Here is a 41,820-nt window from a genome sequence, read left to right on the forward strand (position 1 = left end):
CGGGCCGATGAAAACCGCGTTCCAGAACGGTGTGCCGTCGCGACGATAGTTCAGCAATTCCAGCGCGATGGAAGATTTTGCCTCCACCGTGTCCCGCATTTCGGCAACGGCATTGCGGTCGGTCTGCGCACCCTGGAGGAAGCGGCAGTTGCGACCGAGCACCTCATCCTCCTCATAGCCGGTAAGGTCGAGAAAGGCCTTGTTGGCGAACACGATCGGATTGTCCGGCTTGTTCGGATCCGTCAGGATCATGGGCATGCGGGTCATCTCGATCGCCGCGAAGAAGACGCCGCCGCGTTCGTCCAGATTGGGATCGGTGATCGTGCTTTCGCGCCAGTGATGCAGCCCCGGCCGTTCGATCGGCTCGTTCGCGCCCGTATCCATGCTGCCTTTGGCGGGACGACCCGCCGCAAGTCCGGTCCGGTCTACATCCGTGTGCGGGCCATGATCGTCCGGTTCGCCTTGATCGGTCATGATGCAAGGCGGTACGCCGCGATCCATGTTTGTCCAGCAAGATTCGATGCATAAGGGTGGAGTCCCTGCTCCCCGGATGCCTGGGCAGGGGCACCCCAGACGCACGCCATGCCGGCGTAACGGACGCGCTTTAGCTCTGCCAGCGAGCGAGCCGGTGCCGGCCGGTCAATGGCGCCGTATCAGGATCGAGGCGAAACCGCACCGCGTCGCTGAGGCGGAGCATCCTCTGGCCACCCGCAATCCCAATTAGCGGCACCCTCGGCCCGCTAGATCGTGTGGATGTCGGCAACGCTTTGCGTCTCGGCGGGTTGAGCCGTTCTGCCGCACCGATGCGCGCGGCAGAGTTTCCGCGAGCCCCCAACACGGAGCATGGCCATGTCGACCCCCGAAGATCTCAAGGATCTCTACACTGACGAACTCAAGGACCTCTGGTCGGCCAACGACCAGATGAAGCGTCTCGTCAAGAAGATCACGACCAAGGCCAGCGACGCCAAGCTCAAGGAGATGCTCCAGCATTCCGTGGAGGGCATCGACAAGCATACCGACGTGCTGAAGGAGCTGCTCGCCGCGCAGGACGAAAAGACCGCCAAGGAGCATTGCAAGGGCATGGAGGGCCTGGTCGAGGAAGCGACCAAGCATATCGTCGAGGAGGGTCCGAAAAAGGGACCGTTGCTGGACGCGATCATCATCGCCCAATATCAGCGCATGACCCATTACGGCATTGCCGGCTTCGGCACCGCGGCCGCCTATGCGGAGGCGCTTGGCCTGTCGGATGACACCGCCAGGCTGAAGGAGGCGACCGACGAAATCTATGGCGGCGACGAATATATGAACAAGCTTGCCGAAACCTCGGTCAACCTCCAGGCCGCCGAAGACTGAGGACCCACTCACTCGTTCTTGCACCGCCGGTTCCGATCGGAACCGGCGGAAAGGATCAAACTGCGGCAGCGTCCCTTCGGCCCTGCCTGCCCCATTGAACGAGGAAGCCGGCATCGGGCGGACCGGCTATTGTTCCGCTGCCCGCCCCAAGGCCCCGGCCCTTTACGACGCCGGCCGCCGGGCAGTGTTTGATTGGATGATGCGGAACTCGCCGCCGAGATGCATCATGCTCATCAGGTAGAGCATGCCGTCGAAATAACGCTGCTCGCCGGTCGGCAAGGGCATGTCCCATAACTCCTGCAGGAACGCCCTGGACACAGGTCCGGGCGCGGCCGCGAAGCCCCCAACCGCCGCCGCCGCGACCATGCCGGGCGAATGGCGCCGGGACAGCGGCTTGCCGTCCAGCGTATATTGGTCGGGAAAGCTCTTGATGCCCTGGCCGAACAGGAAATGCTGGTTGCGGTCGCTCAAAGTCCGCTGCCGCGCATCCTTGCCGAACCAGGCCCAGTCGACCGACCAGTTGCTCACCGTCCGCCAGCTGTCATAGCCGAACTCGACCGGCTTGCCGTCGCGGCCGGTGATGCGCGATCCATCGAAATGGCTGCGTTCGGGCGACAAGGCGGTATTGGGCCCCACCACCTTCACCAGCAGGTCGCGGCTGACGTCCGCCGCCTTGCTCCAGAAGGCACGGTCCTGCTCCGGCCCCCACCGCGCCCACAATTCATAGAAGTGCGGCAGGTGATAGGAAGCGTCGGTGGTGTTGATGCTGGTTTCCGGCACGAACCGGATCATGGCGTGGCTTTCCTCCACCATCGGCCCGACCGTCACCGGCGCGTTCTGGCGGACCATGCCGTACCAGGCGGGTGGCCACGGCGTGCCCTTGGCGGCCGCCTCCGCCGCCGCGGTGCGGTTGTTGGGGCTTGGCCACGGCATGGAAGGCGGGATCAACGGCGCGTCGCCGGGATGGATGCGGAACGGCGGCGTGCCCGTCATCACCGCGCGGTGACGCATTCCGGTCAGGATCTTGTCGGCTTCCGCCTTGTAATCGTAGATGCCCTGGCCGTTGCCCCATCGGTTCGCGGCGAAATACAGCGCCATGGCATAATATTCCTCACCGTCGGGCGCCGCGCCGACCGAACGTGGGCGGCCATCCGTGCTCATCGACCAGGCGAAATAGCCGAAGGAGGGATTGGCGGGGTCCGTCACCTGCATATGGGTCTTGGACCAATTCCACAGCGCATCGAATTCGCGCTTCTTGTTCAGCTGGACGGCGATCATCATGCCGTAGCTCATGCCTTCGGACCGCGCGTCGTTGTTGGCCCAGTCGGTGATGTAGGCGAGCGGACCGTCGGCGTTCACCCCGGTCTCGAAATACACCGTCTCCTCCTGGCCGTCGCCGTGGAAGAAGCGTTGAAACGCCGCCTCGATCTTGGCGCGCGTGTCCTGCTCCGACTTGCCGAGCTGCTCGGCGAACAGGTTGCGGTGGCGCCCTGTGGCGAAGGCGCCCGTCCCGTCGCCGGGAAAGCGCCGCACCTCTCCCAAGGGTGCGTCGACATGGGTCTGCTCGCCCAGGGGGTTGGTGGAGAGGGCGGGCTTGGCCGTCGGTGCCGCCGGCGCCTGAGCCTGGACGGGAACGGCTGCCAGCATGATCCCCAGAGCGAACCCGGAAACAATTCCCATACGTCTCACCACGGCATCCTCCTGTGTCGCGAGCATCTTCGGCCCGGTTTGAGATCCTTTTGGCATGGTGGCGGTTCGTCGAACAACTACCAAGCAGCCTGCCGCATGTGACGGCGACCCCAAAAGGCAGGGAAAGCGAACGCTGATCCTTCGTTGAGCCGGGGTTAAGCCACGGAGTTCGAGCATGAAGGCGATGGTGTTGCAGTCCGCAGCAGGGTTGGACCGGCTGACCTTGGCAGACAGACCCGATCCGGGCGTCCCCGGCGCGGGCGAGATCCGGGTGGCGCTGCACGGCAGCTCGCTCAACTTCCATGATCTGGGCGTCGCGACGGGGCGCATGCCGAGCGCAGATGGCCGCGTCCCGCTAGCTGACGGCGCAGGCGTGGTCGATGCGGTCGGTGACGGCGTGACCGAGTTCCAGGCGGGTGACAACGTGGTGTCCTGCTTCTTCCCGGACTGGCAGGACGGCACGCCCACCGTGGGCGACTTCCGGCGTACCCCGGGCGACGGCATTGACGGCTTCGCGCAGGAACATGTGGTCCTGCCCGCCACCGCCTTTACCCACTCGCCGGCAGCCTATGACGCGGTGGAGGCGGCGACGATCACCACCGCGGGGCTCACCGCCTGGCGGGCGCTGATCGTGGACGGCAGGCTCAAGGCGGGAGACACGGTGCTGTTGCTCGGCACGGGCGGCGTGTCGATCTGGGCGCTGCAGATCGCCAAGCTGATGGGCGCGACCGTCGCGATCACCTCCTCGTCTGGCGAAAAGCTGGAGCGGGCGCAGGATCTCGGCGCCGACTTCTGCGTCAACTATCGCGAGCAGCAGCAGTGGGGAAAGACGATCCGCGACTGGACGGGCGGCCGCGGTGTCCACCATGTCGTCGAGGTCGGCGGGCCGGGCACGCTCGCCCAGTCGATCGAGGCGGTGCGCGTCGGCGGGCACATCTCCCTGATCGGCGTGCTCACCGGTGCCGCGGGCGAGGTGCCGACCGCCGCGCTGATGGCAAAGCAGGCGCGCTTACAGGGCCTGATCGTCGGCAGCCGGCGCGAGCAGCAGGATTTCGTGCGCGCACTGGACAGCAGCGGCATCCGCCCGGTCGTGGATCGCCGCTTCCCCCTGGAGCAACTGGCCGACGCCTTCCGCTATGAGACGAGTGGTAGGCATTTCGGCAAGATCGGGATCGAATGGTGATGCAATGCAGGCCGGGCTTGTAGCGGGAGTGACCCTCGCTGCGCTACGACGCCGGCCTCGCCGCCTCTGGCCTACGCCGTGCTGCCCACCACGCCCACCGGTACGGGCTTCAGCCTTTGCGCAGTTCGTCGGGCTTGTGCACCGCTTCCTTGCCCGACTTGTCGCTCTTGGCCCGGAACTGCGGATCATCCTTGGTCGCCTTGGCGGTGTGCCCGCCCGCCTTGGTGGTCCCGGTTTCCTTCTTTACGACCTTGCCCGACGTTTCGCCCTGGGGCGTGTCCCACTTCACGTGATCGCCGATCTCGATGCTCTTGGTCACGTCCGTCTCCTTGCCATGGGTGCGTGGCGACCCGGCAGCGGGTGGGAGCGACTGGAACCGGCCGCTCCCCGCCGGTCAGTCCTGCAGCAATGTTCCGGCGAGTTGGGTCAGCCGTTCATCCGCCTGCTTGGCTTCGTCGGCTGACGTCTTCATCTCGCGCCCGGCATCCCCGAACCCCAGCGAGTTGAGGTAGCTGGCCATCGTTCCGAACGCCGCGATCCAGTAATGCAGCGCAAGCTGGCCGCTGGCAATGATCCCCAGGTCACGCGAACTTGCGTCCGGAGCCTCGTTGCGGATGCGCCGGCTGACTTCGTAATGCGCGTCCAGCACGGGATTGTCGCCCCGCTGACCGTTGCCGGCCTGCGACATGGCGCGGTCGATCCGATCGGCCCATTGTTGGGAGGTGCGATTGCCCTCCTCAAGCGCCGCCTTGAGGTCAGGATGGCTGGCGTCGTCGTTGATTTCATCCGTCGCCCGGGCAGCGACATCGCTCCCGGCCTTCATCGCGCTCAATCCCTGCGCAACGATCTGCTTCAGAGTGTCCTCGGCCATGCTCGTTCTCCTGGCTGGGCGCCCGGCCGGTTCGCCGTTCACCCGCAGGCAGTAAGCGTCCCGCGTTCCGATGTTCCCATGATTGCGCATCCGTTGCGACAGGCGCGTCCGGTTGCCCCGCGAGCCTAGGAACCGCGCACTACCCTGCATGGTCCCGCTCCATATCGGTTGCTTTGATCAGAGCCGTTTAGCAATCGGTTAAGTGACTGTAGTTACGGGCAACCGGTGCCCCCGCTTCGCTCGCAACGCATTATCAACCGTTTACTATCCTGGAAGGCAGGAGGTGATACCGCGCGCGCGCAGACGATGCATGAGCGTCTCCAGGCTCCGCCGCCGGCCGCGCCGCAGGCGGACACCGACGGCGATGCCGTGCTGACCGGCGCAGGATCGCCCGCGATCCAGCTGTTCCGGTCCACGCCGCGCTGGCTGAAGCTGTTTGCCGCACCCAAGATCATCATCGTCCTGCTGGTATTCTCCGTCAGCCTTTGTCTGGGCACGTTGATCTACGTCCAGCATGCGAACAGCTCGATCGTGAATCGGGACATGCAGACCGCGGTGGAACTGAGCGAGATCGCCGCCCGCTTCGATCATGAGGACGGCAGCCTGTACCGCCTGATGGTGGACGAAGCGGCCAACGGCCGTTCCCTGACCGTGGCTGAACGCGTCCGACGAATTAGGAGGAAGCTGACCCGTATCGCCGAGGATCTGCATGCGGACGAGCGCCTCCTGTCCCCTGCCGACCAGCATCGGACGGCGCAGGTCGTGTCGGAAATCAACAAGTATAACGACGCCGTTGAAGTCGTGTCCTCCATGCTGGAACTGGACTTCGCCACCAGCGTCGCGATGCTGCGGCCGTTCCGGGAAAATGCGGACCGCGTGCTGCACGAGGTCAAGGACATTGCGGCGGCGGGCATCAAGGATGCGCATCGTCATGCCGACGACGCCGCCTGGCGCACCCGCCTTTTGGTGGCGTTTGTCGCCGTTGCGGTTTTGATCGTGGCCTTCCTGTCCTATCTATGGCTCGCTTTGGCGTCGCAGCGAGGCATTCAGCTTCGCCAAGAGATATTGCGGCGCAGCGAGGCGGAGCGCGAGGCATTGATCCTGGCGCGAACCGACGTGCTGACCGGCCTGGCCAATCGTCGCGTGTTCGGGACCGAATTGTCGGACGCAATTGAGGCAGCCGGCTCCGATCGCAGCGGCCTGGCGATCTTCCTGATCGACCTGGACGGCTTCAAGGAAGCCAATGACGTTCACGGGCATGCGGCGGGCGACGCCGTCCTGAAGACCGTGGCCGATCGCCTGCGCAGCCTGTTCGGGCATGGCAACGTGATCGCGCGGCTGGGTGGGGATGAGTTCGCGGTCCTGCTGCGGTCGAGCAATCAGGCCGACACCATCACCTCGCTGGCGGCCGACGCCGGCCGATCGCTGCACGATCCCGTGACATGGCGCGGGAACAACATCCTGGTGGGCGCCAGCATCGGGATTTCACGCTTTCCGGCGGATGGCAGCCTTGCCGACGCGCTGCTCCATGCCGCCGATATCGCCATGTATCATGCCAAGCGGAACAGAAAGGGCAGCGTCTGTCTGTTCACCCCGGCGATGGAGGCGGAGCGGCTGGAACGGCGCCGGCTGGAAGAGGAACTGCGCATCGGCATCAGCCTGGGTGAGATCCGCCCCTTCTACCAGCCGATCGTCCGTTTTGCCGACAGCGAATTGTGCGGCTTCGAGATCCTGGCCCGCTGGCAGCACCCTCGGTTGGGTCTGTTGGGCCCGGCTTCCTTCGTCAAGCTCGCGGAGTCCACCGGGCAGATCACGGCCATCACCAAGCTGCTGCTTCGTCAGGCATGCATCGATGCGCGCCACCTGCCGGACAATCTGCGGCTGGCGATCAACATTTCGCCGATGCAGTTGGAGGAGCCGGGTCTCGCCGAATCCCTGATCGACATCATCCATGCCGAAGGGATCGATCCGACCCGTATCGAGATCGAGATCACCGAAGACGCCATCATGGATGACGTGGTGTCCGCCGAGCGCGTGATCACCACGTTCCGCAACAGCGGCCTGTCGATCGCGCTGGATGATTTCGGCACCGGCTATTCCAGCCTTTCCAACCTGCGCCGGTTGAAGTTCGACAAGATCAAGATCGACCAGAGCTTCGTCAGCACGCTTCACAACAGCGCCGAAAGCCAGAAGCTGGTGGAAGCCATTATCGGCCTGGCGCGGAGCTTCGAGATGAAGGTGACGGCGGAAGGCATCGAGGATGCCAGCACCGCGACCCTGCTGGCGCGACGGGGATGCACCCAGGGCCAGGGCTATTTCTTCGGCAAGCCCACCGCCTTCGAGGAGGTGCGAAGGCTGATCGGAAATGCCGACAGCCAGGCGGCATAGCCGGCTTCCTTCGGCAGGAACGGCACCGTCCGCCGATCTGCACCCTCGCCATCCACCCCTTTAACCCCTTGCTTACGTCGGCCGACTAACGCCAGCGCGGCAACCGACCGGAACCATCGTGAAGCGTCGAACTCTTTCTGTGGGCACCGCCCTCGCCATGATGTCGGTCTGGCCGACCACACCGGCCTTGCCGGCGACCCTCAACGTGCCGGTGGCGGCGCGCGTCATCTCGTTCATCCAGCCGCCGCCGACAGGAATCGTGCCGATCGCGGTGCTGTATCAGCCCGGCAACGCCGCGTCCGAAACCGAAGCGTCCGACGTCGAAGAGGCGCTGCCGCGCGGTCTGGCGATCGGCCGTGCGAGGCTGCGTATCCGACGCGTTCCCGTGTGGAACCTGGAGCAGCTGAACGGCGTGCGGGCGGCGTTCGTCACCACGGGGTTGCGCGCCCACCATGACGCGATCGCCGCCGCCGCAGCCGCGGAATCCATCCTCACCATATCGGCCGACAGCGCGTGCGTGACCTCCGGTCGCTGCGTGGTGGGCATCAGCAATACCCGCCGCACGGAGATCACCGTGAACAAACTGGCCGCAAGACGAAGCGGCATCCGCTTCAGTTCGGCCTTTCTGATGCTTGTCAAGGAACTATGAGCGTGCGTTCTTGTGATTTCCTGCGTTTGCTTCCGGTTTGTGGCCTGCTTGTCCTTGCCGTGCCCGCCCTTGCCCAGCGCATGGACTATGATGCGCTCCAACAGACCATGGGCGAACCGGTCACCATCAGCGTGTCCGGCAAGCCGCAGCGTCAGTCCGAAACACCGGCATCGACGATCATCATCACGCACGACCAGATCGTCCGTTCGCCCGCGCGGGACGTGCCGGGCCTGTTGAAGACCTATGCCGGTATCGACGTGAACCGCTGGACCGCCGGGCAAAGCGACGTGGCGGTTCGCGGCGGCGTTCAAACCTACAATGCGCGCCTGCTTGTGCTGGTCGATGGACGTCAGGTCTATCTGGACCATTATGGCATGACCGACTGGAACCTGCTCGGCGTCCAGCTGGAGGAGATACAACAGATCGAGCTGGTGCGCGGGCCGGCCAGCGCATTGTTCGGGTTCAACGCGGCCAGCGGCGTGGTCAACATCATCACGCGCAAGGTCGGCGACACTGCCACGGCGAGTGCGTCCGCCTCCGCCGGCAATCACGGCTTTGGCCAGGTCGCCGGAACCGTGGGCGTGCCGCTGACGCACAATGTGGGCCTGAAGGTCACCGCCGGCCGCCTGCGCCAGGACGAGCGCCGCATCCCGGATTACCTCCTCACGCCCAACCTGATCTACGACGTGGAAAGCGACCAGCTGTCCGGTCAGGTGAACGGCACGTTCGATACCGTGGAGGCATCGCTGGGCGGCGGCTATGCAACCAACCGGCAAATGGAATATCTGCCCAGTCAGCTGCTGTCCAACCAGCATTACACCAGCGGCAACGTCAACGCGGCGCTTACCCAGGATACCAGCTGGGGCGGCCTGTCCTTCAACGGCTACGTGAACTGGCTAAACGCCGACTACGGCATCGACGGCACCACGGGCGAGCCCGCGACGGCGGCGCACATCCGCAACCGCATCGCCGTGGCGAAGGCGTCGGGCCTGTATCGCCTGAACAGTGCCAATACGCTGCGGCTCGGCGTGGAGGTTCGCGATAACCGGCTGCGCGGCGATGCGCAGTTTGCAGACACCATCGCCTACCGGTTGGTGGCGACGGATGCGATGCTGGAGCTGCACGCGAGCGCCGCCGTGTCGCTGACGGCGGCGGCGCGCATCGACCGCCTGTGGCTGCGCACGTCGGGACGGGTCATCCAGCCCGCCTTCAGCGTAGCCGACGAGTTCGATCGCGCTTTCACCCGCGCCAGCTTCAACGCGGCCCTGCTGATCCAGACCGGTGAAAAGGGCCAGTTCCGGTTGAACGGCGGCCGCGGGTTCCAGCTGCCGTCGCTGGTGAATTACGGCTTCCGCCTGCCGATCGCCGCTCCCAGCAGGCTGCCGATCTTTGTGGCCGGTTCGCCCGCCATCCAGCCGGTCCGCGTCTGGAGCGCCGAGGCGAGCTATTCCTATGACCTGGGTAGCAGCCGCATCGAGGCAACCGCGTTCTACAATCATACCAGCGATGCGATCGCGTCGCCCGGCGACGGCCTGCAGAACAATCTGGAGCTGTTCGCGACCCCGTCGCCGGTGCTGGTCGCCCGCTTCGCGACCGTGGGCGATTATGCGGCCTATGGCGCGGAACTGTCGGCCAGCGGGGCGTTGGGCGCATGGTTGTGGGATGTCAATTACACCTGGACGCGGACTCACGGCGATCTGGCGGGATCCGCCTTGCCCATCCCCTTCGCCTTGTCGCCACGTTCCACCACGCCGCAGCACAAGGCGAATGTGGAGCTGGGCTATGACGGCGGACGCTGGTCGGTGACGGGTGTCGCCCATTACACGTCGCGCACGCGGCAATTCGCCTTTTCCAGGGCGCCGCAGCTGCTGCTCTATCCGGTGGGCGACGCGGTGGCGTTTGATGCCCGCGCCGGATACCGCCTCTCGCCCGCGTTGGAGCTGTTCGTCGCAGGTGAGAATATCGCAGGCATGGCCAGTGCCGCCGGCTCGCCGATCCCGGCGGATCGCCGGCTGCGTGGTGGGGTCAGGCTGACGCTGTAACAGGCGGACAGCCCCCCGCCCGCCGCTGCCTAGGCCGCCGATAGCTCAGTCCGGGACCGCTGCAACATACGTTAGACAGGATGGCGGACTGCGCATACAGACCTTGCGACGATGCAGGGCCAAGTGCCTGGCATATCCGGAGATCAGCCCTGCCTGACGCCTTACCGATCACCGTCTGCGTTCCCGCCCGGAACGAGGAACAGGCATTGCCTGCCTTGCTTGACGCTTTGTCCGATCTTGTCGCCGATCCCGCCGACATGACGATATGCGTCTATCTGGATGGGTGCGAAGACGATAGCGAGGCCGTGCTGCGGCGTGCGTCGCCCACCCTGCCCTTCCCGCTCGTGGTGGAAGCCGGACGCCGCCATGACGGCGCCAATGCGGGCGCGGCCCGGCGGTCCGCCATGGCGATAGGGCTGCGGGTCCTGTGCGATCGTCCAGGCCTGCTGTTCACCACCGACGCCGACAGCCGCCCGCGTGCCGACTGGATCCAGGCGGGGATCGCCGCGCTGGACAAAGCCGATGTGGCGGCCGGCCGGATCGTCCGCCGTCATGCGGCAGGCGACCCGACCCAGTCCCGGATCGAGCATTATTATGACCGGCTGCACGCCTTGCGCCGGCTGGTCGATCCGGTGCCGTGGGAGGCGCGGGACACGCATCACTTCACCGGCGGCGCCAATCTGGCCGTTCGCGCCGCCGCCTATCGCGCGCTCGGCGGGTTCAGGCCGTTGCCGTCGGGTGAGGATGCCGCGCTGGTGGACGATGCCGCGCGGGCGGGCTTTCGCGTGCGCAAGGATGGCGCGATGCTGGTGGAAACATCTTCTCGCCGCGTCGGGCGCGCGGTACATGGCTTGGCAAGCGCCCTGCTCGCGCTCGACATGGGCACGGCACCTTTGGTCTCCCACCCCCATGCGGTGGCGTGGCAGTGGCGGGCGCAGGCTGCCGCGCGGCAGGCCTTTTCGACGATCCACGACCCGGATGTCCGCATCCGCCTGGGCGATCGGCTGGGGCTGACGGCCGACCATGTGCTGGGCGTGGCGCGGGACTGCCCCAATGACGAAGCCTTCGCGATGCGGATCGTGCCGGCCTCGCCGGATCATTGCGGCAGCGTGACCCTGGTGGTGGCGGAGGACGCGCTGGCGATGCTGGAAGCGGATCTGTGCGAGGTGGCGGCATGACCATGGCTGCTGCCCTGCGCGACGCCATCGCGGCCACCGGATGGGATCGCGACCTGCCGCGTGACCCGCGCGAAGCGGCGGAAAACCTGGCGATCCTGACCCCGCTGTATGAGACCGGCCGGCGCGATCTGCCGCTCGGCCGCCTGCTGGAAGGGCATGTGGACGCCGTGCAGATCGTGCAGCGTTACGGCACGGCCGCGCAGATCGCGCGGCTGCAACAAGCGGTATGCGGTGGCGCGATGCTGGGCGTATGGAATGCCGCGCTACCCGGCGAGCCGCTGCTGATCGGACCGGACGGTCTGCGCGGCGGCAAGAGCTATGCGTCGGGCGCGGGCGTGCTGTCCCATGCGCTGGTGACGGCGGAGGGTGATGGCGGCAGTCAATTGCTGCTGCTCGACCTTGCGGACACCCCGCCCGCGATCGATCGCGACTGGTGGCGGACGACCGGCATGCAGCGATCGGAGACGCATCAGGTGCGCTGGTCCGATGCCCGGATCCATGATGCCGCCAGGATCGGCGAACCGAACGTTTACGCGCGCGAGCCGTTCTTCAGCGGTGGTGCGTTGCGCTTCGTCGCAGTGCACGCCGGGGGTGTCGCCGGACTGTGCGACCGCACGCGCGACCATCTGGTCGCCACCGGTCGCGCCGACGATCCGTTCCAGCAGGCGCGTCTGGCCCAATTGTTCGGGCTGGCCGATGCCGCCGCGGCGGTGGTTCGCCATACGGCCGTCGCGTGGTTCGCAACGGATGGCGAGGAGCGGCTGGCGAGGGTCGCGGCGGCGCGCCTGACCGTGGCCGACGCGGCCGAGCGCGCCCTGGCCGTCGCGCAACAGGCGGTGGGGCTGGCCGGCCACTTCCTGGACCATCCGCTCTCGGCCATGCTTGCCGACCTGGCCGTATATCTGCGGCAGCCGGCACCCGATGCCCAGCGGCTGCGGGTCGGCCGCGCGGTCAAGGACGGCGCGCTGGCCCCGTCGCTGTGAGGCTGCGGATCGGGAAGGTACGGCAGGCGTTGATCGTGGCGCCCCATCCGGATGACGAGATCATCGGCGCGGCGGCGCTGATCCGTGCGCTGAAACGGCAGGGCACGCGCGTGGCGGTGGTGGTGGTCAGCGACGGGGCCGCGTCGCACCCGGCCAGCCTGCGCTGGCCTGCCAGGCGGCTGGTGGCGGCGCGGCGGAGGGAAAGCCTGCGCGCCTTGCGCCGCCTGGCGATCATGGCGGACGCGGTCACCTTTCTCGGCCTGCCCGACGGCGCCCTGCCGCAACAGGCCGTGCGATGCCGGCACACCCTGCGGCGGGCGGTGGCGATGCGGCGTCGGCTGGACCTGATCGTCGGACCGGCCGATAGCGACGCACACCCGGATCACCGCGCGGTAGCGGCGGCCTTGCACGGCGTGTCCGGCAAAGCGAGGCGACTGCACTATCAGGTCTGGCCGCCGCGATCCGCCGCAAGCGCGCGGGGCCGGACGGTGGCGATGCGCGGCGGCCATGCGACCAAACGATCGCTGATCCGGCTGCACCGCACGCAGATGGGTGTGATCCGTGACGATCCCACCGGCTTCTCCATTGCCCGCCACGAGCTGGCCGCGTTCGCGCATCCCATCGAAACCTATGTGGAGGTGCCACGGTGAAGGCGATCGCCCTCAGCGGCTTTGCCAACAAGTTCGCCGGCAGCGACGATCCTTGGGCGACGTTCACCAGCCGCGACGAAGCGGTGAAGCGCGCGGCGATCCTGCACGCTTTGGGCCCCGGTCCAATCGGGCGAGTCCTGGAGCTCGCCAGCGGCAACGGCTCCAACAGCCAGGCGATCGCCCGCCGCGCGCTACGCCTTGATGCCACAGAGGGCACGGCCGAGGGGACGCGCCTGACCGCGCGCGCGGTCCGGGATTGCCCACGCGCACGGGCGATCCGGCTGGCAGTGCCGTCGCGGCTGCCGCGGTCGCGCTACGATGCCGTGGTGGTGGCGGAGTTGCTCTATTACCTTTCCGCCGACGACATGGCGCGGGTGGCGTCCGACGTGGCCGGGGTGCTGCGCCCCGGCGGCCGGCTGGTGCTGGCGCACCACCGGATCGACTTCTACGATTTTGCACAGCATGCGCGCGGCATACAGGACCGCTTCCTGCGCCTGACCGGTTGCCGGTGGCGGGTGAGGCAGGTGCGCGCGTGCAGCCGGTGGAGCGTGATCGCGGCGCGGAAACTGTCGGGCGACTAGCCGGCGGCCGCACACGTGCGGCGACGGTCCTGGTAGTGCGTCCGCGATGCGGATGCCGGCGAACCGCGTGGCGTCTTCGCCACGTCACACGAATGTGCCATGCGACATCATGGACGCGACGCGATCTTTGCCGGGTCGGCGCTTCGGCCGGCCGGGCCTGGGCTGGTTGGGGGGCGCCGGGCTGTTGCTGGCGGCCTGGCCCGCCATCGGCCAGGCGGGCGCGGACCACCATGCGATCGACTGGCTGGAACTGGCGATGGGCATGGTGGGAGGCCTGGCGCTGTTCCTGTACGGCGTCGACCTGCTCGCAACCGCGCTGAAACAGGCGCAGGGCGGGCGCTTCCAGAAGCTCCTCGCGCACTCTTCCGCCAACCGTATCGCCGCGCTCGGCAGCGGCACCGTGGCGACGATCCTGCTCGACTCCTCCTCTGTGGTGATCATCCTCCTGATCACGGTCGTGGATGCCGGGTTGGTGCCGTTCGCCAAGGCGCTGCCGGTGATCCTCGGCGCCAATATCGGCACCACCTTTTCCAGCCAGCTGTTCGCCTGGAACGTGGACACCTTTGCTCCGGTGGCGATTGCAGGCGGCCTGCTGTGGAAGGCGCTTGCCCGTTCCGACCGCGCCCGGCGCTGGGCCACCATCCTGCTCGGCCTCGGTCTGGTGCTGTTCGGCCTCAACATCATCGGCACCGCCGCCGAACCGCTGCAGCAACAGCCGGCGGTGATCGACTGGCTGAAGCAGCTGGAATCCCCGCTGCTCGGCGTGGCGGCCGGCGCGTTGGCGACGATCGCCATCCAGTCCTCCTCGGCGATGATGGGCATCGTGATCACGCTTGCGGGCGGCGGGCTGATCACGCTGCCGGCCGGGATCGCCATCATGCTGGGCGCGGAAATCGGCACCTGCGCCGACACGCTGGTGGCGACGGCCGGGCGATCGCGCGCGGCGGTGAAGGCCGGCATCTTCCACCTCCTGTTCAACATCGCGTCGGTGGCGATCGGCATCCTCCTGATCGGATGGCTGGCCGCATTCGGCGCAGCGACAGCGGGCGATGTCGGCCAACGCATCGCCAACGCCCATGTCCTGTTCAACGTCGCCGGCGCGCTCGCTCTGCTGCCCTTCACAGGCGCGGTGGTGGGATTGCTCGACCGCCTTGTTCCCGAGCGGGAGGATGCGCAGAGCCCGGTCGCGGCGACGACCTGATCGCACTCCCCTACCGGTGCCGATCGCCGGTCTGGTTACAGGCGCGGCACCCAACGAAGTGGTGCGGCGAACTCCCCAGCCTGCTCTCCCGCGCGCCTTGCCCGATGGACCGCCAGCAAAAGTCGTTGCGGTCGCTTGCTGCAAAAAGCGCCCGCCGTGCATTGTCGGTTCATGGCCGACACACCCTCAATCGTTTGGTTTCGACAGGATCTTCGCTTGGCCGACCAGGCGGCGTTCGCGGCTGCGGCGGCGGACGGGCCCGTGGTTGCCCTCTACGTGCTGGACGATGACGCGCCGGGCGATTGGCGGATCGGTGGCGCGCAGCGTTGGTGGCTGCACCATTCGCTGCAGAGCCTGGGCACGAGCCTGGCGGCGCTTGGCGTGCCTTTGGTGCTCCGCCGCGGCAATGCCGTCGAGCAGGTCGCCAGGGTTGCCGCGGAGGTTGGGGCCGCACGGGTCCACTGCCTCTCGCATTACGAGCCCTGGTGGCGCGATGCGGAGGCTGCGCTGGCCAGGCAGCTGGATCTGGTTTGCCACCCCGGCTACCTGCTGATCGATCCCGACGCGGTCCGCACAGGGGCCGGCACGCAATTTCGGGTGTTTGCACCATTTTGGAAGGCGTTGAGCGCCAAGATGCCACCCGACAGGCCCCGGGCGGTGCCTGGCAAGGTCGTCGGCGCGCCGCACCCGCCGGAGGGCGACGGGCTGGACAGTTGGACGCTGCTGCCGGACAAACCCGATTGGGCTGGCGGCTTCAAGGATTGGCAACCCGGCGAGGATGGTGCCGCCGCCGCTCTGCACGCCTTTTCGGACATGGTCGTGACCTACAAGCACGATCGCAATCTGCCCTCGACGAACGGCAGTTCACGACTGTCGCCGCACCTCCATATGGGCGAGATCTCTCCGGCAGCGGTGTGGCACGCGGTTGCGGACGGGGATGGCGCGGAACCGTTCCTGCGCGAACTCGCCTGGCGCGACTTCACCTCCAATCTCATCATCCAGTTGCCCGCTTATGCCGACACGTCCGGCCTGCTCAAGATGGAGGCCCTGCCGTGGCGCACAGGGCCGGCGGCCGATGCGGACTTCCGGGCATGGACCAGGGGGCAGACGGGATACCCGATCGTGGACGCGGGCATGCGGCAGCTGTGGCATACGGGCTGGATGCACAATCGGGTGCGAATGCTGACGGCCAGTTTCCTTATCAAGCATCTGCTGCTCGACTGGCGACGCGGCGAGGCATGGTTTTGGGACTGTCTGGTCGATGCCGATTACGGCAACAACAGCACCAATTGGCAGTGGGTAGCAGGCACTGGGATCGATGCCGCCCCCTTTTTCCGCATCATGGCGCCCTTGTCGCAATCGGAGAAGTTCGAGGCCGCCGAGTATATCCGCCGCTGGGTTCCCGAACTGCGGGACCTCGACGACGACGTCATCCACGATCCCCATCAGGCTGATGCCGCACCGGCAGGTTACCCCGCGCCGATCATCGGCCACCGCGAAGCACGGGAACGCGCACTCGCCGCAATGCGGACGGTGAGCGCGCTTCCATCCCCAAGCTGACACGTCTCCAGCGCACGGCCTTGCGGCGGATGTCGCCCGCCGCAGGCCTCAAAGACGACATGATCGCCCAAGCTGACCGCCCGCACCTTGCCGAGGCGCGAGCGAAAAGATGGTCGCACCAGAAACCTGGAACCTTCTGGCCCATCAGGAACCTTGAAGGTAAGAACGCGGCAAGGATGGCAGGCCATGAACCCCGGCGGTGGCGAGGGGTTCTAGGCGCATGATCGGTCTGCTACACCACCTGTCCGACCCGCGACGTGCCGCCAGTGCGGGGTTCACGCAGTTTCTTGAACAATGCGGCGCGGACGGGCCGATCGTGGTGTTCTCGCACTTCGATGCCGACGGTCTGGCTGCCGCCGCGATCCTCATCCGCGCGCTCCATGCGGGCGGCCGTGAAGCGGTGCCGCTGGTCATCGGCAAGGGCGAGACGCCATGGGACGGGACGGTCGGCGCGCGCATCGCCGCGTTGAACCCGGCGGGCCTGATCGCGGCCGACCTCGGCACCCGTGCCGAGCCGATCGTCGCCGGATTGCCGACGCTGATCGTGGACCATCACTGCCCCACCGGCATCCCGGCAGGCGCAATCACGTTGAGCGGCAACGGCCTGGAACCGGAGCCGACCAGCGCGCTGATCGCCTGGTGGGCGGCCGCCGCCGTTGGCGACGTGTCCCACCTGCAATGGCTCGCCGCGCTTGGCCTGATCGGCGACATGGCCGACGAAGCCGCTTTTCCAGAACTTGCGGAGGCGCAGGCGCGTTGGGGCAAGACGGCGTTGCGCGACGCCACATCGCTCGTCAACGCGCCGCGCCGCACGGCGGCGGCCGATCCCTCACCCGCTTTGCGCCTGCTGCTGGCGGCGGATGGTCCCAAGGCCATCACCAAGGGCGACGACGCCGACGCCCATGCGCTGGCGGACGCCAAGGCGGAGGTGCGCCAGGCGGTGGAGGCTGCCAAGCGCGTTGCGCCACGCGTGGCGGGCGACGTCGCCGTGATCCTGTTCCACTCGCCGTGCCAGATCCATCCGCTGATCGCCCAGCGATGGCGCGGCAGGCTGAAGGACAAGGTCGTGATCGCCGCCAACAGCGGCTACCGCCCCGGCTGGGTCCATTTCGCGGCCCGTTCGGCAACCGGCCGCGACCTGATCGCCTTTCTGGCGGAACACCGCCCGGACGGCGCGGATTCACGCTACGGCAACGGGCATGGTCAGGCGACGGGTGGCGCGCTGCCGGTCGATCTGTGGAACCGGTTCATCGCGGACCTTGGGTTGCCGGACCAGCGGATCATCAACCCAAACGAGCAAGGCGACGCCCAAGGCTGACGCACGAGAGCTAGCCCCCGAGCTTCAGCGCAACGCGGACCGGCCCGACATGGGCGCTCTACAATCCCAGGGGACGAAGCTCACGGATCAGGTCGATCAGCAGGCGCAATCCGGCCGGAACCTGACGCCGACTGGAATAATAGATGTGGTAACCGGGACCGATAGCTGCCCACTTCTCCAGTACCAGGCGCAGTTCGCCACGTTCGACATAGCGGGCAAAGGTCGTCTCCAGACCGTACATCAGCCCCACTCCCTCGCGCGCCATCGCCAGCATCGCGCGCCCTTCGTCGACGACGACCTTGCTCGGCACGGCGATGGCGATCTCGCCCTCCGGCCCGTCAAATTCCCAGCGGTAGATGCGGCCGTCGCCAAGCCGCACGCCCAGACAATGGTGGTGTTGCAGGTCCTCCGGCCGCTCGGGCGTGCCGAACTGTTCGAGATAGCCTGGCGCCGCCGCCACCACCCAGCGCAGGTCCGCCGAAAGCCGCTGCGCAATCATGTCCTCGGGAACGGTGCCGCCGTGGCGGATGCCGGCGTCATAGCCATTGCCGATCACGTCGATCATACGGTCATGCGCCGCAATGTCGATCTCGATATCGGGATAGCGTTCGGCAAAGGTCGGCAGCACCGGGGCGAGCAGCAGCGATGCCGCTTCGGCAACGACGTTGAGACGGACACGCCCGGTCGGCGCATCACGGTAGCGGTTGAGCCTCTCCACGGCCTGGTCGATCGCGCCGAACGGATCGGATATCGCATCGCGCAGTTCCTCGCCGGCGGCGGTCAGGGTGACGCTGCGGTTGGTGCGATTGATCAGCCGGACACCCCGCCTGGCCTCCAGCCCTTTCAGCGCGTGGCTGAGTGCGGAGGCGCTGACGCCCAGTTCCAGCCCGGCCAGCTGGAAGCTGCGATGACGGGCGATGGACAGGAAGTAGGTAAGATCAGCAAGGTCGGAGCGGCTGGTTGGCCTGGGAGGTAGTCCTGCGCTACGCAGCGCCCGGCCGCAACCCGGGCGATCCCAGTGCCCCTAACCGTCGCTCAATCCCTCAGTGCATGAACGGCAGGGCCGATCGGCGTCTGGCCAAGCGGATGGGTGTGCCAGGCGGTGCGGGCACCCGGCTCGAAATGGACGCGCGCGCCCGACGCCCGCGACGGCTCGTCACGCTGGAACAGCATGGTGACGGTGGCCTTTCCGGTGAAGTTGGCGACAGGCCATCGTTGGGCTTCTGATCGGCTTGGCGCGTGATGTCGGTCGTGAACGCTTCCTCCTGCCTCCTGGCCTAGACGGGAACGGCGACGCGCACGGGGTCGCGGCCAGCGCGACCCCGTACCCGACGTCGAAGGCGCCGGCGGAACGCGTCAGGCGACGGCCGGCAGGTCGTGCAGGTGTTTGTCGAGGGTGAGGGGATATTCGCGGATGCGGACGCCGGTAGCGTTGTAAACGGCGTTTGCCACCGCTGCGCCGACGCCGCACAGGCCGAGTTCGCCGACGCCCTTGGCCTTCATCGGGTTGGCGAGCGGGTCGGCTTCGTCCAGGAACACGACCTCCTGATGGGGAATGTCGGCATGGACCGGCACTTCGTAGAGCGCGAGGTCGTGGTTGACGAACAAGCCGAAGCGCTTGTCCACCTGCAACTCCTCCATCAGCGCGCCGCCCACGCCCATGGTCATTGCGCCGATCACCTGGCTGCGCGCCGACTTGGGATTGAGGATGCGTCCCGCCGCACATACCGCCAGCATTCGCTGGACGCGGGTCACGCCGGTATAGGCATCAACGCGGACCTCCACGAAGTGCGCGCCGAAGGTGGACAGCTGCCAGCTCTTCTCCAGGTCGCCATATTCGATCTTGTCCTCGGCCGTCAGCGGCCCGGCGGCAGCGGCCTGGCTGAGTTGGGCGATGCGATTGCCGCTGGTGACCCGGCCGTCCGCGAAGGTCGTGTCGGCGGAGTTGAAGCCCAGGCGCTGGGCGACCTGCTCGCGCAGCTTCACGCACGCGGCATAAACGCCTGCGGTGGAGTTGGCCGCGCCGAACTGCCCGCCCGATCCAGCCGATATGGGATAGGACGAATTGCCGAGCCGTACCTCCACCAGCTCCAGCGGCACGCCCATCATCTCGGCCGCGGTCTGCGCCAAGATGGTGTAGCTGCCGGTGCCGATGTCGGTCATGTCGGTTTCGACTACGACCCTTCCGTCCTGCTCCAGCCGGACGCGCGCGGCGGACGCCATGTTCATGTGGTTGCGGAACGCGGCCGCGAGCCCCATCCCGACCAGCCAGCGCCCGTCGCGGACCTGGCCCGGCCTGGGATTGCGCTTCGCCCAGCCGAACCGATCCGCACCCTCGCGCAGGCAGCGCACCAGCTGGCGTTCGGAAAAGCGCCGCTTGGGGTTCTCAGGGTCAACCTGCGTGTCGTTCTTGATGCGGAACGCGACCGGATCCATGCCGAGCTTTTCGGCCATCTCGTCCATCGCCACTTCCAGCACCATCATGCCGGGCGCCTCGCCCGGCGCGCGCATGGCATTGCCCTCCGGCAGATCGAGCACCGCCAGATGCATGGAGATCTTCCGGTTTGCGCCCGCATAAAGCAGCTTGGTCTGGCTGGTGGCGGTTTCCGGCTGACCGTCCGGCTGGTCGCCCGAGCCGCTGTCGTGCGCGATCGCGGTAATTGTGCCGTCCTTGAGCGCGCCGATCTGGACATGCTGCACCGTGGCGGGGCGATGTGTCGTGTTGTTGGGGATCAGCGGGCGTTGCAGCGCCACCTTGACCGGCCGCTTGGCGGCCTTTGCCGCCAATGCCGCCATCACCGCGTCAGTGCGCAGGAACAGCTTGCCGCCGAACCCGCCGCCCACGTAAGGCGACATCAAGGTGATCTTCTCCTTGGGGATGCCGAGCGTCTTGGCAAGGTCGCCGCGCCCCCAGTCGATCATCTGGTTGGATGTCCAGACCTGCAGCGCATCGCCGTTCCACGCCGCAATGGAGGCGAACGGCTCCATCATCATGTGGCTCTGGTCGGGCGTGGTGTAATGCTGGTCGAGCTTCACCGGGGAAGCGGCGAACGCCTGCTCGAACTTGCCGACGCGGTCGATAGCGGGCGAGTGGCTGCCCTCCCCGCTGCTGCCGCCCACCAGCGGCGCGGTCTTCAACGCTTCCGCCAGGTCGAACCGGCCAGGTGCGCGGTCGTAGCGCACCCGCACCAGCCCCGCGGCGGCGCGGGCCTGCTCGAACGTTTCGGCGACCACGATCGCGATCGCCTGGTGGTAATGGTCGACGTCGGGCCCGGCGAGCAACTTCACCGTGTTGTATTTGCCCTTGCCGAGCTTGCCGGCATTGGCGGCGGTGACGATCGCCAGCACGCCGGGCGCCGCCTCTGCCTCGGCCAGGTCGACCGAGCCGATCCGGCCCTTGGCGATGCTTGCGCCGACGATATAGCCATAGGCCGCGTTCGGCACCTCCTGGTGGAACTCGTAGGCATAGGGCGCGGTGCCGGTTGTCTTGCGCGGTCCGTCGATGCGGTCATGGGCACGCCCGACCACCTTCATCTGGTCGATCGGGTTCTTGCCGGCGGGGTTCTCGAACTTCATGGGGTCAGGCCTTGCTCTCGGCGATCACGCCCGCCAGCGCGCGGGTAGCGAGCGGCAGCTTGAAGGCATTGTCCTTGGTCGGCGTCGCACCCTGGAAGGCGCGCGCGGTGACGGCGGCCGCACCCTGCGGCAGCAGCGCTTCGGCGGCTTCGACCCGCCACGGCTTGGGGGCCATGCCGCCGAACGCGACGCGGCCCGTGCCGTCCGGCTGGATCACCGCCGCAACCGATACCAGGGCATAGGCATAGGAAGCGCGGTCGCGCACCTTTTCGTAGAAATGCTTGCCGCCGAGCGGGCGCGGCAGCGTGACCGCGGTCACGAGCTCGCCGGGATGGAGGTTGGTGTCCTTTTCGGGATGGTCGCCCCACAAGCGGTGGAAGTCCGCAATCGGGATCGCGCGGCGCCCGCCGCTTGCGTCCACCGTTTCCACCACCGCGTCCAGCAGCCGCATCGCGACCGCCATGTCGCCCGGGAAGGTGGCGATGCACTTGTCGGACACCCCGATCACGCCAAGCTGCCGCGACACCCCGCCGATGGCGGCGCAGCCCGAACCGGGCTTGCGCTTGTTGCACGGCATGTTGGTGTCGTAGAAATACGGGCAGCGCGTGCGTTGGAGCAGGTTGCCCGCCGTGGACGCCTTGTTGCGAAGCTGCCCGGACGCGCCCGCCACGATCGAGCGGGTCAGCACCGCATAATCGCGCCGGACGCGCGCGTCGGCGGCAAGGTCGGTGTTGCTCACCAGCGCGCCGATGCGCAGACCGCCGTCACGCGTCTTCTCGATCTTGTCGAAGCCCAGATCCTGAACGTCGATCAGGTGCGTCGGCGTTTCCACCTCGATCTTCATCAGGTCGAGGAGGTTGGTGCCGCCCGCCAGGAACTTGGCGCCGGGCCGGGCCGCGGCCTGCGCCGCGGCGACCGGATCCTTGGCGCGCTCGTAGGTGAAAGCCTTCATGCCCGCTCTCCCGCGACTTCGGCCATCGCCTCGGCAATGTTGGAATACGCGCCGCAGCGGCAGATGTTGCCGCTCATCCGTTCGCGCAGCTCCATGTTAGTGAACTGCGGCCGGGCCGCAACGTCGGCCTGGACGTGGCTCGGCACCCCGCGCTTGATCTCGTCCAGCACGGCCACCGCCGAACAGATCTGTCCCGGCGTGCAATAGCCACACTGGTAGCCGTCATGCTTCACGAACGCCGCCTGCATCGGGTGGAGCTTGTCCGGCGTGCCCAGCCCCTCGATGGTGGTGATCTCGTCGCCTTCGTGCTGGACGGCGAGGCTCAGGCAGGAGTTGATCCGCTGGCCGTCGACCATCACCGTGCACGCGCCGCACTGGCCGTGGTCGCAGCCTTTCTTGGTGCCGGTAAGGTGCAGATGTTCGCGCAGGGCATCCAGCAAGGTGGTGCGCGGGTCCAGCATCAGCTCGCGCCGCTCGCCATTCACCTTGAAATGTACCGGCATCATCGGGGAAGCCTCCGCGGCGGGGGAAGAAACGGGAGCGGCAATGGCCGGGGCCCCCGCCACCACCGCCGTTGCCGCACTGCCAGCAAGAATGCCTCGCCGCGACAATTCAATCTCAGATAGGTCAGGCATCAGCTGCTTTTACTCTTCCGGCTGGCGGCAATCCCAAACGGGCGCGCGCGACTGGTCCAACTCGGCATCATAACGCGCCGATACGCCGATCGACCCACCTGTGCAGCTCAACGAGGCAATGAACATGATTCATCGTGAACTTGGCGCCATCGGCAGTGCTGCCCCTGTCGCCGTCGGACCGCAGGCGTTCGGGTCGAGGCATAAGGGAAGGCCACGCTCGCCCGGGTGCGCGCAGCCTCGCCGGCCTGCGGAGATGGCGGGCCATGACCCCGGCATCTATGTGCCGGGCCGGCAGCGAACAACACGGCCCGTGATTGATGCCGCAATAAAGACCCGTTCATCGTCGTCGATTAGTCAGCCCCCCCCCCGGGTTGAAGCGCCCGCACTGACGGCGGGCCATCCTTATGAAGGCATTCGGCCATCGGAAGTTTGCTGGTCCAGTATCCAGGCAGCGCGCCCGACCTCGCGGGAGCAGGATGGTGGCCGACTTCGACAGATCCTTCGCCCGCAGGGTAGCCTCCGTCACCGGAACGGCGAGCGGCATGGGCCGTGCCACCACGCTGGCATTTGCCCGCGAAGGCGCCAGCGGTCGATGCTTCCACGAGACGCGTTCGATACCGTTCAATCCGCGATATCGGATTGTTGTCGGTACGAGGGGATCACGGCCGCGTCAGGTCTGTCCAAACAACGACCTGACCCTGTCCGGGTCCCACCTCGCAGCGTGCGGCAGCGCCGACGCTACAGCGACGCGCCGGCGGTCAGATCGTACACGCGTAATCGGGGGAACACCGCTTCCAGCGCCTTGGTGTCCGGCAGGACGTAAACATAGCCCCCCTTCTTCTGGAAAAGCGGACGCACGATTTTGCCATAGAAGGCGGCGGGCACGTTGATGCAGCCAAAGGTAATGCGGTTGTCGTCCTTTTCCGGCGAGAGCATACGATCGCGGCGCTTCTCGACGCTGGCCGCGTCGGCCGGAATCGGGTGGATCGCGACGCTGTTGGCGTAATCGACCCACAGCACCCTTTGCCGCCCGGCAGCGTAGCCGAACTTGGCGAGAAAACGGCCCGCAGGCGTGGTCTTTTCGGCGGGACCGATCTCACCGAGCTTCTTGCTGCCGACGCCGGGAGAAGCATCGTCTCCGGTGGCGATGCCGATCAGCACGGGCACCTGGCCCAGGGCCAGACCATGAGCATCGTAAAGGACGAGCGATGCCGTACGCTTGTCCACGATGGCATAAGGCAGCGCATGATTGTCGCGCGCGGAGGCTATCCACCCGGCAACGCGCTGCGCCTCCGCCGAGGGCGTGATTGCCATGTCGGCAAGCGGCAGGACGACGGGCGGTGTCTGTCGCGATCTGGGCAGGGTCTTTGCAGATGGAGCAGCCGCCGCTCCGCCGGTCAGCAGCGCAAAACCGGCGAGCGCCGGAACGATCTTGATCATCCAGTCGGACGCTCCAAAAGCAGCCGTTCCCGATCGTGGGAACGGCTGCGGCAATTACTTACGATTTGACCGGCACGGATGTGGGTGCGGCATCAATGACGCGGCCGCTTGCCCCGCCGCTCCTGCTCCTGAAGACGCTGCTCGACACCATCGACGCGGCCGTTGATCTGGTCGAGCCGCTGCGCATGCTGCTGCGTCTGAGCGGATGCCGCCTGCGCCTCAGCCAGCGCCTGCTTGGCGGTGCCATCGGTCGCCTGCAACCGCGTTTCGAGCGCATCCACGCGCTGCGTCACCGGTGCGATCTGCTCGCGCACGAAGGATTTCGTGGCACAGCCGCCGAGGCTCATGGCGGTGACGAGGACAACAGCCGCAGGGGCAAGCTTGGTGAGGGATAGGTGCATCGCAATCTTCCAATAGTTAATACAGCCGGGCGAGAGAACCTGCGGACGGCCGTTGCGGCAATCCGGATAACGCCCAACCGTGCCTGACGCAGGGCGGAGCGTGCACTGGAGCAGTCCCGGCTAGAGCCTTGATTTCATTATAGTCAGATCCGCCGACATGCCGAGGGGGCAGGCTGAACTTCGACTTAACCGCGATATGCACGATGTCATTTTTTATGCCTTCGCGACCCGCCAGCGGCGAAGGGATCCAGCGGGATTCGGCTGCCATGCTCCGCCCTCGATCCAGCGGTCGCGGGCGCGTCCCGGTAGAAGGCAACGCATTTACGTAACTCCGTGACAGCCGCGCCGCTGCCTTCCAACCCGAGTTCCTCCACCGGCACGTCATCGCGCGCGACGTGGAGGAATTTGGATGCGGCGAAGGTGGCGGGGAACGACGCGCCGAAGCTGGTAACGAAGCCCTTCTTGTCGTTGGCCGCGATCCCCACGGCGAAGTGCCGGGGGAAGGATGCGTTGGACAGACGGAAGTTCAGCCTGAGCTTGTCCTGTGGCCGGATCGACCAATTGGCGTTGACGATCGTAAGCCGGTTGTCCCCGTCGACATCCAGCCCGAGCAGCAGCGTCGTTTCACCCGGCCCCTGAAAGGTCCTGGTGAGAAAGCAGCCCTGCTGGTCACTACTCGCGGACACCGTCCAGCGGCCCACATCGCGGGTGGCATAGCCTTGCGCCGGTACCGGGGCGCTCACAAGCAGCATAACGGCGAGCGGCACCAGGGACAGCATGGAGCGGCAACGCGGTCGGCGACGGAGGGGCAGCACGTCCCGTTCCTGACCGGGGAGACGATCGGCATGATGCGCGTACCTGAACGATCTGAAGCTCATCCGATCTCCTTTATCGGATGTGCGGCAACGTGTCGCCGCTTCGCAAGGCTCAATGGGTGATTGCCAACATTGCGACCGACTGCCGGCCTGCGCCTACCCGCCGCAACCGCAAAGGGCGAAGTAGACGACAGCCGCGCTCATTCAACCTCTTCGTACGCCCGCTGACTAACGCGTGTACGACAGCGTCCAACCGGGCGGCAGGTAATCGATCGACATGTAGTAATAGAGTGCGCAGGTGCCGCGACTGGTGCTGTCGCCCTTGACCAGCCCGAAGGCGACATTGCCAAGGAACACCGGCCCGCCGCTGTCACCACCCCTGCACTTCGGCCCGTCGACCGCCACCCATGTGGCCGGACAGGGCCCGGCGCAGAGGTCTCCCGCCGGTGCGAAATCGACAAAGCGGACGAGCGCGCAGCTATATCCGGTGCGCTGGCCGCGATGGCAGACGATGTCGCCAACGCGCGTACTTGCACGGTTGCGCCAGCTCGTCACGGCACGTGCCCGGTCCTCGACATCGCTCTGGAAAGCGGCCGCGAGCGGCATCGGCACGGCATGGATCTGCACGTCCTGACGGTGCGCACCCCACGCGCCGAGCAAGGTGAGCGGGATCGCCGTGCCGTCATGATCGATGAAATTCAGCGTGTCGGGGCAATGCGCGGCGGTCGTCAATGCGCTGAGGGTGCCGTCGGTGACGACAAAGCCGGACGTACACACGAAACGACGGGCTTCCTCGGCATCGCTGCCGACCACGCGACCGCCCCCCTCTACAGCCAGGTTCGCGTCCATCTCGCTCCATGTCCGCACCTCGACCGGTACGCCGGCGATTGCCGTCAGGCGGGCGGCGATCGCCTCCCTGCCCGTGTCGCCGTCGATATCGCCGGGCCGCGCCAGGATCAGCAAGGTGCCGGTCAGCGGGTCCAGCCCCATGCCGGCGGCGTCGGTAGCACGGCGCGGAGTTCGGCCTGGTGACGCTCGATCGCATCCAGCACCTGCGCACGCGTGGCGCGGGCGCCGCTCCTGAGAAGCACCGGGACGCCGAACGGCGCGGTCGCTATTTGGACGTCCGGAGCAGGCGGGCCGGCAACCACGACCACGATCCGGTAATCCGGCCGATGTTCGATGACGATCCCGGCAAGCCTGTCGCGATAGGCGTCCGCCAGTCGGTCCGTCAGCGCCACGCTGGCCTGCTGCGCTTCCAGCCGGCGCAATGCCTCCGCCAGCGTGACGTTCTCGATGCGGGCATATTCCCCGGCGTCGGCCGCCAGGGCCGCCGCGGCATCCTCGGTGGGGATGTAGGCCGATGACGAAGCCTGCGGCCTTGGCTGTGCCTGTGGCTGCGCCTGCACCTGGACCGTAGCCGCACAGGCCAGCAGCAATCACCTTCAGCCGGAACCAAACCGCAATCACGCGGCCCGCTCTAGGTGGCGCGCTTATCAATGGCCAGCGGTTGTGGTGAGTTGGTGATTCAAGCTCCGTGAGGGAGCTGGACGAGCAGCCCCTTGGACCGGCTGTACTCCATCAGATCGAACGGCATGTTGCCGACATGAGCGAGGATCCGGTTGACCATCGGGGCGACCGCCCCGTTGTCGAGGAGGTTGTCGAGATCGGCGCGCTCGAAGAAGCAGCCGTTCTCGCGAAACTCGGCCCAGGGCTGAGGGCTGAGGGCTGTGGATGAGCAGCAGGTCGACGTGATCGGTACCCAGCGCCTTCAACGATCCGTCGAAAGCTCCACCTTGCCATTTGCTTTGGCGACGCTCTGATGGATCGTCATAGATTCAGTGTCAAAGCAGGGGTGGAAGGCCGGGCGCAGCAGGTCAGGCATTGACCGGGGTCGACTGGAACATCCGGTACAGGGTCATAGCGAGTGGAACCCGTAAGCACCGGTACGGCGCATGTGCCGCACCGACCGAAACGACAAGAGAAGGGCACATCAACCCCCACGCTCTCCGCCAGTTCGAGCAACGTCAGATCTTCCGATGCATCCCAGTCCGCCACTATTCCCGAACGCGCGAAGATGACCTGTGACGACGAAATCCCCGATGCTGCGGACCCTCGCGGCGCGACGCCAAAGGCTTCGGCGAAGATCTGATCCTGCTCGACGCCCAATGCCTTGAGGGAGCCGATCACCATATCGTTGAATGACCTGGGGCCACAAACGTAGAAGTGGCTATACTCCCCCGGTTCGGAGATCGCGCCATCGGGGGAGGCGAAGGGCGTCAGCAATATCTCCTCCAGTTCCGCAACCGAGATGCGGCCGAGGCGATCAGCGGTTCGCACGTGGTCATCCTCGACGTTGCGCGTGAAATGCACTTGCCGCACGGCAAGCCGCGCTTGCGCGAGGAGGTCGTCAACCTCGTCCGCGTGAAAGGTCGCGCTCGCGTCCGTGGTCGAGTGGAGCCAGTGCACGGCAGGGGCATCGGCGCCACGCAGCACATGCGCGCGCAGCATCGACAGCAGGGGCGTCATGCCCACCCCGGCGCTTACCAGGACGACCCGGTGAAAGCTCGACCGGTCGAGAACGAACCGACCTGCGGGAGCGCGCACCTGCACCACATCTCCGACAGCCGCCTCGTCGTTGAGCCAGCGCGATCCCGGCCCCTCCTGCCGCTTCACCGTTATCCGGTAACGGTTGGGGTAAGGCTCGAACTCCGACAGGCTCCAGCTTCGCACCACCGGAGGCATCGTGGGCAACTGGACCGCGATATGCTGCCCCGCCCGAAAAGGCGCGATGGGCTTCCCGTCCGCCGCCACCAGGGTGACCGCCACGGCATCATGCCCCTGTCGCTCCAACCCGGCGATGCGAAATGCGCGCCAGCCCTGCCACCGGTTCTGGCGGGTGCGGAGGACGTCTTCCAGCAGATTGATCTTGTAGCCCAGCAATTGACGCGACGTGTCGCCGAGTTCGCGGACCTTCAGCACCTCCTGCGCGACGGGCAATTCGTCCACATGGAGATCCCCGATCATGCGTGCGACCTGTGCCACGGTGATCGTCGTGCGCCCCGCAGGCTCGATGCTGACGGGATCCCCCGCCTTGACCATGCCCGGAGTCTTCACCCGTAGGTAGACACCAACCAGGCCGGACGCCACCAGCCGCTTCAGGAACGACACCTCCTGGTCGAGACGCCAGCTGAGCTTGAAGCAGGGCGTCCGGGGCCCGGACACCTCGAACACCGCCTCTCCGCAACGGACGATGTCGCCGATGCACAATCGCGTCTCATCCAGCTCTTCCAGCGTGAGATTCTCGCCCCAGAACGCCCACGGCCATGCCGCGCGCTCCAGGCCCAGCGCACGCGTCCAATGGTCATAATGCGCGCTGTTGAACGCCAGCACATGTTCGATGTGGACGGCGGTGCGATTATTGTCCGGGCCGGACGGGCCGAAATGGATCGGCCCCACCACGGGATCGCGCACGATGGAGGTAAAGACCGGCTTGCCGTAAATGATCTCCTCACGCGGCAGCGCTGTGCTGAGCGCGCGCACAACCGGTAGGGAATTGGCCACCCGGCGGTCCGCCGCCTGCCCGTCAGCGCGCGGGCGTGTCGAGCGATCCATAGACTTCGCGACCCTGGAAGATCGTGGCGACCACCTTGGTCGTATGAATGGCGGCGGGTTTGATCCGGAACAGATCCTGGTCGAGCACCACCAGATCGGCGCTCTTGCCGACGGTGATCGATCCCGTCACCTTCTCCAGATGGTTCACATATGCCACGTTGATGGTGTAGGCCTTCAGCGCACTTTCCAGCGAAACCGCCTGTTCCGGCAGCAAGGGGGGAAGCGATCCGCCCGGCGCGACGCGGGTCAGCGCCACCTCGATCCCTTCAAGCGGGTTGGCGGAGGCCACCGACCAGTCTGCGCCATAGGCGATCCTGCCGCCCCCCTTCAGCACGCCCGCTTCCGGGTAGACGTAGCGTGTACGCACCGGCCCGATCCGTTCCAGCATCAGGGCCATGTAGGGTTCGTTGCAGGCCCATAACGGCTGGAAGATGGCGGCAACGCCCAGCTTGCCGAAGCGCGCCTGATCGGCCGGATCGATGACGTTGAGATGGGAGATCATCGGCCGCGTGTCGCTCGCCGCGCCGCCATGCGCCGCCGCGACCGCATCAAGTGCCTGGCGAACCGCCCCGTCGCCGATCGCATGGAAGTGCGACTGCATGCCCCGCTTTTCGAGGTCGGCCACCGCCTCCTTCAGGCGCGCGGCCGAAATCTGCGTCTCGCCCTTGACGTTCGTGCCTTCATAGGGCGCCAGCATGGCGGCGGTCTGTTGCGGGATCACGCCGTCCATGAAGAACTTGACCCCGTTCGCGGTCAGGCCCTTGCCGCGGGCGTCGGCGGACAGCTTCACGATGTCGGCCATCTGCTCGAACCCGCGACCATTGTCCCACTTGATGTCAAGCACGGTGTGCACGGTCAGCGCGCCGCGATCCTTGACCGCCTTGTAGGCATTGAGGTCCAGGCTGGTGCCGCCGGTCTGCCATTCCAGCATGGCGTCGTGCCACGATGTGATGCCAAGGCTGTTGAACAGCTTCGCCGTGTAGGCGATCGCCCCCTCGCGGTCGGCGTCCGTCGGGGGCGGCACCAATTTGTCGACCAGCTGCATGGCCGATTCCTCCAATCCCCCGACCGGCTCGCCGGTGGTGGGATCGCGATCGATCTTGCCGTTCACCGGATCGGGGGTGTCGCGGGTTATTCCGGCAAGCGCCAGCGCCTTGCTGTTGACCCACAGGCTGTGCCCGCCGGTGGAGGCGAAGATCAGCGGACGATCGGTGGACAGCGCGTCGAGGATGCGCTTGTTCGGGATGCCATTGGGCGGGAAAAGGCCGTCTTCCCAACCAACGCCATAGACGGCGCCGGTTCCCGGCGTTTTTGCGATGCAGGCGGCGATGGTCCTGCGGTAATCATCGACCGACTTGCCGGTGTGCAGCGAACAGCGCGCATAGCCGAGGCCGCCGAACACCGGGTGGACGTGGGCGTCGCCGAATGCGGGCATCAGGAAGCGGCCGTGGAGATCGACCATGCGAGTGGCCGGGCCGCGATAGGCGGCAACCTGCCGAACGGTGCCGACCGCGACGATGCGGCCGGCGCGCACCGCCACCGCCTCCGCCCACGGCTTGGCATCGTCGACCGTATAGACCCGCGCGCCGGTGAGGATCAGGTCGGCGGGCGCGGCGCCCTGTGCGGGCAGGCAGGTGGTCACCGATGCGCAGGCTATCGCCGCCAGCGGCGCCCACGCCCTGACCGAATGACGGACATAGCGGCGGAAAGACGGCATGCTCGGTTCAACCCCCTATGGCCGTATCGAGCGGCCGGTTCCCGGCAGGTTGGTACAGAACGGGCAGGTCCCACGCATCCTTTCCGGGGTAAGCGCGCCCTCAAGACGGGTAACGTGGCAGGGCGCGGTTCAGGTGGCGGCGGCGGGATCGACCGCAAAGCCGCGTTCGCGCGACACGCGCACGGCATCGCGACGATTGTGCACGCCGATTTTCCGGAACATCGATTTCAGCCGGTACTTCACCGTGTCCGGCGACATGCCGATCAGGCGTGCGATCTCCTTGTTGGACAGTCCGTGGCTCAGGTGGCGGAGGATGGTCACCTCGCTTTCGTTGAGCGCGTTGAGATAAGCGGGCGTGGTAGTCCGCCCGCTGATCGTCCGGGCAAGCCCGCGCAGGAACTGGTTGCGGAACCGGTCCGCATCACCGCCGCGGGCCACCGCTTCGTCGATGGCATTACGGGTGAAAGGGTGGAGATCCAGGAACGGCCGCTTCAGGTTCTGGAACATGGCCGTGCCGACCGCCTCGTCGAACAGCGCCTGCGCGCGCATGCCGTCGCCCGTGCGCGCATACGCTTCGGCCAGCAGGATGCTGACGTCGACCAGCAGCCGCCCCGCGCCATGCTGTTTTCCCCACCGCCGCAACTGACGCAGGGCGTCGCCCGCGCCCACCGCATCGTCGGCGGCGAGCAGCAGCTTGATCCGCGCCAGCGTCGCCGCCACCGCCACCGGGCGATAGCGCGGGGATTCGTGCCCCATCGTCTCCGCCAGCGCATCCAGGCCGATCGCCTCCGCCAACTGCCTGGCGCCGGCAAGGTCGGTCGCGTGATCGATCAGGATGTCGACCTCACACAGGGTAGCGAGCAGTTCGAGTTGGGGGAGCCTGCGCCGGCTCGCCAGCCGCCGCGCGCGGGCGAGCAGCAGGCGCGCGCCTTCCAGGTTGCCGCCCGCCGCCGTGGCACGCGCGGCGGTGCCATAGGCGGCGTTGTACACATCGACCCAGCCGTCCGATTGCTCCATGTGCGGCAGCGCCCAGTCGAGCAGCGCCATCGCGTCCGATCCCCGGTCCTGCTCGAACAGCAGCTCCGCCTCGAACGCGGCGCAGTTCGCGGCAAGGTCGGATTGCTTGCCGTAGGCGGCGTGGATCGACTGCTGCGTCGACGCCAGGATGATGGCGGCGTCGCTGATCCGCCCTTGCGCGCGGCGGATGCGTGCCTCCCCGAAATGCGTGAACAGTTCCGAATAGAGTGAGCCCAGCGCCCGGTAATGGTCACGCGCCGCCAGCGTCGGCTCCAGCGCGCGTTCCAGCCACCCACCCTCGACATAGCGCGCGCCCAGCACCTCCATGCCGTTGGCGAGCACGAGGTGGTCGTAGGACGGCAGAGTACGCAGCAGCGCCTCGCGCTCCAGCAGGTCGTCGAACGCCACCGGCAGATTGTGGTAATCGGCCAGCGTATCGCCCACCACCCGCACCTCGATCCAGGCATCGGCGGACAGGTCGGCCGTGGCGGGCGCGGCGGTGAAAAGGTCATAATCCGCCTGCGCCGCCGCCATTTCACCGCGCTTGATCTGCAGGTAGATGCGCGCCAGCCGCAACCGCCAGCGCGTGTCCGCAATCCCTGCCGGCAGGGCCGTCAGCCCGCGTTCGACCGCGCTCTGCAATCCCTGCGGGATCAGGCGCCAGCCGCCGGCATCCTCCATGATGTCCGCCAGCAGCGTGTCGTCGCCGGCATGAAGCGCATGGTTGATCGCGTCCACCACATGGCCGCGATCCGCGAAGAAGCGTGCCGCCCGCCAGTGCATCGCGCGAAACAGCCCGCGATCCTGCCGCGCCAACCGCTCGCGCAGGTATTCCGCGAACAGCTGGTGATACCGGTAGGCGCTGCGATCCGCGGTGAGCGGGGTCAGCACCACCCCCTGCTGCTCCAGCCGTTCCAGCACCAGCCACCCGTCCTGACGGTCGCACAGCAGGTCCACAGTCTCGCCGGTCAGCCGATCGAGCACAGCCGTGCGCAGCAACACGTCCTGCACGCCCTCCGGCAGCGCCATCACCACCTGTTCGGACAGATATCGCGCCAGTTCCGGGCTGGGTCCGCCAATATGTTCGGCCAGCGTGTGGCGGTCCGCGCCGCGCTTGATGGACAGCGCCGCCAGTTGCAGCGCGATCGGCCAGCCTTCGGTGCGCGCCATCATCCGCGCGACGTCGCCCTCGTCCAGCGCGACCTGCTGGTCGAGCAATGCGCCCGCCTCCTCCGCCGAGAACTTCAGGTCGTCCGTGGTGAGTTCCAGAAGCTGATCGGCGGCCGCCAGCGCCGACTGGCCCAGCCATGGATAATCCCGCGACGAGATGACGAAGTGGGTGTTGGCCGGCGCCAGGCGGATCAACGACTTCAGGAACTCGATCGCGGCCGGATTGTCCGCGCGGTGCAGGTCGTCGAAGATCAGCACGACCTGCCGCGTGTCCTGCGCCAGCCGGCTGATGATCGCCGACAGGGCCGCGCGCGGCGGCAGGTCGATCAGGCTCTGTTCCGCCTCCACGTCCAGCGCCAGCGCGACATATTGCGCCATCCGCACGGCGTCGGTGTCCTCATGCTCCAGGGTCAGCCAGGCGGTGCGCACGCCGCGTGCGTCGATCTGCTCGCGCCATTGCGACAGCAGGCTGGTCTTGCCATACCCCGCCGGCGCGTGAAGCAATGTCAGCCGCTTGCCGAGCGCCGCGTCGATGCGCGCCAGCAGCACGTCGCGTCGCACCTGATTGCCGAGCCAGGCCGGCGGTGCAATCCTGGTGTGAATCAGTTCGCTCACCGCGCTGCCGTCATACTCCCCAATGACAACGAAGGCGGGAACATGACCCAGCCTGCGTGCCGGCGCAAGCGCGAGTGGCGGCTTACCCGATCGCCGCCGGTCCTTACCCGCGCCCGCGCCCGCCCGCCCCACCGTGGTTGTTGCGCCGGGCGGTTGCCCAAACCTACTCCACAGGTCCGGTCGAATGGAGTGCTGCCGTTGCGGATAGGGGTGGATGTCGGGGGCACGAACACCGACGCGGTTCTGATGAGGGGCCGAGAGGTGGTGGCCTGGACCAAGCAGCCGACCTCGGCCGATGTCGGAACGGGCGTCGCCTCGGCCATTTCGCAGATCCTGGGTGAAGCGCAAGCGCGCCCGGGCGACATCCGGGCGGTGATGATCGGCACTACCCAGTTCACCAACGCGCTGGTCGAACGCGACCGGCTCGACCATGTGGGCGTGCTGCGGCTGGCGAGCCCATCGGGCGACGCGCTGCCACCGCTGACCGGCTGGCCCGAGGCGTTGGTGGATCGGATCGGCGGCCCCATCTTTCTCCTTCCCGGCGGCTACGAGGTCGACGGGCGGGAAATGGCGCCGTTCGATGCCGATCGCGTCCGCGCCGCCGCCGCCGAACTGCGCGCGCGGAACGTGCGTGCCGTCGCGATCAGCAGCGCCTTCGCCCCGCTCAATCCCGCGATGGAGGAGCGCGCCGCCGCGATCGTGCGAGAGGAAGTGCCCGGTGCCGCGATCAGCCTGTCGCATCAGGTCGGCCATCTGGGCTTTGTGGAGCGGGAGAATGCGGCCATCCTCAACGCCGCTTTGTCCACGCTGGCGCGCCATGTGGTTGCCGCGTTCGAGCGGGTGATTGCCGACCTCGGCATTACGGCGTCGCTCTACATTTCGCAGAATGACGGCACACTGATCTCGGCAAAGCAGGCGGCGGCCTATCCGGTGATGACGATCGGCTCCGGCCCGACCAACAGCATGCGCGGCGCCGCTTTCCTGACTGGAACAATGGACGCCATCGTCCTCGATGTCGGCGGCACCACCACCGACATCGGCGTGCTGGCGGGCGGCTTCCCGCGCGAATCGTCGGTCGCGGTGGACATTGGCGGCGTGCGCACCAATTTCCGAATGCCCGACATCCTCGCGATCGGGCTGGGCGGGGGCACGCGGGTCCATCTCGACGCCGGGCTCCACACGGATGGCGGGATCGCGCGGGATGCGCTGCGCCTCGGCCCCGACAGCGTCGCCTTTCGCATCACGGAGGAGGCGTGGCTGTTCGGCGGGTCGACCCTGACCACCAGCGACGTGGCGGTTGCCGGCGGACGCGCTGCCTTTGGGGATCCACAGCGTCTGTCGGCCCTGTCGCACCGCGTCATCGACGCGGTGCTGGCCGAAGGCGACCGGATGATCGAGGACGGTGTCGATCGGATGAAGACCGCCCGGGGCGAGGTGGTCGTGCTGGCGGTCGGCGGCGGCGCATTTCTCGTGCCGGACACGCTGCGCGGCGCGACGCGGGTCATCCGCCCGCCTTATGCCGCGGTCGCCAACGCCGTCGGGGCCGCCATCGCGCAGGTCGGCGGGCAGGTCGAGCAGATCGTCAATTACGAGGTCGAACCGCGCGAACAGGCGCTCGCCCGTCTCCGCCGCGAAGCCGAGCACAGGGTGGTTCTGTCCGGCGGCGCACCCGCCCGCGCGGCCATCGTCGATGTCGAGGAAACGTTCCTCAGCTACCTGCCCGGCCGCTCCGCCCAGGTCCGCGTCCGCGCGGCGGGCGATCTGGAGCTGGCCGGCGCCGAACCCGCCTCCAGCGAGAAGCAGCACTCCTATGCCTAGCACCAGCATCGATCGCACGGCCCTGGGCGATCTTGCCCGCGGGGCCGCTTTCCTTGGCTCGGGCGGTGGCGGCGACCCCTATTACGGGCAGTTGCTGGGCGAGGCGGAGATTGCACGCAGCGGCCCCTTTACGCTGATCGACGCGGCCGCACTGCCGGACGACGCGCTCGTCGCACCGTGCGGCTGGATCGGCGCGCCGACCGTCTCCCTCGAAAAGCTGCCGGCGGGGGACGAGGCGGTGAACGGCCTCCGCCGGCTGGAAGCGATCATGGGCCGGCGGATCGACGCGCTGATGCCGATCGAAATCGGCGGCAGCAACGGCCTCGCTCCCCTTCTCGCCGCCGCCCGGCTCGGCGTGCCGGTGCTGGACGCCGACGGGATGGGACGCGCCTTTCCGGAATCGCAGATGGCCATCCTCAACATCCACGGTCTGTCCGCCTGCCCGTCGATCGTTACCGCCGCCGACGGCACGCTCGCCGTGATCGAAACGCCCGACAATCTGGCCCACGAACGGGTAGCGCGCAGCCTGTCGGTGGCACTGGGGGGGATCGCGCACATGGTGGAATATCCATTGTCGGGGGCGAACGCCAAGGCCCATGCGATCCCGGCAAGCGTCTCGGCCGCGATCGCGATCGGCGCGGCCATGCGCCGCGCGCGGGAGGACAGCGAGGATCCGTTCGCGGCCCTTTACGCCGCGCTCCGCGCGTCCGGCCTGTACGCTCATGCCGGCAGTCTGTTCGACGGCAAGATCGTGGACCTCGAACGGCAGACGGAAGGCGGTTTTTCGATCGGCACGGTCGTGATCGACGCCTTTGACAGCGATCGCCGCATGACCGTGCGGTTCCAGAACGAAAATCTGCTCGCGCGCGAGGGTGATGTGGTTCGCGCGATGACGCCCGACCTCATCACCGTAATGGACCTCGAAACCGCCGACAGCATCACCACCGAACGCCTCAAATACGGCCAGCGGGTCCGCATCGTCGCCGCCGCCGCGCCGGCCGCGCTGCGGACGGAACGCGCGCTTCGCTTCGTCGGCCCGCGCGCGTTCGGCCTCGATCTGGATTACCGGCCGGTCGAACAGCTGAACGGATGGACGGCGTGAGCGGAGCGGACGACCAATATGCTCACGGTCCGGTGCCGGCCGGCGTGACCGTGCCGGGCTGGCGCGTCGGCCTGATCGTCGCCAGTTTCTCCATCGGCCTGCCCGATTTCCTGAACGGCGCGCACAATGCGCTGGCTTTGGGGCTGGGACGGGCCGTCCTGGCGGCGCTGATCGCGGGCGCGGTGCTGTGCATCGGCGGCTGCCTGACCGCCACCGTCAGCGTCCGCTCGCGCCTGTCGACCTATCTCCTCACCCGCCGCTCGTTCGGCACGCGTGGGGCGGCGCTGATCAACGTCGTGGTCGCGCTGATCCACTTCTGCTGGTTCGGGGTCAACGCCTCCTTCTTCGGCGAAGCGGTGGGCGCCGCCGCCGCCGCCAACGGCCTGCCGTCCAGTTTCCCGCTGATGGTGGTGATCGGCAGCGTGCTGATGACCGTGTCGACCATGATCGGCTTCCGCGCGCTCGACCGGTTGGCGATGCTGGCGGTGCCGGTGCTGGCGGCGGTGCTGGTGGCGGTGGTATGGGCCACGGTCGGCGCGCACGGAGTGGTGACCGCGCCCTCGCCGCATCCGCCCGAACCGATGCGCCTGGGCATCGCGGTGTCGGCGCTGATCGGCGCCTACATGCTGGCGGTCGCGACCATGCCGGACCTGACCCGCTTCGTCCGCACGCGGCGGGGCGCGCTGTCGGCAATGGCGATCTCCTTCCCGATCGCGACGCCGCTGATGATGACCGCAGCGGCCATTCCTGCGCTCGCGACCGGGGAGACGAGCCTGATGAAGCTTGTGCAGACCTCCGGCTTCGGCACGGCGGTCCTGTTCCTGCTGGTGCTGCCGACGTGGACCATCAACGCGCTCAACCTGTATTCGGCCAGCCTGTCGCTCAGCACGACCTTCCCGGCGGTGCGTCAGTGGATCTTTGTCGTGACGGGGGGCGTGGTCGGCACGGTGTTCGCGCTGCTCGGCATTCTGGACGCATTCATCCCGTTCGTGCTGTTCCTGGGCCTCATCATCCCGCCGATCGCGGCCATCTATGTGATCGACGGCTTCACCCGCTTCCGAAATGTCGACGCGGCGCGTTCGCTGGACGGCATCGGGGCGGTGCGGTGGACACCGCTGCTGGTCTGGATCGGGTCCGCGCTGGTCGCATCGCTTGCCGCCTACACCGACTGGTCGCTGACGCGCGTGCCGGCGCTGGATGCGACATTGGTGGCGGCGGTCGCCTATCTGCTGGCGCTACGGTGGGAAAGGACGAGCGGCCGGGCGCCCCGATGGCGCGCGCCGGCGGGCGCCGCGCGTCGCTGAACGCCGGTGCGGTCGCATGTGGGGGCATGATTACCCGTTTAGCCCTCCTCTTACCCCTCAAAGACCATGATGTTGTCGGCAGACTGATCTTGAATGTGTCCGGGTGACGAAAGCCAAAGGCAAGCACCTTCTAGGCAACCTGCAGGGGAACCAGGGAGTACAAGGGATGAAGCGGACCACTTGTGGCCACAGGGCTCGAACGATCCGGTTGGCACTAATGGCGACATGTTACATGATTGCGTCGCCCCCCATGGCCCATGCGCAGGATGCGACGGCCACACCCAAAGACGCCGTCGCTGAGGATGCGCATGCCGAGGGTGACGTGGTCATCACCGGCGCGCGCGCCGTGGCCGCGACCAAGACCGACACGCCGCTGATCGAAGTGCCGCAGGCGATCAGCGTCATCACAGCGCAGGAGTTCAAGGACCGCACGGTCGTCGATTTCCAGGACATCTACCGCTACAGCGCGGGTGTTTCCGCCAACAACAGCGTCGATTCCCGCGGTGACTTCGTAGTGACGCGCGGCTTCGACGCGGCGCAATATGTCGACGGGCTGAAGCGGATGCCCGACTTCATCTACGGCGCGCGGCTGGAACCGTTCACGCTGGAACGGGCGGAAGTGCTGCGTGGGCCGTCGTCGGTGCTGTACGGTGCCGGCGGCCCCGGCGGCGTCCTCAACGGCGTCAGCAAAGTGCCGCAATTCGAGTTTGCCGGCCTGGCGGGCATCACCGGCGGTACGGACAAGCGCATCCAGGGCCAGATCGACATAACGGCACCGCTGACGGAGAATGTCGCCGCCCGCTTCGTCGGCGTGGCGCGCAATGCCCAGAACCAGTGGCACCTTCCCGACGACCGCGTGCTCGTCAATCCGTCGCTTCGTTTCCGCTTCGGTACAGGCACGGACATCACGCTGATCGGCCTCTACCAGAAGGACAAGCAGGGCTCGCTCGGCTACGTGCTGCTGGACAATTCGCGGCTCAACACCGATCGCTCGCGCCGCGTGAAGTTCGATTTCTTCGCGGGGGAACCCGATTTCTCGGGCATGGACACCGAATATTCGGTGGCCAGCATCATCGTGAACCAGCGGTTCGGCGACAACGTCTCGTTCCGCAGCGCGTCGCGCTATAGCGACATGAACACCGATTATCAGGAAGTCCTGCCGCGTTATCTGGCCAATCCGTTCGCCGATGCCGCGCGGACGGAGCTGCGGCGCGAATTCTACGTCAATTACGAAAACAGCCGCGTCTTCAACAGCGACAACAACCTGTCCGCGACGCTCAACATCGGCCCGCTCGAAAACAAGTTGCTGGCAGGCGCGGACTACACCTGGTTCAAGCAGAGCAAGAACGAAGGATTTTCCTACGACGATCTGGTCATCCCAGGATCGTTTCCCTACCCGTCGCCGCCGCCGATCAATATCTTCAACCCGCAATATGGCGCGCCAATCAACACCGGCGCGTTCAACTTCCTCGATTACAAAAGCAGCCAGATCGGCCTCTATTTGCAGGATCAGATCAGCTACGCCGACCGGGTCCATGTCGTGCTGGGCATCCGACGCGACCGCGCCACGTCCGAACGGAACGGGGTGAAGGAGGATGCGCAGGTCAAATGGTCGTTCCGCGGCGGCATCATCGCCGAGGTGGTCGATGGCATCTCCCCCTACTTCAACTATGCAGAATCGTTCCTGCCGGTGCCCGGCGGCGACTTTTACGGCAATGCCTTCAAACCCCGCGTCGCACGCCAGTATGAAGGCGGCGCCAAGTGGGAGCCGATCCACGGCGCATTGTTGAGCGTCGCCTATTTCGACATTAAGGAAAGCAACTACGTCTCGCAGGATCCGGTCAATATCCAGAACTTCATCCAGGGCGGCACCGTCGGATCGAAGGGCGTCGAGGCGGAGGCGGTAATCCGCATCCCGCAGAATTTCGACGTCACCGCGTCCTACACCTACGTCAACGCCAAGGCGCTGACCGCCAGCTCGACCGTGGCGGCGGGCGACCGCATTTCCGGGCAGCCGCGCCAGCTGGCCAGCGTCTGGGGATCCAAGACGGTCGAACTGGCGAACGATTGGGTGCTGCGCGCGGGTGCGGGCGTGCGCTACATCGGCAACAAGATCGACGCGAGCCAGACATTCCTGACCCCGTCGGTCACGCTGGTCGACGGCATGCTGTCCGCGTCCAGGGGCCCCTGGCTGGCGTCGATCAATGCCAGCAACCTGTTCAACGTCAAATATTACGACATCTGCTCGGTCTTCACCGCCGACAACGGCCATTGCACGCCCGCCAAGGACCGCACCCTGGTCGCGACCCTTACCCGACGCTTTTAGGGGTAAACCGGGCCGGCCACCGCCGGCTCGGTCTTGCGGCGCCGGCCGCTCACGCCGCGCGTGCCTCCACCGGCTCCGCTGCACCGCGCAGCAGCCCGAACAGGTCGCGCGGGTCCGTCGGCGCGGTCAGCAGGTCGAGGGTGCGGTGGAACCGTGCGTCGTGCGTTTGCGCATACAGGTAGCGCAGTGCGGAGAAGTCCTCGACCGCGAAACCGACCGAATCAAACAGTGTGATCTCGTCGCGGCTGCGGCGGCCCAGCGCCTGGCCCGCCAACACCTGCCACAATTCGGTGACCGGAAAGTCCGCCGGCATCTGCTGGATCTCACCCTCGATCCGGGTCTGCGGGGCATGTTCGACGAAGACGCGCGCGCGGTCGAGGATCGCGGGCTGCAATTCGGTCTTGCCCGGACAGTCGCCGCCCACCGCATTGATGTGCACCCCGCCGCCGATCATGTTGTCGGACAGGATGGTCGCGCGCCGCTTGTCCGCGGTCACGGTGGTGATGATGTCTGCGCCCTGCACCGCATCAGGCGCGGATGCCGCGACCTCGATCGACAGGCCATGGCCTGCCATGTTGCGCAGGAACTTGGCCGTCGCCGCCGGATCAATATCATGGACGCGCAGGTGGGTGATGCCGATCCGGTCGGCGAACGCGACCGCCTGGAACTCGGCCTGCGCGCCCAGCCCGATCAGCGCCATGGTGCGCGCATCGGACCGGGCAAGATGGCTGGCCGCGAGCGCCGAGGTGGCGGCGGTCCGCAATGCCGTCAGCAACGTCATTTCGGCCACCATCACCGGATATCCGGTGGCGACGTCCGCCAGCACGCCGAAACCGGTAACCGTCTGCAATCCAGCCTGAAAATTGGCCGGGTGCCCGTTCACATACTTGAAGGCGAAGGCGTTCGCGTCAGCGGTCGGCATCAGCTCGATCACTCCGGTCGGCGAATGGGCGGCATAGCGCGGCGATTTGTCGAAATCGTTCCAGCGCACGAAATCATGCTCGATTGCGTCCGACAAGTCGCGGATGATCCGCGCGACGCCCTGTTCCGCCACCAGATCGATAACGTGCTTCACCTCGACAACCCGCATGCTCGTTCTCCCCGATTTACCAGAGGTGTAAGATGCAGACGTGCCGCCCGATACTGACAGGTAGAGACAAAGTGCCTGCCCGCGTTGACAATATGCCCGCCGCCGATAGGCACATTGTTCATGCAGGATCTGGATGCAATCGATCGTCGCCTTGTTGCGGCGTTGCGCGCGGATGGCCGTGCGCCCGTCGCGCGCCTGGCGCAGCAACTGCAACTGTCCCGCGCCACCGTTGAAAAGCGGATCGCGCGCATGGTCGATGGGGGCACCATCCTGGGCTTCACCGTGCGCGCGCGCGATCATGGCGGGGCGGGTGTGCGCGCGGTGATGCTGATCGAAGTGGCGGGCCGTTCCACCAGCGCCGTAATCCGCAGCCTCAAGACCTTGCCCGAGCTGGAGGCGCTGCACACCACCAACGGCGGGTGGGATCTGATCGCCGACATCTACACCGCCTCGCTCGCCGATTTCGATCGTTTGCTGCGGGAGGTGCGCAGCATCGATGGTGTGCTAGGTCGTAGACTCATAAGCTCGGAGCCACAGCCGCATTGAGGCAAGCTGGACCATGGCGAGGAAGTTGGTGGCGA

Annotated in this window: 34 protein-coding genes and 2 pseudogenes (1 of these 36 cut by a window edge); 17 read left to right on the forward strand and 19 right to left on the reverse strand. The window is 66.9% G+C overall.

The window, feature by feature from the left end; genetic code table 11:
- Nucleotides 1–474: the 5' end (the start) of a histidine kinase famiy protein gene (locus tag Q0D93_RS07670; RefSeq protein ID WP_294392611.1), read on the reverse strand. 1,293 nt of this gene lie to the left of the window's left edge; 474 of the gene's 1,767 nt are visible here — the first part of the coding sequence; the start codon lies at nt 472–474; its stop codon lies off the left edge, out of view.
- A gap of 375 nt (nt 475–849) precedes the next feature.
- Between Q0D93_RS07670 and Q0D93_RS07675 the strand changes: the two genes are divergently transcribed.
- Nucleotides 850–1,353 carry a ferritin-like domain-containing protein gene (locus tag Q0D93_RS07675; RefSeq protein WP_294392613.1) on the forward strand — a complete coding sequence of 168 codons (504 nt, stop codon included), beginning with the start codon at nt 850–852 and terminating at the stop codon, nt 1,351–1,353.
- 162 nt (nt 1,354–1,515) lie between these two features.
- On the opposite strand, the gene Q0D93_RS07680 is transcribed toward Q0D93_RS07675, so the two are convergent.
- The gene (locus Q0D93_RS07680) at nt 1,516–3,033 is read right to left on the reverse strand and encodes a glycosyl hydrolase family 8 (RefSeq protein ID WP_294392660.1); all 1,518 of its coding nucleotides are present in this window, start codon (nt 3,031–3,033) and stop codon (nt 1,516–1,518) included.
- A gap of 184 nt (nt 3,034–3,217) precedes the next feature.
- Here Q0D93_RS07680 and Q0D93_RS07685 point away from each other — a divergent pair, with 184 nt between their 5' ends.
- Nucleotides 3,218–4,225, forward strand: coding sequence for an NAD(P)-dependent alcohol dehydrogenase (locus Q0D93_RS07685; protein ID WP_294392615.1), 1,008 nt, complete (start codon nt 3,218–3,220; stop codon nt 4,223–4,225).
- Nucleotides 4,226–4,334: 109 nt separating this feature from the next.
- Here the strand turns inward: Q0D93_RS07685 and Q0D93_RS07690 are convergent, their stop codons facing one another.
- Nucleotides 4,335–4,544 carry a DUF2945 domain-containing protein gene (locus Q0D93_RS07690; RefSeq protein ID WP_294392616.1) on the reverse strand — a complete coding sequence of 70 codons (210 nt, stop codon included), beginning with the start codon at nt 4,542–4,544 and terminating at the stop codon, nt 4,335–4,337.
- Between the two features lie 75 nt (nt 4,545–4,619).
- Nucleotides 4,620–5,096, reverse strand: coding sequence for a DUF892 family protein (locus tag Q0D93_RS07695; protein WP_294392618.1), 477 nt, complete (start codon nt 5,094–5,096; stop codon nt 4,620–4,622).
- 306 nt (nt 5,097–5,402) lie between these two features.
- Here Q0D93_RS07695 and Q0D93_RS07700 point away from each other — a divergent pair, with 306 nt between their 5' ends.
- The 10 genes from Q0D93_RS07700 to Q0D93_RS07745 all read left to right on the forward strand — a co-directional run bounded on the left by Q0D93_RS07700 (nt 5,403) and on the right by Q0D93_RS07745 (nt 17,646).
- Nucleotides 5,403–7,484 (forward strand): EAL domain-containing protein, encoded by a 2,082-nt coding sequence (locus tag Q0D93_RS07700; RefSeq protein ID WP_294392620.1) that lies wholly within the window; start codon nt 5,403–5,405, stop codon nt 7,482–7,484.
- 139 nt (nt 7,485–7,623) lie between these two features.
- Nucleotides 7,624–8,133 carry a YfiR/HmsC family protein gene (locus Q0D93_RS07705; protein WP_294392622.1) on the forward strand — a complete coding sequence of 170 codons (510 nt, stop codon included), beginning with the start codon at nt 7,624–7,626 and terminating at the stop codon, nt 8,131–8,133.
- Nucleotides 8,134–8,192: 59 nt separating this feature from the next.
- Entirely contained in the window at nt 8,193–10,175 is a 1,983-nt protein-coding gene (locus Q0D93_RS07710; RefSeq protein ID WP_294392624.1) for a TonB-dependent receptor, read from the forward strand.
- Nucleotides 10,176–10,255: 80 nt separating this feature from the next.
- Nucleotides 10,256–11,353, forward strand: coding sequence for a glycosyltransferase (locus Q0D93_RS07715; RefSeq protein ID WP_294392626.1), 1,098 nt, complete (start codon nt 10,256–10,258; stop codon nt 11,351–11,353).
- Nucleotides 11,350–12,336 (forward strand): acyl-CoA dehydrogenase, encoded by a 987-nt coding sequence (locus Q0D93_RS07720; RefSeq protein WP_294392628.1) that lies wholly within the window; start codon nt 11,350–11,352, stop codon nt 12,334–12,336. The genes Q0D93_RS07715 and Q0D93_RS07720 overlap by 4 nt, the downstream gene beginning before the upstream one ends.
- A gap of 35 nt (nt 12,337–12,371) precedes the next feature.
- Nucleotides 12,372–12,986: a PIG-L family deacetylase gene (locus tag Q0D93_RS07725; RefSeq protein WP_294392630.1), complete on the forward strand. Its 615-nt coding sequence runs from the start codon at nt 12,372–12,374 to the stop codon at nt 12,984–12,986.
- Nucleotides 12,983–13,567 carry a methyltransferase domain-containing protein gene (locus tag Q0D93_RS07730; RefSeq protein WP_294392631.1) on the forward strand — a complete coding sequence of 195 codons (585 nt, stop codon included), beginning with the start codon at nt 12,983–12,985 and terminating at the stop codon, nt 13,565–13,567. Before Q0D93_RS07725 ends, Q0D93_RS07730 begins: the two co-directional genes overlap by 4 nt.
- 109 nt (nt 13,568–13,676) lie before the next feature.
- Complete coding sequence (locus Q0D93_RS07735) at nt 13,677–14,768, forward strand: Na/Pi symporter (protein ID WP_294392633.1); 1,092 nt, start codon at nt 13,677–13,679, stop codon at nt 14,766–14,768.
- A gap of 171 nt (nt 14,769–14,939) precedes the next feature.
- Nucleotides 14,940–16,328, forward strand: a complete 1,389-nt coding sequence (locus Q0D93_RS07740) for a deoxyribodipyrimidine photo-lyase (protein ID WP_294392635.1) — start codon at nt 14,940–14,942, stop codon at nt 16,326–16,328.
- Between the two features lie 220 nt (nt 16,329–16,548).
- Nucleotides 16,549–17,646, forward strand: coding sequence for a phosphoesterase (locus Q0D93_RS07745; RefSeq protein WP_294392636.1), 1,098 nt, complete (start codon nt 16,549–16,551; stop codon nt 17,644–17,646).
- Nucleotides 17,647–17,704: 58 nt separating this feature from the next.
- Here the strand turns inward: Q0D93_RS07745 and Q0D93_RS07750 are convergent, their stop codons facing one another.
- The 14 genes and pseudogenes from Q0D93_RS07750 to Q0D93_RS07815 form a co-directional block, all read right to left on the reverse strand.
- Nucleotides 17,705–18,364: a LysR substrate-binding domain-containing protein gene (locus Q0D93_RS07750; protein WP_294392637.1), complete on the reverse strand. Its 660-nt coding sequence runs from the start codon at nt 18,362–18,364 to the stop codon at nt 17,705–17,707.
- 60 nt (nt 18,365–18,424) lie between these two features.
- A pseudogene (locus Q0D93_RS07755) lies at nt 18,425–18,637 on the reverse strand (LysR family transcriptional regulator); the annotation flags it as partial.
- A 44-nt stretch (nt 18,638–18,681) separates the two neighbouring features.
- Entirely contained in the window at nt 18,682–18,819 is a 138-nt protein-coding gene (locus tag Q0D93_RS14870; RefSeq protein ID WP_366510263.1) for a hypothetical protein, read from the reverse strand.
- 183 nt (nt 18,820–19,002) lie between these two features.
- Nucleotides 19,003–21,222, reverse strand: a complete 2,220-nt coding sequence (gene paoC, locus Q0D93_RS07765) for an aldehyde oxidoreductase molybdenum-binding subunit PaoC (protein WP_294392638.1) — start codon at nt 21,220–21,222, stop codon at nt 19,003–19,005.
- 4 nt (nt 21,223–21,226) lie between these two features.
- A complete protein-coding gene (locus tag Q0D93_RS07770; protein WP_294392639.1) occupies nt 21,227–22,174 on the reverse strand; it encodes a xanthine dehydrogenase family protein subunit M in 948 nt (315 codons plus the stop codon).
- Nucleotides 22,171–22,809 (reverse strand): aldehyde dehydrogenase iron-sulfur subunit PaoA, encoded by a 639-nt coding sequence (gene paoA, locus Q0D93_RS07775; protein ID WP_294392640.1) that lies wholly within the window; start codon nt 22,807–22,809, stop codon nt 22,171–22,173. The genes Q0D93_RS07770 and paoA overlap by 4 nt, the downstream gene beginning before the upstream one ends.
- Nucleotides 22,810–23,547: 738 nt before the next feature.
- Nucleotides 23,548–24,249, reverse strand: a complete 702-nt coding sequence (locus Q0D93_RS07780) for a hypothetical protein (RefSeq protein ID WP_294392641.1) — start codon at nt 24,247–24,249, stop codon at nt 23,548–23,550.
- 92 nt (nt 24,250–24,341) lie between these two features.
- Complete coding sequence (locus Q0D93_RS07785) at nt 24,342–24,650, reverse strand: hypothetical protein (protein ID WP_294392642.1); 309 nt, start codon at nt 24,648–24,650, stop codon at nt 24,342–24,344.
- A gap of 206 nt (nt 24,651–24,856) precedes the next feature.
- Nucleotides 24,857–25,528: a hypothetical protein gene (locus tag Q0D93_RS07790; protein WP_294392643.1), complete on the reverse strand. Its 672-nt coding sequence runs from the start codon at nt 25,526–25,528 to the stop codon at nt 24,857–24,859.
- A gap of 165 nt (nt 25,529–25,693) precedes the next feature.
- Nucleotides 25,694–26,455: a hypothetical protein gene (locus Q0D93_RS07795; RefSeq protein WP_294392644.1), complete on the reverse strand. Its 762-nt coding sequence runs from the start codon at nt 26,453–26,455 to the stop codon at nt 25,694–25,696.
- Nucleotides 26,437–26,904 (reverse strand): hypothetical protein, encoded by a 468-nt coding sequence (locus Q0D93_RS07800; protein ID WP_294392645.1) that lies wholly within the window; start codon nt 26,902–26,904, stop codon nt 26,437–26,439. The genes Q0D93_RS07795 and Q0D93_RS07800 overlap by 19 nt, the downstream gene beginning before the upstream one ends.
- Nucleotides 26,905–27,295: 391 nt before the next feature.
- The gene (locus tag Q0D93_RS07805; protein ID WP_294392646.1) at nt 27,296–29,029 is read right to left on the reverse strand and encodes an MOSC domain-containing protein; all 1,734 of its coding nucleotides are present in this window, start codon (nt 29,027–29,029) and stop codon (nt 27,296–27,298) included.
- Between the two features lie 22 nt (nt 29,030–29,051).
- A complete protein-coding gene (locus tag Q0D93_RS07810; protein ID WP_294392647.1) occupies nt 29,052–30,797 on the reverse strand; it encodes an amidohydrolase in 1,746 nt (581 codons plus the stop codon).
- 129 nt (nt 30,798–30,926) lie between these two features.
- Nucleotides 30,927–33,599 (reverse strand): LuxR C-terminal-related transcriptional regulator, encoded by a 2,673-nt coding sequence (locus tag Q0D93_RS07815; RefSeq protein ID WP_294392648.1) that lies wholly within the window; start codon nt 33,597–33,599, stop codon nt 30,927–30,929.
- A 210-nt stretch (nt 33,600–33,809) separates the two neighbouring features.
- Between Q0D93_RS07815 and Q0D93_RS07820 the strand changes: the two genes are divergently transcribed.
- The 4 genes from Q0D93_RS07820 (at nt 33,810) to Q0D93_RS07835 (ending at nt 40,149) form a co-directional block, all read left to right on the forward strand.
- The gene (locus Q0D93_RS07820) at nt 33,810–35,417 is read left to right on the forward strand and encodes a hydantoinase/oxoprolinase family protein (RefSeq protein WP_294392662.1); all 1,608 of its coding nucleotides are present in this window, start codon (nt 33,810–33,812) and stop codon (nt 35,415–35,417) included.
- The gene (locus Q0D93_RS07825; RefSeq protein WP_294392650.1) at nt 35,410–36,519 is read left to right on the forward strand and encodes a DUF917 domain-containing protein; all 1,110 of its coding nucleotides are present in this window, start codon (nt 35,410–35,412) and stop codon (nt 36,517–36,519) included. Before Q0D93_RS07820 ends, Q0D93_RS07825 begins: the two co-directional genes overlap by 8 nt.
- The gene (locus Q0D93_RS07830) at nt 36,516–37,823 is read left to right on the forward strand and encodes a cytosine permease (protein WP_294392652.1); all 1,308 of its coding nucleotides are present in this window, start codon (nt 36,516–36,518) and stop codon (nt 37,821–37,823) included. Before Q0D93_RS07825 ends, Q0D93_RS07830 begins: the two co-directional genes overlap by 4 nt.
- A 232-nt stretch (nt 37,824–38,055) precedes the next feature.
- Entirely contained in the window at nt 38,056–40,149 is a 2,094-nt protein-coding gene (locus tag Q0D93_RS07835) for a TonB-dependent siderophore receptor (protein WP_294392653.1), read from the forward strand.
- A gap of 49 nt (nt 40,150–40,198) precedes the next feature.
- Here Q0D93_RS07835 and Q0D93_RS07840 read toward each other — a convergent pair whose 3' ends face one another.
- The gene (locus Q0D93_RS07840; protein WP_294392655.1) at nt 40,199–41,239 is read right to left on the reverse strand and encodes an ornithine cyclodeaminase; all 1,041 of its coding nucleotides are present in this window, start codon (nt 41,237–41,239) and stop codon (nt 40,199–40,201) included.
- Between the two features lie 120 nt (nt 41,240–41,359).
- Between Q0D93_RS07840 and Q0D93_RS07845 the strand changes: the two are divergent.
- A pseudogene (locus Q0D93_RS07845) lies at nt 41,360–41,731 on the forward strand (Lrp/AsnC family transcriptional regulator); the annotation flags it as partial.
- Nucleotides 41,732–41,820 lie beyond the last annotated feature (89 nt).

It is taken from the genome of uncultured Sphingomonas sp., from assembly GCF_934560975.1.
Taxonomy (GTDB): Bacteria; Pseudomonadota; Alphaproteobacteria; order Sphingomonadales; family Sphingomonadaceae; genus Sphingomonas_I.

What these genes read in the sequence shown, in the direction of transcription:
- Q0D93_RS07700 (WP_294392620.1), top strand. Translation starts at nt 5,403, where the DNA reads ATGCATGAGCGTCTCCAGGCTCCGCCGCCGGCCGCGCCGCAGGCGGAC.
- Q0D93_RS07790 (WP_294392643.1), bottom strand. Translation starts at nt 25,528, where the DNA reads ATGAGCTTCAGATCGTTCAGGTACGCGCATCATGCCGATCGTCTCCCC.
- Q0D93_RS07795 (WP_294392644.1), bottom strand. Translation starts at nt 26,455, where the DNA reads ATGGGGCTGGACCCGCTGACCGGCACCTTGCTGATCCTGGCGCGGCCC.
- Q0D93_RS07770 (WP_294392639.1), bottom strand. Translation starts at nt 22,174, where the DNA reads ATGAAGGCTTTCACCTACGAGCGCGCCAAGGATCCGGTCGCCGCGGCG.
- Q0D93_RS07785 (WP_294392642.1), bottom strand. Translation starts at nt 24,650, where the DNA reads ATGCACCTATCCCTCACCAAGCTTGCCCCTGCGGCTGTTGTCCTCGTC.
- Q0D93_RS07720 (WP_294392628.1), top strand. Translation starts at nt 11,350, where the DNA reads ATGACCATGGCTGCTGCCCTGCGCGACGCCATCGCGGCCACCGGATGG.
- Q0D93_RS07740 (WP_294392635.1), top strand. Translation starts at nt 14,940, where the DNA reads ATGGCCGACACACCCTCAATCGTTTGGTTTCGACAGGATCTTCGCTTG.
- Q0D93_RS07735 (WP_294392633.1), top strand. Translation starts at nt 13,677, where the DNA reads ATGGACGCGACGCGATCTTTGCCGGGTCGGCGCTTCGGCCGGCCGGGC.
- Q0D93_RS07745 (WP_294392636.1), top strand. Translation starts at nt 16,549, where the DNA reads ATGATCGGTCTGCTACACCACCTGTCCGACCCGCGACGTGCCGCCAGT.
- Q0D93_RS07680 (WP_294392660.1), bottom strand. Translation starts at nt 3,033, where the DNA reads ATGGGAATTGTTTCCGGGTTCGCTCTGGGGATCATGCTGGCAGCCGTT.
- Q0D93_RS07675 (WP_294392613.1), top strand. Translation starts at nt 850, where the DNA reads ATGTCGACCCCCGAAGATCTCAAGGATCTCTACACTGACGAACTCAAG.
- paoC (WP_294392638.1), bottom strand. Translation starts at nt 21,222, where the DNA reads ATGAAGTTCGAGAACCCCGCCGGCAAGAACCCGATCGACCAGATGAAG.
- Q0D93_RS07780 (WP_294392641.1), bottom strand. Translation starts at nt 24,249, where the DNA reads ATGATCAAGATCGTTCCGGCGCTCGCCGGTTTTGCGCTGCTGACCGGC.
- Q0D93_RS07810 (WP_294392647.1), bottom strand. Translation starts at nt 30,797, where the DNA reads ATGCCGTCTTTCCGCCGCTATGTCCGTCATTCGGTCAGGGCGTGGGCG.
- Q0D93_RS07825 (WP_294392650.1), top strand. Translation starts at nt 35,410, where the DNA reads ATGCCTAGCACCAGCATCGATCGCACGGCCCTGGGCGATCTTGCCCGC.
- paoA (WP_294392640.1), bottom strand. Translation starts at nt 22,809, where the DNA reads ATGCCTGACCTATCTGAGATTGAATTGTCGCGGCGAGGCATTCTTGCT.
- Q0D93_RS07685 (WP_294392615.1), top strand. Translation starts at nt 3,218, where the DNA reads ATGAAGGCGATGGTGTTGCAGTCCGCAGCAGGGTTGGACCGGCTGACC.
- Q0D93_RS07695 (WP_294392618.1), bottom strand. Translation starts at nt 5,096, where the DNA reads ATGGCCGAGGACACTCTGAAGCAGATCGTTGCGCAGGGATTGAGCGCG.
- Q0D93_RS07835 (WP_294392653.1), top strand. Translation starts at nt 38,056, where the DNA reads ATGATTGCGTCGCCCCCCATGGCCCATGCGCAGGATGCGACGGCCACA.
- Q0D93_RS14870 (WP_366510263.1), bottom strand. Translation starts at nt 18,819, where the DNA reads ATGCTGTTCCAGCGTGACGAGCCGTCGCGGGCGTCGGGCGCGCGCGTC.
- Q0D93_RS07840 (WP_294392655.1), bottom strand. Translation starts at nt 41,239, where the DNA reads ATGCGGGTTGTCGAGGTGAAGCACGTTATCGATCTGGTGGCGGAACAG.
- Q0D93_RS07715 (WP_294392626.1), top strand. Translation starts at nt 10,256, where the DNA reads ATGGCGGACTGCGCATACAGACCTTGCGACGATGCAGGGCCAAGTGCC.